Source organism: Gordonia sp. NPDC003504, assembly GCF_053587995.1.
The window spans coordinates 57,672-113,981 of record NZ_JBSFPC010000010.1 but is presented as its reverse complement, the minus strand read 5'-3'; the positions used below and the strand labels follow the sequence as shown (position 1 = coordinate 113,981).

Sequence of the window (56,310 nt, the reverse complement as noted above, 5' to 3'; positions counted from 1 at the left end):
TAGGGATCGGCGCCAGGGCGAGGGCGTCAGTCAGCGAAGTGCGCGCAGTCCGGCTGCGCCACGACGCAACTCTGCCGCACGGTCGCGCGCGCCGGCACGTTCGTGGGTAGCCGCGGCTGAGTCGAGATCGGCGATCTCGGCGTCGACCAGCGCCGCCATCTCTGTCTCGGTGAGGGCACGGCGTCGCGCCTCGGCGGCGCCGACACCGAGTTCCGCGGATTCGATGGCACCGGCCCGTCCGGCGGGTATGCCCTCGGATTCGGCGTTGTCGATGGCGCCCAAGGTGGCACGGATCGCAGAGACCACGGCGCGATCTCGTGCGCGCATGGCAGTTCGCAGAGCGGTCCGGAGACGATCGCGAATCGGCTCGGCCGCGGCGGATTCGGGTGGGCCGAATTCGTTCGGGGTCATGACGTCACCGTAGGCTGTGGGCGCATTTCGGCGCCACCGATTATCGATCGCACCCCCCGATGCGTCGATAGCGTGAGTTGCACGAGAACCGAAGTTACTTGCGATCCTTGATGATCGACTTCACCTCGTCGGCGTCGATGTTCTTCGCGATGAGCTTGCCGGTCTTGACCTTGCGGACCGAGAAGCGGTCCTTCTTCTTACCGGGGGCAACGTTGAGGCCCACCTTCTTGGCTGCCTTGTTGAGGTCCTCGAGCATGACGCGCAGATTAGAGCATGAAGATGAACAACGACGAATCGGAGAGGTTCGCACAGTCCTCGACCGGCAGGAGTGGACGCAGTGCGCCATCATCGAACAATGTCGGCACTGTCGCATCACCGTCCGAGCCGCTCGTGACGGCATTCGGGAGACTGATCTTCTACCACGGTCCGATGGGTGCGGGGAAGTCGACTTTCGCGCTGCAAACGCACTTCAACCAGGGGCAACAGGGGCGCCGCGGAGTCCTCATCACCACCCTGGACCGCTCCGGCGAACCCAGGGTGACCAGCCGTATCGGGCTGGCCGCCGACGCGGTGGTCTTCGGTGACGGGCTGGACCTGCACGCTGTGCTGACCGCGCACGCCGCTCGCGACGGCCTGGACTACGTGGTGTGTGACGAAGCACAATTCCTGACCGCAGACGACGTCGAGGCGCTGGCGCGTCTCGTCGACGACGCTGCGATCGACGTCTTCGCCTTCGGCTTGCTCACCGATTTCCGAAGCGTCCTGTTCCCGGGTTCGGCGCGCCTGGTGGAACTGGCCGACGAGGTGCACCGCATGCAGGCCATTGTCCTGTGCTGGTGCGGACGGCCGGCTTTCCTGAACGCGCGCGTCATCGACGGGGTGGTGGTGCGCTCGGGCGAGTTGGTGGCGGTGGGTGACACCGACGACGCGCCGATGATGTATCGGGCGCTCTGTCGACGGCATCATCGCGATGGTCGTGCGGCCGGCTGATGACCGTTTGGATGAGGTGACACGAGAAACGCCCCGCCGGTTGAGGCGGGGCGTTTCTCGTGTCGGGGTGGATGACGGGACTCGAACCCGCGACAGCCAGGATCACAACCTGGTGCTCTACCAACTGAACTACATCCACCATCGGCGTCGGGAACCAGGGATTTCTCGCCGGGTTCCAGAGCCAGGCTCATACTCTAGCGAATAGTGGGCGTCGAATACCAATCGCTTTGTGACCAGCGTGTTCAGGCCGGGCCGAGGTCGGCGACGATGTGGGCGAGCGTCTCGCTGTCGGGGCCGGGTTCGGCGACGAAGGCCGCCGCGCGGTAGTAGCGGAGCTCCCGGATCGACTCGCGGATGTCGGCGAGCGCGCGGTGGGCCAGCCCCTTCTCCGGCTGGCCGAAGTAGATCTTCGGGTACCAGCGGCGGCACAGCTCCTTGATCGAGCTGACATCGACCATGCGGTAATGCAGGTAGGCGTCGAGGTCGGGCATGTCGCGGGAGATGAATCCGCGGTCGGTGGCGATGGAGTTGCCCGCGAGGGGGACGGTGCCCGCGGTGCTGATGTGGCGGCGCAGGTAATCGAGGACCTGCTTCTCGGCCTCGGCCAGGCTGACGGTGGAACGACGCACCTCCTCGGTGAGCCCGGATGAGGCGTGCATCTTCTGGACCACCTCGGGCATCGCGGCGAGAGCCGCGTCGTCGGCATGGATGACGACGTCGACGCCGTCGCCGAGGATGTTGAGGTCACCATCGGTGACCAGCGCCGCGATCTCGATCAGTTTGTCCGAGTCGAGTCGCAGCCCCGTCATTTCGCAATCGATCCACACCAGTTTGTCCTGCACGCGTCAACCTTAGCCAACGCACACACCCGCCCTCGGCCCTTGCTGCGGGGTAGGGCCTTTGGACCCTGTCGGTCGAGCTTCACGCCAACCTCCGATCCGGCCCGTAAGGTGGCACCGTGACCGACGCACTGTCTCCGGCCCAGACCATCGCCAGCGGCTACGCCTTCACCGGCCCGGCACTCGAGGTGGGGGCGGTGAGTGTCGACGGAACGGTCGATCCGAGCGCGCGGGTCCGCATCCCGCTGGCGATGATGAATCGCCACGGCCTGGTTGCCGGTGCCACCGGTACCGGCAAGACCAAGACGCTGCAGCTGATCGCCGAGCAGTTGTCGTCCAACGGGGTGCCGGTGGTGATGGCCGACATCAAAGGTGATCTGTCGGGACTGAGCAATCCGGGAACAAGCAACGACAAGATCACCGCGCGCGCCACCCAAACCGGTGACGACTGGCAGCCCGCCGCTCATCCGGTGGAGTTCGTCTCGCTGGGTGCCGAGGGGGTCGGCGTCCCGATCCGGGCGACCATCACCTCCTTCGGACCGATCCTGCTGTCAAAGGTTCTCGGGCTCAACGACACCCAGGAGTCGGTGCTGGGCCTGATCTTCCACTGGGCCGACCAGAAGGGTCTGCCGCTGCTCGACCTCAAGGATCTGCGGTCGGTCATCGCCTACCTCACCAGCGACGAGGGCAAGCCCGAACTCAAGGCCATCGGTGGCGTCTCCACCCAGACCGCGGGCGTCATCCTGCGCGCCCTGACCAACCTGGAAGCCGACGGCGGGGACACGTTCTTCGGCGAGCCGGAGATCGAGCCGGCCGATCTGCTGCGCCTCACGCCGGACGGGCAGGGCATTATCACCCTGTTCGAACTCGGTGCGCAGGCCGCACGTCCCGCGCTGTTCTCCACCTTCCTGATGTGGATTCTGGCCGACCTCTTCGAATTCCTGCCGGAGGTCGGCGATCTCGACAAGCCCAAGCTGGTCTTCATCTTTGACGAGTCGCATCTGCTGTTCGCCGACGCGTCCAAGGCGTTCAAGGAACAGGTCGTCCAGACCGTCAAGCTCATCCGATCCAAGGGCGTCGGCGTCTTCTTCTGCTCGCAGCTGCCCACCGACATCCCCAACGAGGTGCTCTCCCAGCTCGGCGCCCGTATCCAGCATGCGTTGCGCGCCTTCACCCCCGACGACCAGAAGGCGCTCGCCAAGACGGTGAAGACCTACCCGGTCTCCGACGTGTACAAGCTCGATCAGGTGCTGACCTCCCTGGGGACGGGTGAGGCCGTGGTGACGGTGCTCTCGGAGAAGGGCGCACCCACCCCGGTGGCCTGGACCGTCGTCCGCGCACCCCGCTCATCGATGGAAGCCGTTGGCGCCGAAGGCATCACCACAGCCGCCAAGGCGAGTCCGTTGTACGCCAAGTACGGTCAGGCGATCGACCGGGAATCGGCGTACGAGAAGTTGGCGGCCAAGACCCTCGCGCCGGGGGAGTCGCCGGATGCTCCCGCGCCCGCGCCGGTGCCCATCCCGGCACCCGCGCCGAAGCCCGCTCCCGCGCCCAAACCCCAACCCGAGGAGCCGGGCATGCTGACCGAGGTGCTGACCAGCAAGCCGATGCAGAGTTTTCTGCGGTCGGCCGCCAGTGCCGCCGGACGCGAGTTCAGCCGGGCCATCTTCGGGACGGGTCGTCGACGGAGGTAGTCGTTCCGCGCGATGTCGGCCCTCACTCGCTCTTGGATGCCCAGTCGCCGATCGAGATCGACTCCCTGACCGAGTCCCAGTACGTGCCCTCGCGTCCCGCGTCCCGGTCGATTCGTGAGACCGCTGCGATCATCTCGTCGGCATCGTGCTCCCACTGCTCGGAGTCGTGCCGCCGGAATCTCTCGGCCAGGTCGGTCACCGCGTGAGCCGTGGAAACATACTGACCCAGTGACGAATTCACGAAGCAGGGGGAAGCGTGGTCGCCGAGCTGCACGGTGCCGTCGGTGGCGTTGACCCATACGGCGCCGAGTGAGACGTGTGCGCTGAACACCACCCGCATGCCGGAGATCACGAGTCTGCGGTGACTGCGGATCTCCTCGCCGAACTCCCGTGGGATGCCCGTTGTGCACAACGCCTCGACCGTTTCTGTGCCACAACCGATGTCGAGGAGGGACTGCCGCGATTCGGGATAGACGACGGTGACGTCACTCTTCACCGATTCAACCGTCTCCGAGTTTGCGATAGAACGTCCCCACGATCGGTGCGACAACAGCGCGCGGGCTGTATCCGCCGGCCACCGACATCGCCTTCGAGAGCGTGCCAGGAACCACACGCATCTTGTTGTGTTCCAACGCATCCAGGCTCATCTCGGCCACCTTGTCGCTGGAATGCCAGAGGAAATCGGGGACCAGCTTGTCGACGATGGACGCGTCATCGGGCGACGGGGTCTGGGTGCGGACCGGCCCGGGGGCGAGCAGCGTGACGTGCACACCCTGGCCGGAAACCTCGCCACGCAACGATTCGCTGAAGGTGTTGACGAAGGCCTTGGTGGCGGCATAGGTCGCGTTGTGGGGGATCGGCATGTTCCCGGCGGCCGAGCCGACCATCAGGATGCCACCGGCGCCGCGCCGCACCATCTGGGGCAGCACCGCGAGCGTGAGGTCATGCACCGCAGCGACATTGAGGCGCACCTGCGCGCGTTCGTAATCGGCGTCGAGTTCGGCCACCGGACCGAACGTCGCGATACCGGCGTTGTTGGCGAGGATCGAGATCTCCCGGTCGGCGAGTTCGGCGGCCAGGATGTCGGTGGCGGTCGGGTCGGAGAGATCGGTGGGGCGGACCTCGACGGTGATGTCGTGGCGTCCGCGCAGTTCCTCGGCGAGGTCCTCGAGGATGTCGCCGCGGCGGGCCACCACGATGAGCGAATGCCCCCGCCGGGCGAGTACCCGGGCGAGGGCCATTCCGATCCCGGACGACGCTCCGGTGACGACGGCGCGGGCGGTGTGCGACGGTGCAGGCACTGGCATGAGCAGTATCGTAGCCAGCGCCGGCGCCCTGACCGCCCGCGCGTCGTCGGAGCTCTCGGCCGGTCAGTTGATACCGGCGACCACCTCGGTGCCCTGCCGGATGGCGCGCTTGGCGTCGAGTTCGGAGGCGAGGTCGGCGCCACCGATCACATGGGTGGTCACCCCGGCCAGCGTCAGCGGATCGACGAGGTCACGGACCGATTCCTGTCCGGTGCACAACACCACGTTGTCGACCTCGAGGACGCGGGTCTCGGTGACCTTTCCTTCCTCGTCGTGGAAGCTCAGGTGCAGGCCCTGATCGTCGATCTTGTCGTAGGTGGCACCCGAGATCTGTTCCACGCCTTTCATCTTCATCTGCGCGCGATGCACCCACCCGGTGGTCTTGCCCAGCGTCTTGCCCTGCTTACCGGTCTTGCGCTGCACCATGTAGACCTGGCGAATGGGGGGCAGAGGCCGCGGCTTGGTGACGAATCCGGGCTTCTCGCCGTCCTCGGTGACGCCCCACTCCTGTTCCCATTCCTTGAGATTCAGCGAGGGGGACTCGTCGGTGGTGAGGAACTCGCTGACGTCGAATCCGATACCACCGGCACCCATCACGGCCACTCGTTTGCCGATCTCGCGGCGTCCGAGCACGGCGTCGGCGTAAGACATGACCATCGGGTGGTCGACGCCGGGGATGTTCGGGATACGAGGGGTGACTCCGGTGGCCACGATGACCTCGTCGAACTTCTCGGCGATGATGTCGTCGGCGCTGACGCGGGTGTTCAGGTGCACGGTCACCTTGAGCACCTCGAGACGACGGGTGAAGTACCGGATGGTCTCGTGGAACTCCTCCTTGCCGGGAATGCGTGAGGCGATGGAGAACTGGCCGCCGATCGCGCTACCGCCCTCGTACAGGTCGACCTTGTGGCCGCGTTCGGCGGCGGCGACTGCCGCCGACAGCCCGGCCGGTCCGGCACCGATGACCGCGACACGCTTGGCGCGGCGGGTCGGGCCGAGCAGCAGCGTCGTCTCCCGGCCGGCCCGCGGATTGACCAGGCACGAGACGTGCTTGCCGACGAAGGCGTGGTCGAGGCAGGCCTGGTTGCACCCGATACAGGTGTTGATCTCGTCGGATCGTCCGTCGCGGGCCTTGTTGGCCAGTTCCGGGTCGGCCAGGAACGGGCGGGCCATCTGGATCGCGTCGACGCGGCCGCGCTCGAGGATCTCCTCGGCCAACTCCGCGGTGTTGATCCGGTTGGCGGTGATCAGCGGGATCGACACCTCGTCACGCAGACGCTCGGTGAACTTGACGAACGCCCCACGCGGCACCGAGGTCACGATGGTGGGTACCTGGGCCTCGTGCCAGCCGATGTCGGTGTTGATGGCGTCGACGCCGAACTCCTGCGCCTTGCGGGCCATCAGCGCGACCTCGTCCCAGGTCTGGCCCTTGCGGATGAGGTCGGCGATCGACTGCCGCAGGATGACCGGGTAGTCGGCGGGGACCTGCCGGCGGATCTCCTTGATCACCTCGACGAGGAACCGCTGACGGTTCTCGGTGTTGCCGCCCCACTTGTCGGTGCGGTCGTTGGTGTGCGGGCAGAGGAACTGGTTGATCAGATAGCCCTCGCCGCCCATGATCTCGATCGCGTCATATCCGGCCTCGCGAGCGAGCTTGGCCGACTGCCCGAAGGACTTGATGACGTGTTGGATGATCGGTTCGGTCATCCGCAGGTGCTTGAACGGATGGATCGGGGACGGTTCCTTGCCCGGTGCCACCTTGAACGGGGTGTAGCCGTAGCGGCCGGCGTGGATCAGCTGCATGGCGATCTTGCCGCCCTCGCGGTGCACGGCCTTGGTGACCCGGCGATGCCGGTACATGTCGACGGAGTTCGTCATCTTGCCACCGAAGGCCATCAGGAGGCCGGTGCGGCTGGTGCCGAATCCGCCGGTGATGATGAGTCCGGCGCCGCCGCGCGCCCGCTCGGCGAAGTATGCGGCGAGCTTGTCGGTGTCCCAGATCCGGTCCTCGAGACCGGTGTGCATCGACCCCATGATGATGCGGTTCTTGATGGTCATCCCGCCGATGTCGAGAGGTTCGAACAGGTTGGGGAAATGCGGATTGCGGTCGGTCGATGGGGCTGTCATCGAGTCACCTTTCTTGGTGGGTGGCAATGCCGGGAATGTGGAATGCGATGTCTGGGAGTTGCCGAGATACGGTGCAGATCAGGGATTTTCGTCGAGCTCACGTTGGAGCGCCGAGACCACCTCGTCGCACCAGTCGATGAAGGCCTCTTCGATGCGGACGCCGCCGCGCAGTACCAGGTACTGATGCAGCCGCCGGCCGGACAGGGAGTCGGGCGCGGGATAGTCGTCCTTCTCGAAACCCTGATATAGGTGCAGTCGGGCGACGTGCAGCTCGCGGTGACGTTGCAGTTCGGCGATCAACTCGGGCAGGTCGTCGCGGTGTGCCGCGCGGATCTTGAGGCCCAGGTCGTCGCGCAGCTGCTGGATGGGTGTCGGGGTGGTGACCCAGGCGTGCAGGGCACCCCGGCCGCTGTCCGACAGTGAATACACCTTCTTGTCGGGTCGTCCGTCCTGCGCGATCGGTTCGTAGGAGACCAGACCGTCGGCGTGGAGCTTGCGCAGGGTCCGATAGATCTGCTGATGGGTGGCCGACCAGAAATGCCCGATCGACCGGTCGAACTGCCGACTGATCTCGTACCCGGTGCCCGGGCGTTCGGCCAACGAGACCATGATCGCGTGCTCCAGCGCCATATGTGCACGGTATCAGTGCACCAACACACTATGCAACGAAGTGCCTATGTGTATCGGTGCATATGGTGCGGCTATCCGGCAGCGGGTACGAATAGCCGGGTACCACGATCGGCCGGCACGGTGGGCAGATCCTCCGGAACGATCCACGGCGAGCGGTCGCGCAGGCGGCCGTCGCGCAGTTCGACGACGCGATCGGCGATGTCGGTGACGCGGCGATCGTGCGTGATCAGCAGGGTGGTGCGGCCGGCCGCGATCCGGGCCAGCGGGGCCAGGATGCGTCCCACGCTGGCGTCGTCGAGGCCCGAGGTGGGTTCGTCGAGAATGAGAACCGGGGTGTCACGAACCATGGCGCGCGCCATGGCGATTCGCTGCCGCTGCCCGCCCGAGAGGGTGAGTCCACCATCGTCGAGGACGCTGTCGTATCCATCGGGCAGGGACTGGATGAAGGGGTCGGCGTCGGCGGCGATGGCGGCCCGCACGATCTGCGCGCGGGTTGCCGCGGGTGCGCCGTAGGCGATGTTCTCGGCGACGGTGGCGCCTTTGATGATCGGTGTCTGGGGGAGCAGGGTGACGACGTCACGGATGTACTGGCCGGTCAGTGCCCCGTAGTCGTCGCCGCCGAGCCGGATGGTGCCGGAGTCGGGGTGCTCGAAGCGGCACAACAGTGACGCCAGAGTGGACTTGCCGACGCCGCTGGGTCCGACGAGGGCGGTGACGCTGCCGGGGCGAAAATCCAGGGACACTCGGTCGAGCACCGCGGCGGCGCCCCGATGCAGAGTCACCCCGCGCAGCGATACCGGCAGGCCATGGCGTGGTGATGTGGCCAGGGTGGGACTCGCACCCGCGCCCGGTCGGGCCGGCAGGGGTGTGGCGTCGTCGGCGTCGTGTTCGCTCGGTTCCAGGTCGAGTACCTCGGCCACGCGCTCGGCGCTGACCGCCGCCGACGCGATCGCCAGACGAGCGTCGGCGATCTCCTGCATCTTGGGATAGAGCAGACCCAGATAGCCGGTGAGGGCCAACAACTGGCCGATGGTGAGGTTGCCCTGGCGGACCTGCCAGACGCCGGCGACGGCGATGGCCAAGGTGACCACCACCTGCCCGAACCCCATGACGGCCCCGAATCCGGCCTCGACGCGGGTCTGCGATAGTCGCGCCGCACGCCACGCCGTCCCGTGCTCGTGCAGTGTCCGGTGCTCGCGCTGCTGTTGGTTGTAGGCGACGGCGGTTTCGTGGCCGATCAGGGCGGTCTGCACCGCGTCGGCGATGTCGGCGTTGGCGCCCCGTTCGTCGCGGGTGACCGCCACCTGCCGGCGTGCGAAGATCGCCGAGCAGGCCCACAGCATGGGGACCGCGGCGAGCGCGACCAGAGCAACCTGCCAGTTCATGATGAAGGCCGCGATGACGAGTCCGATCGTGTTGGTCAGGGCGATGATCATCTGCATCACGCCCGAGCCGACCAGGTACTCGACGGCCTCGAGATCGCTGGAGTGCCGGGTGACCAGGTTGCCCAGCCCCAGCCGACGATGGACGACCGGGTGCAGTCGCTGGACGTGGGCGAACAACCGATCACGGAGCCGCAGAACCACATTCTCCGACACCCCGACGGAGATGATCTGGCCGTGGTAGTCGGCCGCGGTGGAGATGGCGGTCAGACCGAGCCAGAGCGCCGCGAGTTTCGCGAAGGCCAGTGCGCTGTCGGAATTCAGTGCGCCGTCGACGACGTCGGCGAGGACGAAGACCGAGATGATCTCGCAGACGGCGGCCACCCCGAGCAGGACACCCGCGAAGGCGAAGCGTTTCCACTGTCCGCGCATGGCAGGAAGGAATCGTCGGATTGCTGTGGTGGCGTTCATGGTTTCTCCGCGGGGTCGTCGGGCATGGCCGAACCCGGCGTGACGGGCACGGTCACGCCGGGTTCACGGGAGGTCGGCGTCGACGGGCACAGGGGAGGATGACGTCGGCGCCGACCGGCCTAGGATCGAGTGATCCGGCTCACTGCCACACCCAGATCCACTGGAAGGTCCGCCAGTCCCACACCCGCACGCGACGCCGGCGGCGGGGCTGGGGCTGCGGCTGGCGTCGCTGCTGTTGCTGGGGCTGACGTTGCTGTCCTGGCATAAGGTGTTTCTCCTTCTCGATCTGGCCGGCACCGATGCCGACGAAGAAGAAACTATGGCTCGCACCTTCGCTCGCGCTGCCCGGTGGCTGGCAGTGCGCTGTCAGTGAAATCTGTACGGACACTGTGTATTACGTCAACGCGCGCGTGTTGTCCGATGTGCACGTACGCGGGTGTGCACGGTGTGGACACCACGTACTCGGAGCGCGCCGGTGACCCGCGTAGGCCAGACTGAGGCGATGCAGAGTCCCATCGACAGTGATCGACGATTCTTCGGGTGGACGCGGGTCGACGACGCGGTGGTCGTCGCTCCCGGTGAGCGACTGAGTTGGCCGCGGACCGTCGGAATCGGGCTGCAACACGTGGTGGCGATGTTCGGTGCGACGTTCCTGGTTCCGGTCCTGACCGGGTTTCCGCCGGCCACCACACTGTTGTTCTCGGGTATCGGCACCATCCTGTTCCTGCTGATCACCCGTAATCGGCTGCCGAGCTATCTCGGATCGAGCTTCGCCATCATCGCGCCGGTGACAGCGGCAGCGGCGTCGCATGGCCAGTCCTCGGCGCTGGGCGGCATCGTGGTGGTCGGTGCGCTGCTCGTGCTCATCGGCGTCATCGTGCACTTCGCCGGTACCCGGTGGATCGACGTGGTGATGCCGCCGATCGTCACCGGCACCATCGTCGCGCTGATCGGGCTGAACCTCGCGCCGAGCGCCAAGGACAACTTCGAGAAGCAGCCGGTGACCGCCACCGTGACCCTGGTGCTGCTGATCGCGTCGATCGCGCTCTTCCGCGGCCTGCTCGGCCGGCTGGCGATCGTCATCAGCGTCGTCCTGGGTTACCTGTTCGCATTCGCCCGCGGCGAGGTGGACACCTCCGGCATCGACAGTGCGGCGTGGATCGGTTTGCCGCACTTCCAGAGTCCGACATTCGCGTGGTCGGTCATCCCCACCTTCCTGCCGGTCGTCCTGGTGCTGGTGGTGGAGAACATCGGGCACGTGAAGTCGGTGGCGATGATGACGGGCACCGACTACGACGACCGGATCGGTCGGGCGCTGGCCGCCGACGGCCTCGCCACCGTACTGGCCGGCAGCGGGGGTGGCTCGGCCACCACCACCTACGCCGAGAACATCGGCGTCATGGCGGCGACCAAGGTGTATTCCACCGCGGCCTACTGGGTGGCCGGAATCGCCGCGATCGTCCTGGGACTGTGCCCCAAGGTCGGTGCGGTGATCGCGGCCATCCCGGCCGGCGTGCTCGGTGGCGTGACCACCGCCCTCTACGGTCTCGTCGGCATCATCGGCGTGCACATCTGGGTGAGCAATCGTGTCGACTTCGCCAAACCCATCAATCAGTTCACCGCGGCCATCCCGCTGGTCATCGGCATCGCGAACTTCACCTGGGCCATCGGCGGTGTGAGCTTCGGCGGTATCGCCATCGGTGCGGTGGCGGCACTGCTGATCTACCACGTCCTGTGGCTGTGCGGTCGGTGGCTCGGCACCGCCGGGGTCACCGCAACCTGAGCGGTACATCGAGGCCGCCGGGCAGCGGCACCGCCGGCAACGGGGTCAATGCCCGCACCAGATCGTCGACGCCGAAGCCACGGCTGTCGGGAGCGCCATCATCGAGTCCGCTCAACACCTCGGACACCGCCTCGCGTGCCCGGGTGGCCGCCCGCCCGAGGGAGTCCGCGGCCGCGTCGGCGGCCTCGCTTCCGTAGTGTCCGACGAGGCCGTCGGGACCGCGCGGGACGTATTCGGGTGGATGGCCGCCCCGGATCACCTCGACCATCGCCGCAAAGGCATCGGACTGCGGATCGTTCCAGTAGCCACCGTGCGCGCCGACGCCCTCCACCGGCGAACCGTCACTGTAGAAACCGGTGTCGAGCCGCGTCACCCCGGGCGCCGAATCCGGGTCGGAGCCATGCGGATTGCCCGGTAGTGACTGCACGGTCTGGATCGGATCACCGGGTGCGGTCAGCGAGTACCGCGCCACGTCGGGATTGGCGTTGTCCCAGGGGGTGTCGAACACGCCGGTGCCCGCCGACGACGCGTAGATGACGTTGTCGGCCCGCAGGCCGAGTTGCTCGGCCGAACCGACGACCGACCCGCCGTAGGAGTGTCCGACGAACGTTGTGGTGGCACCGGGTGCGGTGGAGGCGATCTCGGCGTCGAGGGCCTGCCCGAAGGCAACCAGACGTGGCGCCATGTCACGCGCGTAGTGGGGGTCGACGGATGTGTCGGAGGCGACATCGAGGGCATCGAACGGTGCCCGGAACGGCCCGATCGGGTTGCCCGGGATCAGGTCGATGCCGAGATCGCGCGCGGCGTCGGTGTCGACGATCGTCTGGGGGAGTTCGCCGTCCAGGTAGATGAACACCGGGCCGCCGGTCTGCTGCGCGAGATTCCAGGCCGACTGCCAGTTGCTGCCGCCGTACCCATTGACGTTGGTGCCCGTTCCGGGGACATAGACGGTGGCGTTGCGTGTTCTCGCAGTCAGTGAGCCGACCATCTCGATGAGGCGGGGATTCTCGCCGTCGGTGAACGAGACGTAGACCCGTTCGGTGTCGACTCCTTCCGGGACCTCCTGCGCCGTAACGGAATTCATGTTCTTCGCGTCCAGGGGGATAGCCCGCTGGCCGAGATAGGAGCGCAGCGTCGTCGCATGCTGGGTGTCGGGTCCGTGCGTGCGGATCTCGGTGGCCAGCGCGTTGCGGATGTTGATCTCGTTGGCGATGCCGCGTATCTCGAACGGCACCCCGTCGAGGTTGCCGACGCGTTCCGGGTCGGCCTGGATGAGCCGGCGCATGTCGGTGGGGGACAGCCCGGCGAGAAGCGTGCGCCGTTGCTCGATGCTCAACTGCTCCAGCCGGTCCACCATCGTGTCCGCGTCGAGAGTGCCGATCCCGGGGACGGTGATGTCGGGTTGGCCACCGACCATCGCCGCGAGATCACCCCGGAGATCGTCGAGGCGGGCCCCGTAGAGTTCGTCGATCTCGTCGATGACATCGAGTCCGCGCTGTATCCGGCCCTGATGGGCGGCGGCGCCGTCGGCTCGGGCGGCCTCTCGATGGGTCACCATCCCGGCGTCGGAGACGTCGTATCCGGCCCTGAGCGCCTCGGAGACCGCGAGCAGCACCACCTGCTTGGCGTGGGTCAGATCGGTTCCGGCATCCTTGGCCTCGTCGGTGATCTGCTGCAACACATTTCGGACCTCGTCGACGTGGTCGGCCTCCTGTGCGACGCATCGCTGCGCGGCATCGTGAGTGCGGCCGAACCAGAAGAACGGCCACTGAACGGAGTCGGCGAAGGCGTGGCGCGCGCCGTCGAGGGTCTGCGCGGCGCGTCCGGTGGCCTCTCCGGCGCCGGTGATCGCATCGGTGTTCCAGCCGCACAGGCCAGAGATGGTGGGGCGCATCAGCGTTCGCTCATGAAGCCGAAGATGCGTGCGACGTGTTCGTCGCTGTCCACCGACGTACTCGAGAAGCACTCGAGTGCCACACTCATCGCGTGCAGACGTCTGCTGATGCCGTCGAGGCAGGCCGTTGCCGACTCGGGCGTGGCACGCAGAGCGCCGACGACGCGGCTCGCCGGTCCGGGCGTGGCGGCGAGGGTGCCCAGGTCGATGTCGCCGATGACCTCGCTCTGGGTGTTCCACTGCGCGGAGATCGCCGCGATGTCGTCGGGGTCGAGTTCGACGCCCAGCACACCGTCGGGGAGGGTGCTCCCGATTCCGTTGTGCAGGAGATCGGTGAGTGGGTGGTCTGTCATGACTGCTCCTCCGGGTGCGTGGGATGGTCGATGACATATCCGACGCACGGGAGCGCGATCGGTTCCCTGGGTGGGAACGCTTGTGGAGAAGTGCGATCGATCTCGGGGCTATCGAGTGTTATCGGGTCGCGCGGGCTGTCGACGACTTGCGCGAGTGGCCGGGACCTGCGCGAATGGTGAGCACCCGCGCGAGTGAGTGAATCTCTGAGTGCCCCCGGCAGGATTCGAACCTGCGACCAGCTGATTAGAAGAGTGAGTGTCCTTCGGTATCTCGCCGCGTCCCGTGAAGTTTTGTGCGGCAGGCGTTTCCAGGCGGCATGGCATCACTTGGCATAACGTCGGATAACCTTCGCTACTGTCCATATTCGTCGAATAAGCGTCGACCTGACTGTACGCCTTCGGTGGGGGCGAGATCGACACTCTAGACACTGAGTGTTGCTGTCTAACAATGTAGTTCGAGTTTGATCCCGAGGTGGGCGTCGGGTATTTGTGGAGATGCCCGTGAACTACTTCGAGATGAGATGGTGAACACACATGGATCTCCTGAACACCAAGCAGGCCGCCGAGTACGTAGGACTCGCATTCCAGACGATGTCGAACATGCGTTGGCGTGGTGACGGCCCCGCCTACGTCAAGATGGGGCGAACGGTCCGATACCGCCGGGCCGACCTCGACGCCTGGGTTGCGTCGCAGGTGGTGTCGGCGTGACCTTCGCAGTAGTCCCCACCAACCACAACACCAACGTCTTCATCACCTCGCGCCCCGACGATGACGGTCGGCCGGTCATTGACGTCGACTTCGACCCCGCGGTCGCCGACGCGGTCGCGACTTTCGATCTCGACGCCGCGGAGGAACTGGTCATCGAGCTTGCCCGCCTCGTTGCTGCAGGGCGGGCCGCGTCGTGACCGGGGCACACCCTGATCGCCGCGAGCGCATTTCGGCGCTCACGGGGGAAATCAGCGCCCAGTTTCCGCGTGGTGTGCAGTGCGAGGGATGCGGCGCGGTCGCGGACCGACTCACCGCGGCCATGTGGGCGCCGGTGGCTGACGAACGTCACGAGCGCCGCCGACACCGGCGTCGGTTGTGCCCCGAGTGTGCCTCGTGATCGACCAGGAACGCCGCGACGCCATCGAGGACCTCGGACTCACGGAAACCGCTGTGACGGCCGATGAGGAACCGTTGCCCGACCTATCGCCCGACACCCCCGAATAGCGCGAACGGCCCCTACCTACGCGGTGGGGGCCGTTCTGCTGGTCACCGGCTGCCCAGCCGGGAACAACTTCTAACAACAGGAGATTCTACGTGACGAAACTCGATTGGCTGCGCTCCCTGCGCGGCGCCGACCTCACTCCGCTGCAGTTCCGCGTGTTGGTGATCCTGGCGACCTACGCCAACGCCGACGGCTCGGACGCGCGGCCCGGTGTCGACCGCCTCATCCGCGAGTGCCAGACGAGTCGTAAGTCGATCCAGCGTTCCCTGCGGCAGCTGGTCGAGGCTGGCCACATCGAGGTGGTGTCCGCTGGTGGTGGTCGCGGACGGGCCGCGGAGTATCGCATCGTGTTGCACGAGATGGCCAGAAAGGGCGTCACCAGCGACGCCGATTCCACAGAAAGGGCGTCACTGGGGACCCGAAAGGGTGTCACCGGTGACGCCCCAGTAGGTCCTAGACCAGGTCCTACTACTCCTTCTTCTGGTGCACCGCTGCGCGATTGCACCGGCGACCGACTGATCCGGAAGCGGTTCCCGATCATCTCGGAGCGTTTCCCGGAGCCCATCCCGGGAGTCTTCGACCTCGAAAAGACAGACACGCGGTGCCAGTTGCCGGGGCGGGGGAAGTGGCAGCCGAACCGTTCGCATTGGCGCCTGATTCGCGATCTGCGCGACGATCATGGCGTGTTGGTAGTCCCGGGACAGGTGGATGCGGTATTCGAGGCCTGGGAGGCGATGTGTGGTGGCGACCGGGTGTCGGCGAACTGGGGTGCATCGCTTCACGGCGCCATTCAAGCGATCGCAGAACATCTCGGGGGGCCAGAGGTCTACATCGACCAGTCCGGCTATGGGGCCGGATTCCGGTTCGATGTCAACTACGGGGAGGGCGGGGAGTTGGTAAACCTCTTCGAGTACTTCTGCGATGAACAGCGTCGGCGACCGCTGCGGGCGGTGTGAGTAGGCATAGACCCCGCCCGCCCGCGCTGCCGGGATGACGGGCGGGGTCCGATGCCCGGCGCGGGTTGTCTCTCCGGCGCCGAGGCCTCGATTGTATCAAAGGTTGTATTGCCTCACGTTCTAACTTTCTTCCGACTGAGATACCAAGTAGCGCAACATTATTGGCGTGTCGATCAGCTCGTCGAGCGCGCCGACCAGGGAGAATTGACCCCGGGCCGGACAGATCCCGGCCCGGGTAAGGGTTGTAGATGAACCGCCTGTCGGTGATCGTCACCCCGGGTGGCTTCGCCTCTCTCGCCACCCGGGGTGATCATCCGCCCGCCCGAGAGATCCACTTCGAGGAGGCCCCAGTGGCCAAGAATGAAACCCGTTGCCCCACATGCGATTCAGTGGTGGCACCCGGCAGTCCCGAGGATGTTGCGCTGACCGCAGCTGTCGACGCGGGCAAGGCCGAGAACCCACACGCCGTGCGCCAGGCCCGCCAGCTCAAGGCCTCGCGCGCCCACCGCAACACCTCCGCGAAGGAAACCGCCGCAGAGGTCGACAAGATCCGCGAGGCCCGCCGCGGCAAGGTGCGGTTCTGATGAGCGCCGTGGAACAGCTCGCCGACCTCGACCGGCGGATCGACTCAGGCATCGACGTCGACGCCGCCGAGTACCAGGTGGTGCGCGCTGCCGCGGAGATCGAGGAACGCATCGAGAGAGCCCGTCAGATCAACGCTCACGCGATGGCGCGCCGCAACGCACGCCAGGCCCGCGCCGCCGCGGTCGAGGCCCTGGCGACCGACCTGGACGTGCGGCTGGTGGAGCTGCGCGGCGCCGTCGAGGCCATCGCCGGTGCTGACGGGGTCCTGGAGGACCCGAGCTGTCACACGGCCGCCAAGTGGGCCCAGGCGGCGATGCGCGACGCCGAGCTGGTGGCCAAGCGCATCCGGCACGAGATCGGACATTCGCAGTGCGGCGACACCTTCGGCACCTGCCAGTGGTGCACGTGGGTGCCTGGAGATCCGCGCGCGGTCGCCTTCGACTTCGCCGCCAAGGCTCACCAGGTCCGCGAGTACCTGGTGCCGATCGAGAGCCACTACGCGCACCCGTGGCGTCCCGATCCCGCCGGGGTGCGCGGACACCTCGCCGATGTGCACCGGTACGTCGACGCCCTGCGGTCGCTGGTGCATCCCCTGCTGTCCGAGGATCTCCAGTGAGCAGGCCGACGACCGTGACCCTCTGGCCGACACACCGGCGCAAGGCGTCCCAGGCGCGCCGCAACCGGGCCACGCGCGGCCGTGAGCCTCTCCGGCGTCGCCGGTGATGTGCACCTCGTGTGGCCTCACGCTGCCCTCTCCGGCCCTCGACGACGACGGCCGGTGTGAGGACTGCGCCGACCCCGCCCGCCGCGTCCCAGAGCCTGCACGGGCCCGCCAGGGGCGCGTCGTGTGGTCCGGGGCCATCGCCCGCCGAGACCGAGACCCGTGGGGCAACGGATGACCGAGAAGCAGGCCGACGCTGATGCCGGCGACAAGTTCGTGTGTCGATCCGCGCGCGGGTCACGCAAGCCGACCGAGAACGACCGCCGAGCGATCCTGGCATGCCGGGACCGGGGCCTGTCTCAGTCGGCCACCGCGCGGGAACTGGGTCTGAGCCAACCCGGTCTGAGTCGGTGGTCCAAGCGTGAGGGCATCTCATGGGCCCAGGCGCCGAGTCCGGCGACCGAAGTGCAGCGCGAACGCCTGCGCCAGGCCCGCCGAGACCTGGCCGAGCAGACGATGGCCGACGCCCTGGAGATCCGTAAACGCCTGTGGGGCAAGGGGATTAAGCATGTGGCCACACGGGACGGGGTCGAGACCATCGAGACCGACCTACCGAGTGCCCGCGACGTCGCCGACCTGGCGACCGCGGTGGAGCGCCTGGTGAGGGTGAGCGCGCACGCTGACGCCCTCGATGCCGCGGACTCGATACCTGACCAGGTGAGCATGCTGGGCCTCGTGCGCCTGCAGATGGCGGCCTACGTCGCCCAGGAGGCCGCCGCCGACGAGATCGACGTCGAGTGACCCCGTGCCGAAGGAGAACCGAATGACGACATCCACCGACACCCTGCTGCGTGCACTCGATGGCATGGCCGAGCTGGCCGAGACTCCGCAGGCCCGTGCATTCATCGCCGGGGCCCGCAGCGCTGTCGCGATCCTCAGCGGGGTCGAGGTCGACATCACCGACGGCATGGCCGTCTTCGAGGCCAACTGAACTTGTCAAACTAGGGCATACCCTCGCTGAACTGGGCGGTCGATCGTATTTCGCGTCAAACAAGGGTCCAAGAACAATTGTTTGACACCCTGGCCATCAGGGTCTAGACTCTAGTTAGACAGTCGGCCAGGGAGAGGGCACACCATGCGGATCGGATACCAGCGAGTCAGCACCGTCGATCAGAACGAGGCCCGCCAACTCGACGGCGTCGCGGTGGAGAAGATGTTCACCGACAAGGCGAGCGGTAAGGATCGCAACCGCCCGCAGCTGGCGGCGTGCATCGAGTTCGCCCGCGAGGGTGACACGGTGCTGGTGCACTCGCTCGACCGCATGGGGCGCAACGTCAACGACCTGCGCGACATCATCGAGGAACTGAACGCCAAAGGCGTCACCGTCGAGTTCGTCTCCCAGGGCCTTGCGTTCAGTGGGCAGGATTCGCCGATGTCCAAGCTCCTGCTGACCATGCTGGGCGCCGTGGCTGAGTTCGAGTTGGCCACCATCCGCGAGCGCCAGGCTGAGGGGATCGCCAAGGCCAAGGCTGCCGGTGTCTACAAGGGCCGCAAGGCATCGCTCACCGACAACCAGGCCGCCGAGTTGGTCCGCCGGATGGATGCGGGCGAGTCGGTCGCCTCGCTGGCCCGGGAGTTCGGGATCTCCCGGCAGTCGGCCTACAACTACCGCAAGGCTGCCCTGGCCTGACCCTGAACGCCGAACGGCCCCGAGTGCATCTCGCACCCGGGGCCGTTGTCGTTCCGCCGGCATATCGTTAGTACGGCTAACGATATGCCCGTCTATGCCGCCGGATCTGCCGACGCCGAAGCGGGGTCGAACTGGTCGACCACTTCGCGATGGTCGGCCCGGCGAACCCGCTCGATGTAGTGCGCGCGGGTGACCGCGTCAGATGCGTGGCCCAGTTGATCGGCCGCCGCCTGGGCGCCCTTGGCGGTCGCCACCGCGGTCGCCACCGCCTTGCGCATGGTGTGCGGCTTCACCCAGTCCTCGACGCCCAGACGGTCCCGTGCGGCCCGCCACGAGTCCCGGAAGTTGCACGGATCACGAAGCGTGCCGACCGCTGAGGCGAACACCGCGTCTTCGGCGTTCGGGAATGACCCGAGCTGCCTTTCCATGAGCACCGGCACCACCCACGAGGGCAGCGCAAGCACCAGCACGTCGTCGTCGTCCTTGCCCTTGCCGTGGGGTTGGATCACGAGTCCCTGCCCCTTGATGCGGATCACCGTCCCGTGGATCCGCACAGTGGGTGCCTCGTCCTCGGCGGGCGCCAAGTCGAGGTCGGACCACCGCACCGCGAGCGCCTCACCGATCCGGACGCCGGTGGCGACCAGGAAGTCGACGACGTCGGGCACGTCGGACCGGACAGCCTTGGGGTCGGCGCGAAGCCGTGTTCGGAGGTCGCGCACTTCCTCGATCGACAAGGCTTTAGGCTTCGATTTGGGCGCGGCAATTTTCAAGTCGCGCAACGGATTACGATCGCACGCTCCGTTGTCGATGGCCAGCTGAAACATGCCGGACAGTACCGACCGCATCACCTTGGCGGTCGCCGCGCCGATATTCTCCGAGACCGTCTGCAGGTGTCCGTTGCACCTGGAGGTGGTGCACTCCCGGACCCGAAGCTCGCCCATGGCGGGCACGACGTAGGTTCGCACCACCTCGTCGTAGCGCTTCTTGGTGTTGGTCGCCCGGTCGGACCGCTCGACGTCGGCCAGCCACGCATCGGCCAGGGCGCGGATGCGGGTGTCGGCGGTGATCGTCTCGTCTGCCGGTGTCACCCGGTGGGTTAGCTTGCGCTGTAGACGCCGCTCGGCGTCGGCCTTGCTGGTGCCGCTGGCCGTCACCACCCGGGTGCGGCCGTCGAGGTCGCGGTACCTGCACCACGCGGTGCACGGGGTGCCTCGCTTCGAGCTGATCTTGCCGTGGGTGCCCACGTCCAAGCGTGGTCGTCCTGCCATCTTGCTGCCTCTCTCCCAGGTGGAAGCAAGTCTAGACAGGGTGGCCGACAGTCCGACGAATATCCGTCGAATAATCGTCGACCGGGACTATCCGCCACGCCTGGTGGCGAGCGTTTCTGCTGGTGAAGTGCCCCCGGCAGGATTCGAACCTGCGACCAGCTGATTAGAAGGCAGCTGCTCTATCCCCTGAGCTACGGAGGCGTGCCGCAGCGGGCGACCCGGTCACGGCGTGGCGAGTATATCGGGTCGTGAGGAGCTCACCGTTGCGCGCCCGGGATGGTCGTATGGTGCCGGTGCTCCCGGCCGGTGACCGTCCCCTCCGCGATCACCGACCTGGCCGCTCCAGCATGCAGTACCCGCGGACGCTCACCGCCTTCGCCGGCTCGCCTGTGGATAACTATCCCGGCGTCGGCGTCGGGCCCATCGCGTCGATCTGCCAACGCAATTCGCGTAGGAGATCGCCCGGTGTGGCGAAATCGTCGGGCTGGAGTGGTTCTCCGAAGAGCAGGGTGACCTGCCGGTGCCGATCGAACGCCTTGCCGTTGCGGCGAAACTTCTTGAGCGGCAACACGTCATTGGAGCCGATGATCTTCACCGGGATCACCGGGGTGCGGGTGCGGAAGGCGAGAACCGCGGCACCAGGTTTGAATCGGACATGCTCACCGGGTGGGACGCACCGGCCTTCGGGATAGATGATCACCGCGCCGCCGAATCGCAGTGCGGTCTCCAACCGCTCCAACGCCGTCGATCCCGAGACCTTGCTCGTGCGTTCCACCGGGATGAAGTCGAGTTTGCGGACCAGCCAGCCGGCGACCGGCCACGACCACAGTTCGGCCATGGCGATGGCGATCGCCCGTCTGCGCAGCGCTCCCCAGAGGAAGATCCCGTCGAGCATCGAGATGTGGTTGCTCGCGAGGATCACCGGTCCCGACCGCGGCACGACCTCCCGGTGGGATACCCGGACGTGGACGATCTTGAGCATCGCGAGCATGCGCAGGATGCGCCGGACGATGCGTGTGGTCACCCAGGCGCGGAACCCGAGTCCGCGGGGGCGCCGCGCGGGCCGGCCGTCGACCGGTGCCTCAGGAGTCACTTGTTCGTCCATCTCGATGGGAGTGCTCCTCGACTGATAGTGGGCGTGGCGATGGTGTTGTTGATACCGCACACCACTCGGTCACTGCACAGCAACATCATCCGCTTGTCGGACATCGCCGAATGTGTCGAGGCGAAACAAATCGTGGTTCACGCAGCGTTCAGCGGAACGCTGGGTCGGTGAGCGTTCGGCGGAACGCTGGGTCGGTGAGCGTTCGGCGGAACGCTGGGTCGGTGAGCGTTCGGCGGAACGCTGGGTCGGTGAGCGTTCGGCGGAACGCTGGGGCGGTGAGCGTTCGGCGGAACGCTGGGGCGGTGAGCGTTCGGCGGAACGCTGGGTCGGTGAGCGTTCGGCGGAACGCTGGGTCGGTGAGCGTTCGGCGGAACGCTGGGGCGGTGAGCGTTCGGCGGAACGCTGGGGCGGTGAGCGTTCGGCGGAACGCCGGGGCGGTGAGCGTTCGGCGGAACGCCGGGGCGGTGAGCGTTCAGCGGAACGCCGGGGCGGTGAGCGTTCAGCGGAACGCCGGGTCGGTGAGCGTTCAGCGGAACGCCGGGTCGGTGAGCGTTCAGCGGAACGCCGGGTCGGTGAGCGTTCAGCGGAACGCTGGGGCGGTGAGCGTTGTCGCCCTGCGCACGTGGTCGCGCACCGCCTCGGCGACCAGCGCGGGATTCTCCAGCGTCGGGATGTGGCCGACACCGGGGAGGACGACCTCCTCCACGTGATCGGGTAGCCCGTCGAGGAGCCGTCGCATGCAGCCGTCGCGGGTGAGGAAGGTGTCGAACTCCGACAGGATGAGGGTCATCGGCGCGGTGACAGCCCGGATGTCGTCGTCGGTGAGTGGGCCGTCGCGCAGACAGGCCAGCTGCATCAGCAGGTAGATCGGGCAGTGCGAGACCGCGCGCACGACGTTCGTCGCGTCGTCGGCGGACACGGCGGTGACGTCGGTGCTGCAATTGCGGATGATCGGCCGCTGGAAACGTTCACTTCGCGCCGCCCGATCACCGCGCAGGCGTGCCACCGCGGCGAGCGGGAACTGGCCGATGAATCCGAGTCCGAGTCGGAACTCGGTCATGGAGAACCGTTTCCAGCCCCCGGCCGGGTTGATCGGTGCGAGGGAGCGGGCGCGGCCCCGCCGTTCGAGTTCGAAGGCGAGTTGCCCACCGAGGGAACAGCCGACCACGTGGCAGGTGTCCCAGCCAATCGCGTCGAGCTCACGTTCGATGCCGTCGGCCAGTCCGGCGACGCCCACGTCACGCAGGCGCAGCCGGGGTCCTCCCCAGTGTCCGGGCATGGTGATCGCCGCGACGTCGTGGTCGGCCGCGAGGTCGTCGACGACGGCGTGCCACATGTGATGCGACAAGCTGAATCCGTGTAGCAGCAGTACCGGTTCGCCCGCCCCGGCCCGAATCATCGACATCATTGGCCCCCGTCCTCGGAATGACTCCACAGGTAACAGGGCACGAGGACGGTGTCCAGGACTCAGGGTGCTGCGTCCGCTGATCAGTGGCCTCCCAGCGGCCGACCTCGTCCCCGCTAGGATTGACGGGTGTTTCGGGATGCGACCGCGTCCGGTTCGTTCGCTACGTGCCCGGACGCGCTGGCCCTCCCACCATGCGCGACGACAACAAACCAGGTCAGTAGGGATTAGGTGTGGCTGAGTTCATATACACGATGAAGAAGGTGCGCAAGGCGCACGGCGACAAGGTCATCCTCGACGATGTCACCATGTCGTTCTTCCCCGGCGCCAAGATCGGCGTCGTGGGCCCCAACGGCGCGGGTAAGTCGTCGATCCTGAAGATCATGGCCGGCACCGATCAGCCGTCCAACGGTGAGGCCTTCCTCGATCCCGACGCCACCGTCGGCATCCTGCTGCAGGAGCCGCCCCTCAACGAGGAGAAGACGGTCAAGGAGAACGTCGAGGAGGGGATGGGCGAGATCAAGGTGAAGCTCGACCGCTTCAACGAGATCGCCGAACTGCTCGCCACCGACTACTCCGACGAACTCATGGAGGAGATGGGCAAACTCCAGGAGGATCTCGACAACGCCGACGCCTGGGACATGGATTCCCAGCTCGAGCAGGCGATGGACGCGCTGCGCTGCCCGCCCGGCGACGCGCCGGTCACCCACCTCTCCGGTGGTGAACGGCGTCGTGTCGCGCTGTGCAAGCTGCTGCTGTCCAAGCCGGATCTGCTGCTGCTCGACGAGCCGACCAACCACCTCGACGCCGAGAGCGTGCTGTGGCTCGAGCAGTTCCTCGCGAGCTACCCCGGCGCCGTCCTGGCCGTGACCCACGACCGCTACTTCCTCGACCACGTCGCGGAATGGATCTGCGAGGTCGACCGCGGCAAGCTGATCCCGTATCAGGGCAACTACTCCACCTACCTGGAGAAGAAGGCCGAGCGACTCGAGGTCCAGGGCAAGAAGGACCAGAAGCTGCAGAAGCGCCTCAAGGAAGAGCTCGCCTGGGTGCGTTCGGGTGCCAAAGCCCGCCAGACCAAGAACAAGGCGCGTCTGGCCCGCTACGAGGAGATGGCCGCCGAGGCGGAGAAGACGCGCAAGCTCGACTTCGAGGAGATCCAGATCCCCACGCCGCCGCGCCTCGGTGACGTGGTGGTCGACGTCTCCCACCTCGACAAGGGCTTCGACGGGCGCGTGCTGATCAAGGACCTCTCGTTCACCCTGCCGCGCAACGGCATCGTCGGCGTCATCGGTCCCAACGGCGTGGGTAAGACGACGCTGTTCAAGACGATCGTCGGACTCGAGGAGCCGGATTCGGGCACCGTCAAGGTCGGCGACACCGTCAAGCTCAGCTATGTCGACCAGGGTCGCGCGAACATCGACCCCAAGAAGTCGGTGTGGGAGGTCGTCTCCGACGGACTCGACTACATCGAGGTCGGCCAGAACGAGATGCCGTCGCGGGCATACGTCTCGGCGTTCGGCTTCAAGGGCCCGGATCAGCAGAAGCGCTCCGAGGTGCTCTCCGGTGGTGAACGCAACCGGCTGAACCTGGCGCTGACCCTGAAAGAGGGCGGCAACCTGATCCTGCTCGACGAGCCGACCAACGACCTCGACGTGGAGACCCTGAGCTCGCTGGAGAACGCGCTCGAACAGTTCCCCGGCTGTGCGGTGGTCATCTCCCACGACCGCTGGTTCCTGGACCGCACCTGTACCCACATCCTGGCGTGGGAGGGCAACGTCGAGGAGGGCAAGTGGTTCTGGTTCGAGGGCAACTTCGAGGCGTATGAGGCCAACAAGGTCGACCGCCTCGGCGCCGACGCGGCCCGTCCGCACCGGGTGACCCACCGCAAGCTCACCCGCGACTGAGTTCGCGCCACCACAACACGTCACTGCGACGTCACCTCACTCGCCGTCCGGGCTTCCCGGGCGGCGAGTGTGTTTGTGCCGTGGATGACTGCCGTGGCCGCCCCGATGGCACTAGGCTCGCGGATGGACCGGTGTGTGTCGAAGCGTCTGTGAAAGGGCGCGTCCATGAGAGGGTGATCATCGTTGACGGATGTGACTTCGCTTCTGCCGCAAGTCATTCCCTGCTACCTGGCGACATCGGTCGGTGCGATCGACGAGGCCGGTGGGCGCAGCCGCTCCCACCTGGATCCGGCGACGCTGGACCCCGGCGAGGTTGACCGAATCCGGACCCACGTGCAGGTCGCCGCCGTGCGTGGCGTCGGGCAGTCGATCATCGACGTGGTCACCGGCGGTTCCGGCGGCACCGAGATCGTGGTGATCAACGACGACATGCCACTGTTGGTCGAGGCGGTCCTGGCGACCCTGGAGGGGCAGGGTCTGACCGTCGGCCGGATCGATCACCCGATCATCGCGGTGACCCGCGACCCGGCGGGCACTCTGACCGACATCGGTGACCACGCGCACGGCCGGGCGGAGTCGTGGATCTCGGTGTCGGCGTTGCCGGGCCGGGCGTCGGTTGACGACGACGCTCTCGCCGCGCAACTGAAGCGCGTCATCGGCATCGTCGTGGACGTCGACGAGGATGCGCCGGCGATGCGGGAGCGGCTGACGGGGTGTGGTGCCGACTGCGTGTCGATGCCCGATGGTGCGGGCGTTGCGACCGCCGACATCGACCGGCGCGAGTACTCCGATCTCTTCGACTGGTTGGCGGGCAATCACTTCGTCACATTGGGGTATGAGCGGATCACCGCGCGCGGCGGTGTCGAGGAGCGGCTGGGCATCTATCGGGCCGACGACGTCGATCCCAGTTTCCCCCTCGCCGACGGGGCTCGGCCGGCACCGCGGATCTCCCGGGTGTTCGTCGAGACGGGGATCCAGCGGTCCAACTATCCGATCCTCATCCAGTTGCCGACCGCCGACGCCGACGGCACCCCGACCGGCGAACACCGGTTCCTCGGGGTGTTCACCTCCTCGGGCCTGCATCAGACGGTGCTCGATGTTCCGGCGTTGCGCGCGAAGGTGCACGAGGTGGTCCGGCGGGCCGGGGTCGACGAGGATTCCTATGCCGGGCGCACCATGGTCGAACTGCTGCAGAACTACCCCCTGGTGGAGATGTTCCAGGATTCGACGTCGGAACTGAGTCGACGCGTCGACGACATGCTCGACGCGGTGGCCACCCGGTCGTTGCGTGTCTTCCTGCGCGTCAACCCGGGCGGGCAGGCCGCCACCGCCCTGATCTACCTGCCACGCGACCGCTACAACACCGCATCACGACTCGCCCTGCAATCGGAGGTGACCCGGATACTCGAGGCCTCCGACCTGGAGTACTCCGCGCGGGTCAGTGAGCGTCCCCTGGCCCAACTGCAGGTGATGGTCCGGGTGGACCCCGAGGTGGCCCGCTCCTGGGGATCGGTCGACATCGGCAGCGAGGTGCAACAACGCATGCAGGCGGCCCTCGCCGAGGCCGTGCGGAGCTGGGACGAACGTGTCCGTGAACTGATCACCGCCTCGGACGGGGTGACCTCGGCGGTTCCGGGACCATCGGCGCGGGTCGACACCGACGCGATGCTGCGACTGATCAGCTCGCTGCCCGACGACTACAAGGATCAGCGTGCGCCGACCGCGGGTGTCGCCGACCTCGCGCAGGTGGTCGGATTGGCCCCCGGTGATCTGGCCGTCACCCTGAAGGGGCGTTCGCAGGATGATTCCGCCGCTCCGCGTTGGGATTTCACACTCTATCTGTGCGGTGAGTCGGCGACGCTGACCGATGTGCTGCCGGTGCTGCACAGTCTGGGGCTCGACGTCATCGACGAGCACCCCTACCAACTGGTCCGTCCCGACGGTGCGGACTGTCATGTCTACGAGTTCGCGGTCGCGCTCGCCCCGGGGATGTCGGTCGACATGGCGACCGCCGAGGATCTCCCGCAGCGGTTCACCGAGGCCTTCACCCAAATCTGGCGTCGTAATGCCGAGGTCGACGCCTACAACGAGTTGATCATGCGGTGCGGGCTGACCTGGCGTTCGGCGGCCATGCTGCGGGCCTACGGGCGTTACCTGCGCCAGTGCGGATTCGCTTACAGCACAACGCATGTCGCCGCAACTCTGGGGCGCTACCGCGATGTCACGCGCGGCCTGGTCGACCTGTTCGAGGTGTCGTTCGACCCGACCGTGAGCGACCCGGCACGACGTGAGACGGTGCTGGCGGCCCTGCACGAGGCGGTCGGCGAGGTCCTGTCGCTCGACGCCGACCGGATCGTCTCCGCCTTCACCTCCGTCGTCACCGCGACCGACCGGACCAATTTCTATGTGACGGGCGGACCGCAGGTGGAGTCCGACCCGGCGACGTCCGGTGGGCACCGTCCGGTGATGTCGTTCAAACTGCGTCCGCGTGACATCCCGCAGGCGCCCGAACCCCGTCCGCTGCACGAGATCTGGGTGTATTCGCCGCGGGTCGAGGGCGTGCATCTGCGGTTCGGGTCGGTCGCCCGCGGTGGTTTGCGGTGGTCGGACCGGCGTGAGGATTTCCGCACGGAGATCCTGGGTCTGGTCAAGGCGCAGGCGGTGAAGAACGCGGTGATCGTGCCGCTCGGGGCCAAGGGAGGTTTCGTGCTGGCGCGGCCGCCGGCCCCGACCGGTGACCCGGCCGCGGACCGGGATGCGTTGCGGGCCGAGGGAATCGAGTGCTACCGCAGGTTCATCTCCGGGCTCCTCGATGTCACCGACAACATCGACCGGGCCACCGGCGAGATCATCGCGGCCCGCTCGGTGGTGCGGCGCGACGGCGACGATCCGTATCTCGTGGTGGCCGCGGACAAGGGCACCGCGTCGTTCTCCGACATCGCCAACGGGGTGGCCGGTGATTACGGCTTCTGGCTCGGCGACGCCTTCGCCTCGGGCGGCTCGGCCGGTTATGACCACAAGGCGATGGGCATCACCGCGCGCGGCGCCTGGGAATCGGTCAAACGGCATTTCCGGGAGATGGGAATCGACACCCAGGCAGAGGAATTCACCGTCGCCGGGATCGGCGACATGAGCGGGGACGTCTTCGGTAACGGCATGCTGCTCAGTGAGCACATCCGGTTGGTCGCCGCGTTCGATCACCGGCATGTGTTCATCGATCCCACCCCGGACGCCGCCATGTCGTATGCCGAGCGGGCCCGGTTGTTCGCGTTGCCGCGCTCGTCGTGGGCCGATTACGACGCCACGCTGATCAGTCCCGGCGGCGGAGTCTGGTCACGGGAACGCAAGTCCATCCCGGTGAGCGCCGAGATGCGTTCGGCGCTCGGCCTTTCCGACGATGTGACGGCATTGTCGCCGCCGGATCTGATCCGGGCGGTGCTGCTCGCCCCCGTCGACCTGCTCTGGAACGGTGGCATCGGGACCTATGTGCGGGCGTCCACCGAATCCGACGCAGAGGTGGGGGACAAGGCCAACGACGCCATCCGGGTCACCGGAGAACAACTGCGCGCCAAGGTGATCGGCGAGGGTGGCAATCTCGGAGTCACCGAACGAGGCCGCATCGAGTTCGATCTGGCGGGCGGCCGGGTCAACACCGACGCGATGGACAACTCCGCCGGTGTCGACTGCTCCGATCACGAGGTGAACATCAAGATCCTCCTCGACGCCGCGGTGTCGTCGGGGGACCTCGACTCGCAGGCGCGTAACCCGTTGCTCGAGTCGATGACCGACGAGGTCTCCGCACTGGTTCTGGCCGACAACATCTCGCAGAACGCGGAATTGGGCTTCGGTCGCGCATACTCCACCGAACGCGTCGACGTCCACGGACGGCTGCTCGCGCAACTGGCGCATCGAGGGGTCAACCTGAAGCTGGAGGCGCTGCCCGATCCGGTCACCCTGCACAAGCGCCACACCTCGGATATCCATCGTGGATTGACCTCGCCCGAGTTGGCGACCCTGATGGCCCACGTGAAGCTGGCCGCCAAGGATGACCTGCTGGCCAGCGACCTACCCGACAACGACGTGTTCGACGCACAACTCGACGGCTACTTCCCGGTGGCGCTGCGCCGGCAGTTCGCCGACGGTATCCGCGATCATCGCCTGCGCCGTCAGATCGTGACGACGGTTCTGGTCAACGACGTGGTCGACCGGGCCGGGATCACCCACCTGTTCCGCCTGAGTGAGGCGACCGGCGCCGGAACCGACGAGGTGGTGCGGGCATTCGTCGTCGCCGACCAGGTGTTCGGGATGGCCGATCTCCTTGCCCGGGTTCAGGATTGCGCCGCGAGCATCGAAGCGATCGACGAGATGATGATGTACGCGCGGCGACTGCTGTTCCGCGGGTCCCGGTGGTTGCTGGCCTTCCGCCCGCAGCCGCTGGCGATGGCCGCGGAGGTGACCCGGTACTCCGAACGGGTCGCCACGCTGTCGGCGTTGCTGGACAGCTGGTTCGGGCGCGGATCGGCCACCGACGTCGACGATCGCGTCGAGCACTACCGGTCGCTGGGTGTGCCCCCGGATCTGGCACACGAGGTGGCCATCAGCCTGCACCGCTTCTGCCTGCTCGACATCGTCGACGCCGCCGAGATCGCCGACCGTGATCCCGTCGAGGTCGGTGAACTGTACTTCGCGGTGATGGAGCATTTCGGGTTGGAGGAGTTGCTCACCGCGGTTAGCAACCTCGACTACGGCGACCGCTGGCATGCGTTGGCGCGCTTGGCTCTCCGCGACGACATGCATGGCGCGCTACGCGCCCTGACCCTGAAGATCCTCGAGGTCAGCGAACCCGAGGAGCGTGCGGCGGTGAAGATCTCCGAGTGGGAGCGGTCCTTCTCGTCGCGGCTGTCCCGGGTCCGGGCGATGCTCACCGAGATCGAGGAGGCGGGCAACCTCGACCTGGCCACCCTGTCGGTGGCCGCGCGGCAACTCCGTAGCGTGATCCGGTGACCAATATGAGCTTTGAGGACGAGGGAACCGCCACCGCGAACGGCTACGTGGTCAAGGTGCCGGTGCGGTGGTCGGACATGGATGTGTTCGCCCACATCAACCATGCCCGGATGGTGACGTTGCTGGAGGAGGCCCGGATTCCGTGGCTGTTCTACGACGAACGACCCACCGCGGATCTGCGTCGCGGGTGCGTGGTGGCCGACCTGCACGTCAAGTACCAATCCCAGCTGCGCCACGACGAAGGACCGATCGTGGTGACGATGCGGGTGGAGAAGGTCCGCGCCGTGGACTTCACCGTGGCCTACGAGGTGCGCCCCCACGGGGCGTCACCGACCGACAAACCGGCGGTGATCGCCTCCACCCAGCTCGTCGCATTCGACGTCGACGGGCAGCGCCTGCGCCGGTTGACCCCCGCCGAACGGGAGTACCTGGAGTCCTTCGTCGTGCCGGCGGGATCGTGACGGGCGCCGAGTGAATCCGGAACGGTTCCTCTCCCTGGACCGGGCCGAGGACAAGGCCGACGCGGTGGCCTTCCTGGCACGGGCGAGCCGACTCGACGAGTCGGCGGTGACGCGGCTGTCGGTACGCCCCGACGGGCTCATCGGAATGTGGTCGCACACCGGATTCGAGGTGCTGGTGACCCGCGCGGTCTTCGGCCGGATGGCGCCCCGCGACCTGGTATGCGATGCGTCGACGCTGCGACAGGCGTTGACCCAGGCCGAACCCGGGACCGCGGTGGACCCCGGCATGCCGTTCGACTCGGCATGGCGCGGCGCACTGCCCCTACAGACCGGCTACCGGCACGTCGACGATGTGCCCGCCCGCGCGGTGGTGGAACTGGCCCGCGACGGTGCGCGCGTGGCGCGGGAGGAGGGCAGCGCCCACGGGCCGGCGACCGGGCTGCTCGACCAGCCGGTCCTGGAGGTGGCCTCCGCCGACGGCAACCTGACGGCCGCGGTGTCGATGCGGTCGCTGTTCGCCCTGACCGCCATGGGGTTCGTGCGTGACGCCGACGGCCGGGCGATCACCGAGAACTCCGACGTCGAGGCCGTCGACCCGGCCGAACCCATCCGAATTCGTATGTCCGCGGCCTGGATTCGGATCGATGCCCGTTACGGCGCGGTGTACCAGCGCCGCCACCGCGACCTCGATGTGATGGTGCGCTGAGAGACGCGGAGCTCAGACCAGCCAGGCGGCGGAATTCGGTGCCAGGTACCCGTCGACCAGTGGTGCACTCACCAGGATCACCTCACCGGGTGGCAGGGGAACCGGGTCGGCGGTGGTGTTCAGCGCGCACACCAGTCGTCCCTCCGACCGCCGGAACGCCAGACAGCCGTCCGGGGCGCCGTACCACTCGACGGTGTCGCCGGCGAATTCCGGTCGCTGATACCGCAATTCGATCGCCTGCCGATACAGCGACAGCGTCGACGAGATGTCTTCGAGTTCACGTTCGACGGTGAACGGTGCCCACGACTCGGGCATCGGCAACCAGGTCTGCGGTGACGAGCTGAATCCGAACGGCGGTTCGGTGCCCTCCCAGGGAATCGGCACCCGGCACCCGTCGCGGCCACGCTCGGTGTGACCCGACCGTTCCCACACCGGATCCTGCAGGGCCTCGTCGGGGAGATCGGCGTTGGGCAGCCCGAGTTCGGCGCCGTTGTAGATGAACACCGTTCCGGGCAAGGCCAATTCGACCATCGCCATGGCGCGGGCGCGCGCCGATCCGACGGCGAGGTCGATGGGCGAATCGTCCCCGCCCTGATCGTCCCCGCCCTGATCGTCCCCGCCCTGATCGACGCGGGCATAGCGGGACACCTCACGCTCGACGTCGTGATTCGACAGCGTCCAGGTGGGGGTACCCGACACCGACAACACCGCATCGAGGGAGTTCTCGATGGCATCACGGACCGATTCGGCGGTGAACTCGGCCTTCGCGAGGCGGAAATTGAAACCCAGGTGCAACTCGTCGGGCCGTAGGTACTCGGCGAACCGCTCGTTGTCCTCGACCCAGATCTCACCGACATTCGCCGCGCCCGGGTACTCGTCGATCACCGTGCGGATCTTGCGGTGGATGTCGTGCACCGCATAGTTGTTGAAGCGCGGGTCGTCGTCGCTGTTGCTCAACAGTCCGACGGACTCCAGGTCCATGTCGGGAAGATCCTCGGGCTTGGCCATGCCGTGCGCGACGTCGATGCGGAACCCGTCGACGCCACGGTCGAGCCAGAACCTCAACGTCCGTTCGAGATCGGCGAAGACCTCGGGATTCTCCCAGTTCAGATCCGGTTGCTCGGCGGCGAAGATGTGCAGATACCACTGCCCGGGACTGCCGTCGGCCTCGGTGACCCGGGTCCAGGCCGGCCCGCCGAAGACGCTGCGCCAGTTGTTGGGTGGCTGATCGCCGCCCTCGCCTACGCCATCGCGGAAGATGTAGCGGGCCCGTTCGGGGCTGCCGGGTGCGGCGGCCAGTGCCGCGGTGAACCACGCGTGCTGGTCGCTGGTGTGGTTGGGGACCAGGTCCATGGTGACGCGGATGCCCCGGTCGTGTGCCTCGTCGATGAGCGCGTCGAAGTCGGCGAGATCACCGAACAGCGGATCGATGTCGCGTGGATCGGACACGTCGTAGCCGTGATCGGCCATGGGGGAGCGCATGATCGGGCTCAGCCAGATCGCATCCACACCGAGCAACTCGAGATAACCGAGTTTGTCGATCACGCCCGCGAGATCGCCGACGCCGTCGCCGTCGAGGTCGGAGAACGACCGTGGATAGATCTGATAGAACACCGCCGACTGCCACCAGGTGGTGTCGGCGGGATCGAGTTGCGGCACCACCACCTGATCGGCGACTGCGGCCACGGCCGGTTCCTGTTCCGGTTCGGAATCGGTCTCCGGGGTCTCGGTGTCGGAGACGTCGGTGTCGGGGGCGCCGGTGTCGGGGATCTCGGCGTCCGAGATCTCGGGTGTGACGTCTTCCGCAGGTGCGACGCTCTCGGCGGGATCGGCGTGGACTGCAGTGACGTCGTCACCGGCCTCGTCGTCAACAGCCTCGTCGTCGGATGCCTCATCGTCGGCCACCTCGGCCACCTCGTCATCGGCCGGCGGGGTGTCATCGGTTGCCGCAGAGCCGACCGCGGGTTCGGTGGGAGCTACGTCCTCGCCGACCTCGGCGTCCGCGTCGACATCCTGCCCGGCACCCTCGTGCCCGACGACGGCATCACCGGAGGGTGTGGTGGCTGCCGGCCCGCCCGGCTCTTCCGACGGCGCGGCCGAACCATTCTCGATATCCGATACGGGATGATCGGGGTCGGACGAGTCGGCGCTCGATGTCTCATCGCTCACGTCGCAATTGTGCACCACCTGTGATTTCAGTGAGGAATTGAGGTTGGTGCGGCGCGTCGCTGCCCGGGCGTGTCGCGTCGGGCCGATGCCCTCCGGGCGCACTCAGAACGGCGAGTTCACCATCGACTGCGCGGCCATCTCCATGTAGTCGACGAGGGCCCGGCGGTGCGCGTCGTCGAGGGTGTCGGAGTCGATCGAGGCGATCGCGATGTGCATGCAGCGCAGCCAGGCATCGCGCTGGATCGGGCCGATGGTGTACGGATGATGACGCATCCGCAGCCGTGGGTGGCCTCGTTCCTCCGAATAGGTGCGGGGACCGCCCCAGTACTGCTCGAGAAACATCCGCAGACGTCGTTCGGCCGGCCCGAGATCCGCCTCGGGGTACATCGGCCGGAGAATGTCGTCCTTGGCGACCTCGGCGTAGAACGCGTGGGTCAGGCGTTCGAAGGTCTCGGCGCCACCGACCTCGTCGTAGAAGGAGCGTTGGTCGGGTGCTTGGGCGGGCTGCTGTGCACTCACCCGTCCATTGTCCCTCACTCCCGATTGGGAGTGCACGAGCGCGTTCGACGTGGTCCACTTGACGCGACCGGTGCGCGCACGGGAGACGGCTATGACACGCAGAAGTCCACGGCAGGTTCGCGATGTGACGATGCTGCACGCGACCCGACGACCCGAGGTGCCCCGACGACCCGAGGTGCTCGGTGCGGATGCGGCCGTGGGCACGGCAGTCCCGGACACCGCTTCGATGCGTTCGACCCCCGGGATCTGGGGCCGCCGACGGGTGCTGCTGCTCAACGCGACCTACGAGCCGCTGACCGCGGTCTCGCTGCGCCGCGCGATCGTCCTCATCCTGCGTGAGCGTGCCGACGTCGTTCACGCCGCGGCCCCCGGACTGGCCGTGCATTCGGCCGACACCGCCGTCGCGGTGCCGTCGGTGATCCGCCTGCGGACCTATGTGCGGGTGCCGTACCGGGCGACCATCCCGATGACGCGCGCCGCGCTGATGCATCGCGACCGGTTCCGCTGCGGCTACTGCGGCGCCAAGGCGACCACCATCGATCACGTCCTGCCGCGCAGTCGCGGGGGCGGCCACACCTGGGAGAACTGCGTGGCCTGCTGTGCCGGCTGCAACCATCGCAAGGCCGACCATCTGCTCAGCGAGTTGGGATGGACCCTGCACACCCCACTCGTGGCGCCCAAGGGGCGGCATTGGCGATTGCTGGCGACCGTCAAGGAGATCGATCCGGCCTGGGCGCGCTACATCGATGTGGGCGCCGCCTGAGTCCCGCGAAATCGTCTACGACGCGTTGTAGGCCCCACTGGGACGTGAGTGTCGTCGTGGGCTAGATTGATCACACGACCTGCTGGGCGGGTCGCCTACCGGCAGCCCCCGGACACCGATCGAAAGGATGTCATGGATAGCGCGATGGTCGGCATCGGAGTCGTCGTCACGGTCGTTTGCGTCGTGATGGTGGTTCTCTGTGTCATCTCGATGGTGTTCTCGAACGGCCTGAAGTACCCGAAGGTGCAGGAGTACACGCTCGATCAGCCGTGGACGCGAGATCCGTTGCTGTTCAGCGCGACCGAGATCGAGCCGATGGCTCTCCCGCACCATGCAGAAGCGACCGATGTGGATGGAGGCTCGGCCAGTGGCAAGTGGTGAGGTAACCCAGGCAGGGACCGAGGGGGGCGTCAAGCTCTCCCCGTCCACCGCGCTCCCGATGGGAACGGTGATCACCAACAGCGGACGCGTGTCGTCGACCCGTTTCCCCGGTCAGTCCCCGAGCACCCCGCCGTTCAGTCAGGCCGACCTCATCGACCTCGACGATGCGCTGAAGGCCGCCAGCGAGAAGGCAATGGTGCGTTTCTCGGTGTACATCGGTGATCTCGGCTCCGACGCGGTCGCCGACGCCCGCGCGGTCCTCGCGCAGGCCCCGGAACCGGCCAACGGTGCACTCATCGCGGTGTCGCCGAATTCGCACGATGTGGTCGTGGTGTCCGGTGCCCGGGTCGCCGACCGCGTCAATGACCGGGTCGCCCAACTCGGCGTCACCGCCGCGATCGGCAGCCTCCGGTCCGGCAACCTCATCGACGGTCTGGTCTCGGCACTGCATGTGATCGCCACGGCGGCCGCAAACCAGTAGCGACGTCCCCGACACAACCTCACGTCGGCCGCTCATCCCTGGTGGATGAGCGGCCGACGTCGTTGTTGTGGGCGATGGGTGATCAGTGAGTGACCAGGACCTTCTCGGTGGCCTGTGCGCCGGCGTCCGGCCGCTGATCGATCGGATCGTCGTCGGCCGAGCCGATGGTGTCGTCTCCGTCCACCATGTCGGATTCGTTGAACGGGGCACGGCCGGAGAGCACCTCGTCGACGCGGTCCTTGTCGACGGTCTTCGTCCACGATCCGACCAACAGGGTGGCCACGGCGTTGCCGGAGAAGTTGGTGACCGCCCGCGCCTCGGACATGAACCGGTCGATACCCACGATCAGCCCGACACCGTCGAGCATCTCCGGACGGTGTGCCTGCAGACCGCCGGCGAGGGTGGCCAGGCCCGCGCCGCTGACGCCGGCGGCGCCCTTGGACGCGATGATCATGAACGCCAGCAGTCCGAGCTGCTCGGGGATCGACAGCGGATCACCCATGGCGTCGGCGATGAACAGCGAGGCCATCGTCAGATAGATCGCGGTGCCGTCCAGGTTGAACGAGTACCCGGTCGGGACGACGACGCCCACGGTGGTCTTCTGCACGCCGAGGTGCTCCATCTTGGCGATGAGGCGGGGGAGTGCGGATTCCGACGACGAGGTCGCGAAGATCAGGATGTACTCCCGGGCCAGGTAGCGCACCAGGCGGAAGATGGACACGCCGGCGACGGTGCGCAGCAGCACGCCGAGCACCCCGAACACGAACACCAGGCAGGTCAGGTAGAACGCGACCATGAGCACCAGCAGCTGACCGACGGCCGCCCATCCGGTCTGACCGACCACGCTCGCGATCGCGCCGAACGCGCCGATCGGGGCGACCCACAGCACCATGGTCAGCACCTTGAACACCAGCTTCTGGAAGTACGACACCGCGGTCAGGACCGGCTCACCGCTGCGACCCATGGCCTGGATGGCGAATCCGACGAGCAGTGCGACGAACAGGGCCTGCAGGACGCTGCCCTCGGTGAGTGCCGACAGCATCGAGGTCGGGATGATGCCCTCGATGAAGGCCATCGTGCCGCCGGATTCGTGCGCCTGCTCGGCCAGCTCGGCGCCCTTGCCCGCCACCGACGAGATGTTCAGGCCCTCACCGGGTTTGATGATGTTGCCGACCACCAGACCGATCGCCAGGGCGACGGTCGACATCGCCAGGAAGTAGACGAAGGCGAGTCCGCCGACCTTGCCGACGGTGGCCGCCTTCCGTACCGAGCCGATCCCCAGCACGATGGTGCAGAAGATCACCGGCGCGATCATCATCTTGATCAGGCTGACGAACATCGTCCCGAGGACGCCGAGATCCTTGCCGAGTTCCGGCCAGATCAGGCCCACCGCCACACCGGCGATCACCGCGACGATCACCGCGATGTAGAGCCAATGCGTGCGATCGCGCTTCTTCCCCGAGGGGGACGCCGGGAAATCGGCGGTGCCCGCCGCCTTCGCTCTGATGGTCATCTCGACTGCCTTTCGTTCCTCCGCCCCCGCCGATGCGAGGAGGTGCTGGGTAAGAATTGTTCGATGACCCGGTGATGCCGGTCACCCTTGAGTTCATTTCGTTCAGTGGCACACATCACCGGACGCGGAGCACACTGGCTGGCGATCACCGGCACACGTCCGGAGAAAGAGGTGATGCGACGATGAGCAGGCTGATGCCGCGCTCCCTGGCCGGGCAGGCGGTGGCCCTGCAGGTGGCGGTGGTGGTGGCCATCGTGGTGTGCGGCAGCGTGCTGGCCGCCGTCGACGCCCGCGCCGACGCCAACCGCGCCGCGCGCGAGGAGGTGAGCGCGGTGGCGGTCAGTCTGGCCGACGCGCCCTGGACCGCGGCGGCACTGAGCTCGGCCGATCCCACCGCCACCCTGCAGCCGGTCACCGAGCAGATCCGACGCGCCACCGGCGTCGCGTTCATCACGATCATGGACACCACGGGTCGCCGCTTCACCCACACCACCCCGTCGCTCATCGGGCAGCGCTATATCGGCACCACCGAGCCGTCGCTGCGCGGGGAGATCTACACCGAGACCTACACCGGCACGCTCGGTCCGTCGATCCGCACCGTCGCGCCGGTGCGCGACGCCGGTGGGAAGGTGGTCGGGCTGGTCGCCGTCGGGATCACCCAGTCCACGCTCACCGAGGACTGGGTGTCGCAGCTCCCGCTCATCGCCACCATCGGGATCGCCGCGCTGGTGATCGCACTGATCGGACTGTGGGCCATCCGCCGCCGATTACTGCGCCACACAGGCGGGTTGGCGCCGTCGGAGTTGCGGGTGATGTACGACCACCACGACGCGGTGCTGCACGCCGTCCACGAGGGCCTCATCGTCCTCGAGGGTGGGAAACCGGTCCTGGTCAACGACGAGGCCCACCGGCTGCTGGGCGACGGGCGCGGGGGCCGTGAACCGGCCGATGGTGATGCCGCGGTGGATATTCCGTCGTTCCTCACCGGCGGCCACGAACCGCTGCGCGACACCCTGTACGCCGCGAACGGACACGTGCTGGTGGTCAACCGCGCACCCGTGCCGGGTCGCGATGACGGTGCGGTGGTCACCATCCGGGATCGCACCGAACTGTCGGAGGCGGTGGGGGAGCTCGATTCGATGACGCGCTTCGCCGAGGCGCTGCGCTCACAGGCGCACGAATCGGGGAATCGGTTGCACACGATGGTCGCGCTGATCGAGATGGGCCGAACCGAGGAGGCGGTGCGCCTGGCGACCGAAAGTCTTGAGGTGTCACAGCATCTCGTCGACCGGATCACCGACGCCGTCGCCGAACCGACCCTGGCGGCGCTGCTGCTCGGAAAGTCGGCGCAGGCCGCCGAACGGGGTATCGCGTTCACCCTCACCGAGGATTCGATGGTCGATGACGTTGCCACACAACTACTCTCACCGGCGGAGATGATCACGGTGGTCGGCAACCTGGTGGACAACGCGCTCGATGCGTGCGACCCGGAGGATCCGTGGGTCGAGGTGACCGTGCAAGGCGATGCCGGTGGTCTGCGCATCGTGGTGGCCGATTCCGGCGGTGGGATGTCTCCCGACGTCTTCGCCCGGGCGCAACAACGCGGCTATTCGACCAAGGCAGGCGGGGACGAGGCCGGCCGCGGGATCGGGCTGGCGCTGGTGGCCCAGGTCGTCGCCGGCCACGACGGGGCGATCGTCGCCGAGAACACCTACGGATCGGTGGTCACCGTGGAGATCGGGTCCGCCGACGCACCCGCGGTGGAGGTGGGGTCGTGATCGCGGTGATGATCGTCGAGGACGAACCCCTGATCGCCGCCGGACATCGCGAATACCTGTCCCGCGTCGGTGGATTCGAGGTGATCGCCGAGTGTCGCACCGCGCAGGACGCACTGCGGCGGGCCACCGGGGCGGCCGCGACCGGTGCACCGATCGACCTGGTGTTGCTGGATCTGGGGCTCCCCGACGCGCGTGGCGTCGACCTCGCCGCCGCTCTGGGCGGTATCCGCCCGGCACCCGACATCATCGCGATCACCGCCGCCCGCGATCTCGACTCGGTGCGCAGCGCGATGGGTCACGGAGTGCTGCTCTACCTCATCAAGCCGTTCACCTACGCGGCGTTCAAGGAGAAGCTCACCCAGTATCTCGGCTACCGCGCAGCGCTGTCCGGACACGGGGACGCGGTGAGCCAACGGGAGGTCGACCAGGCGCTGGCGCAACTGCGCACCGTCGGCGACCGGCGGACCGCCGCGAAGGGACGCGCACCCGACACCGAGGATGCCGTCGCACGTGCGGTGCGCGACAGCGCCGCCGGACTCACCGCATCGGAAGTCGCTGCGGGCGTGGGTAGTTCGCGGGTGACGGCTTGGCGCTACCTGGAGCATCTGGCCGACGACGGCACCGTGGACCGGGTCACCGAATACGGGCGCACCGGTCGGCCGCAGGTCCGATACGTGTGGCGGGTGCGGTGAGCACCCGCCACACGATGTCGCCGATCTCGGGTCGAACTCAGCTCGCGTCGAACTCGCGGGCCTTCAGGGAACGTTCTACTCCCGCACGGCCTTCGGAGATCAGGCGCTTGAGTGCCGACGGATGGTCGCCGGCCAGGAACTCCTCGGCCGCCGTCAGTGCGTCGGCGCTGATGTCCCACGACGGATACAGACCGACCACCACCGTCTGGGCGACCTCGCTCGAGCGGCGTGACCAGACGCCCGGCGCGGCGTCGAAGTACTTCGCCACGTAGTCGTCGAGGAGGCCGTCCTGACCCGGGCGGGCGAATCCGGCGACGACCGCACGGGTGTAGATGTTGGAGGCCGTGTCGTCGTCGATGGCCTGAGCCCAGGCGTCGGCCTTGGCCTCCGGCAGCGGCCGGGCCGCCCGCGCGGTAGCGGCCTGACGGGCGCCGGCGGCGGTGTTGTCGCGGTCGGCCTCGGCGTCGATGACCGGCGTCGAATCCGGATCGGTGTCGATGGCACCGGCGGTGGCCAGGGCGATCACGATCTTCCAGCGCAGATCCGTGTCGACGGTCAGTCCGGGCAGGTCGTAGTCGGCGGGGTCGTCGCCGTCGAGCAACGACTGCAGCATCTGCGTCTGATCGTCGTTGACCCGGCAGGTGAGCAGGGTGTTGACGAAGGCCAGCTGGTGATCGGAGCCGGCCTCGGCGCCCTTGGCCAATTCGAGCAGTCGGGCGCTGAATCCGGGACGGCCGGTGGTGGCCGCCCACGCCGGATCCGCGTAGGCGTCGATGGCGGTGGTCGCCTGCAGCAGAACGCGTTGCACCACACCGATCTCCGTCTCGGACGCGATGCCGCGTTCGACGAGTTCGACGAAGTCCCGGGCGCGCATCTCGGCCTGACGGGTCATCTCCCAGGCCGCCGACCACACCAGCGTGCGCGGCATGGAGTCGGTGATGTCGCCGATCCGTGCGGTGGCGGTCGCCAGGGACTGCTCGTCCAGCCGGATCGAGGCGTAGGTGAGGTCGTCGTCGTTGAGCAGGATCAGCGCGCCGCGGGGCACGCCCACCAGGTCGGCGACATCGGTGCGTTCGCCCTCGACGTCGAGTTCGGCACTGTGGGTGCGCACCAGCGCGCCGGAGCCGTCATCGTCGTAGACGCCGACCCGCAGGCGGTGCACACGGGTCTCACCGGCGCCGGGTGCGGCACCGTCCTGGACGATGGTGAACCGGGTGAACGCGCCGTCGTCGTCGAGCTCGAAATCCGGTCGGATGACGTTGATCCCGGTGGTGCGCAGCCACTGGTCACCCCAGTCGGACAGGTCGCGTCCCGACGACTTCTCCAGCGCGGCAAGCAGATCCGAGAAGGTGGCGTTACCGAACTTGTGGGCGGTGAAGTAGTCGCGCAGGCCGGCGAGGAAATCCTCGAGGCCCACGTAGGCGACGAGCTGTTTGAGTACCGAGGCGCCCTTGGCGTAGGTGATGCCGTCGAAGTTCACCTCGACCGCGGCGATGTCGGGGATGTCGGCGGCCACCGGGTGCGTCGAGGGCAACTGATCCTGGCGGTAGGCCCAGGACTTCTCGACGTTGGCGAAGGTGGTCCACGCACTCTCGTATTCGGTGGCCTCGGCCTGGCACAGGACCGAGGCGAAGGTGGCGAAGGACTCGTTGAGCCACAGGTCATCCCACCAGGTCATGGTGACCAGGTCGCCGAACCACATGTGGGCCATCTCGTGCAGCACGGTCTCGGCGCGACGCTCGTAGAGGTACTTGGTGACCCGGGACCGGAACACGTAGTCCTCGAGGAAGGTCACCGCGCCGGCATTCTCCATCGCACCGGCGTTGAACTCGGGCACGAACAGCTGGTCGTACTTGTCGAAGGCGTACGGGATGCCGAAGTTCTTGTGGTAGAACGCGAAGCCCTGCTTGGTCTCGGTGAACAGCCGCTCCGGATCCATGAACTCGGCCAGCGATGCGCGGCAGTAGATGCCCAGCGGGATGTCGCCGTGCTCGTCACTGTAGGTGTCGGTCCACTCCGCGTACGGCCCGGCGATGAGGGCCACCAGATAGGTGCTCATCGTCGGTGTCTCGCGGAAACGGTGGATGCCCGGTTCGGCCACCAGATCGTTGACCACTGCGGCGTTGGAGATGACCTTCCAGTCCTCCGGCGCGGTCACCGTCAAGGTGTAGGTGGCCTTGAGGTCGGGCTGGTCGAAACAGGCGAACATGCGCTTGGCGTCCGCGGTTTCGAACTGCGAATACAGATACACCGAGTCGTCGGTGGGGTCGACGAAGCGGTGCAGACCCTCACCGGTGTTGGAGTAGGCGCAGTCGGCGACGACGACCAGTTCGTTGTCGGCGGCCAGATCCGGCAACGCGATGCCGACCGATTCGTCGAAGTCGGACACGTCGAGCTCGGTGCCGTTGAGGGTGGCCGAGATCAGGTTCGGTGCCACCAGGTCGATGACGGTCGAGGATCCCGCGGTGGCGGTGAAGGTCACGGTGGTGGACGACCGGAAGGTGGTGGAGCCGGGGGCCCCGTTGCCGTCGGTCAGATCGAGGTCGATGCCGTAGTGGGAGACGGTCACGGTGGCGGCACGCTCGCGGGCCGCATCACGCGTCAGATTCGGAGCAGTCACAGTGGCCAGCTTAGCCATCCACCCGTCGTGTCCGGGGTACGGTCGGTGCCGGCGGAATCAGCGGGCACACCCCGGAGTTGTAGAAACAGGGTTGTGGAAACAGCCACGGTGTGCGTCCCGGGATTCCGGTTCGCGCACCGAAGTCAGACAAACCCGTCAGACAAACCCGACGAAGGGATGACCGCATGTCGACCGATCGCGTGGATTTCTGGTTCGATCCGCTGTGTCCGTGGTGTTGGATCACCTCCCGCTGGATTCTCGAGGTCGAGAAGGTGCGCGACATCGACGCGAATTTCCACCTCATGAGCCTCGCGGTCCTCAACGAGGGACGCGATATCCCCGAGGATTATCGTGAGCGACTCGCCAACGCGTGGAAGCCGGTGCGGGTGATCGCCGCGGCCGCCGCGAAACACGGTGACGAGATCCTGGCGCCGCTGTACACCGCGATGGGCACCAAGATCCACAACGAACAGAACAAGGATTTCGACGTCGTCATCGCCGAATCGCTGGCCGATCTCGGTCTCGAACCGGAGTTGGCCCAGGCCGCGGAGTCCACGGAGTTCGACGACGCCGTCCGTACCAGCCACCACGAGGGCATGGACAAGGTCGGCGACGACGTGGGCACCCCGACCATCCACATCAACGACGTGGCGTTCTTCGGTCCGGTGCTCTCGCGCATCCCGCGCGGGGAGACCGCGGGCACGGTGTGGGACGGGGCGCTGGCGTTGGCGTCCTACCCGCACTTCTTCGAACTCAAGCGCAGCCGTGGTGAGGACCCGGAGTTCGACTGAAGCGCGCCGACCGAGCAGGCCGGCCGAGCAGATCGGCGGCGCAATCCTGGTCTGCCAGAACGCGGTCGGTGGGTGCGATGATTCACCGCACCGGCCGCGTTCTATAGTGTCGGCATGCGCGTATACCTCGGTGGAGATCATGCTGGTTTCGAACTGAAGACGGCCATCGCCGAGCATCTTCGGGGTGCCGGTCACGAGGTCATCGATTGCGGCGCCCACACCTATGATGCCCTCGACGACTATCCCGCCTTCTGCATCGCCGCCGCCGAGAAGGTCGTCGCCGATCCGGGCAGCCTCGGAATCGTGCTGGGCGGCAGCGGAAATGGCGAGCAGATCGCCGCGAACAAGGTCCCGGGGGCGCGCTGCGCGCTCGCGTGGAGCATCGAGACCGCCCGGTTGGCACGGCAACACAACAACGCCCAACTGATGGGCATCGGTGGGCGGATGCACACCACCGAGGAAGCGCTCGCGATCGTCGACGCCTTCCTCGCCGCCGAGTGGTCCGGCGAAGAGCGTCACCAGCGGCGCATCGACATCCTGTCGGAGTACGAACGCACCGGCGTGGCACCGGCGGTTCCCGAGGCCTGAGCCGGCGTCGGTTGACCCATGCCCGAGGGCCATACGCTGCACCGCATCGCGCGGCGGCAGCAGAAGCTGTTCGGCGGGCAGCGCGTGGCGGTGTCGAGCCCGCAGGGACGTTTCGCCGAGGGGGCCGCGGTCGTCGACGGGTGGGAGTTCCACCGGGCGCAGGCCTGGGGTAAACACCTGATCCAGGGCTACCGCGACGGACGGCGGTCTCAACTTGTCCACGTGCATCTCGGTCTGTACGGGTCGTTCACCGAACTCCCGATACCGATGGGGGAGCCGGTGGGTCAGGTCCGGATGCGGATCGAGGGTGCCGAGGTCGGGACCGATCTGCGCGGCCCCACCGCCTGCGAGCTGTACACACCCGCCGATCTCGACGACCTCGTCGCACGCCTGGGCCCCGACCCGTTACGGCGCGACGGTGACCCGGAACGCATGTGGCGGGCGATCCACCGATCGCGGCGACCGATCGCCGCGCTGCTGATGGATCAGAAGGTGATCGCCGGCGTCGGGAACGTGTATCGCGCCGAGGTGCTGTTCCGGGCCCGGCTCGATCCGCAGCGCCCGGGCACCGCCATCGACCACGAGACGCTCACCGCCCTGTGGGCGGATCTGGTGTCATTGATGCGAATCGGTGTGCGGCGCGGGCGAATTCACGTGGTGGCGCCGGAGGACGATCACGGGCCAGGCTCGTACGCACCGGATCGCCCGCGCACCTACGTCTACCGGCGCACCGGAGAGCCGTGCCGGATCTGCGGTACCCCGATCGCGCAGACCGAGCTCGAGGGTCGAAACCTCTACTGGTGCCCGAGTTGTCAGCAGTGAGACTTGTCAGCAGTGAGACTTGTCAGCAGTGAGGCGCGGGTGCCGACGGTGTGATCAGCGCGATTCGAGGCGCTGGGCCATCACCAGGAGCTCGTCGCGCTGAGCGCCGCTGGCAGTGCGATGAATGCGGTCGTACAGATCGCGATGGCCGGTGGAGGAGGACAGGAAACGTTCACGGAAACGTGCGAACGACATGTGCTGGTACTTCTTTCAACTTCTCGATTGTGTCGATCGGCCGGTCGGGCGGACTGCGGGTGAGCGAGCGCTGCCGACACCAAGGCCTCTTCCCATTGTTCGCGTTACATCTGTGTTAATCAACGTGTTCGGCGATGATTCTGCTCACCCGGCCGCCTCGGGTGTGCCGGTCTCAGGCGGCGCTCAGCCGTCTCGTCGACGGTTCTCATCCGCGATGGACAGGATGGAGTCATGAGCGCAGCCGACGTGACGGCCACCGGCGACTGGCCGCCCGCACACCACGTCACCGCACTGGTGGTCGGTGGCACCGGGGAGTCATCCGCCGACGACACCCGCACCGAGGTGAGCGGTGTCCTGTCCGGGGTCACCGAGGCCCTCGACGACCGATTCGATCCTCGCTGGGTGGCCTACCCGGCGAGCTACGGTCCGGCCCCACACCTGGACGGGATCAGCTACGCAGACAGCGTCGCCGAGGGGATGCGCAGACTCGATGCGGCGCTCGCGGCCGAGACCGGTCCGGTGGTGCTGATCGGCTATTCCCAGGGGGCCGTGGTGATCCGGCGCCTGCTGGCCGACATCGCCGCCGACCCGCGTCGACGCCCGGTGGCCGACCGGGTGCTGGCCGTGGGTCTGGTGGCCGATCCGCATCAGCCGCCCGGGGTGGTCCCGGGATGTGACGGATGGGGTGTGGCCGGTCGCGGGCCGGCGTTGCCGGCGTCGATCCCGGTCTGGTGGGTGGGGACCGCCGAGGACATGATCTGCAATGCCGGGCACGATTCGTTCATCCGGGACATCGCCGATCTCACCGACTCGCTGACCGTCGCCGATCCCCGGCGATGGCTGGGCGCCATGTGGGAAACGTTGCGCACCAACTCCTTTCAGAATGCGCTGCGGACCTCGCCCGGACCGGTGCAGTGGCGACGCGACATCACCCGGTTGTGGTCGGCGGCGCGGGAAGTGCGCGGGTATCTGCCACGGGTGATCACCTGGCGGGGGATGGTCATCCGGAACGCGACCGGCGGCCGCCACACCGCCTACCGTGACGAGCCGTATCACCGGGCACCGATCACCGACCCGCTGACCACCGGTTGCCAGGCACTCGCCCAGTGGCTGCAGGTCCAGGTGACCTTCGCGATCGGTGCCGAAGCGGAGAACCCTGCCGACATCACCGCCGACCCGCGCAGCGACGCCGTGGCCTGATCACCTCCGCTCGAGTCGAGGGATTCGGGCCGGTGAGCGACACTTGTATGCGTCTCGGGACGCCTCGTGCCCGCGATTCGTAGAGCACTCGAGCGGAGCATCCACGGTGGATCATTTCGACATCGTCGTCATCGGGTCCGGGCCTGCCGGGCAGAAGGCGGCGATCGCCGCCGCCAAACTGGGTAAGCGAGCGGCCATCGTCGAGAGACGTCACATGATGGGCGGCGTCTGCATCAACACCGGCACGATCCCGTCGAAGACGTTGCGGGAGGCCGTGCTGTACCTGACGGGTCTCAATCAACGCGAGTTGTACGGACAGTCCTACCGGCTCAAGACCGACATCACCGTCAGCGACCTCACCGCGCGGACCATGCACGTCGTGGGCAAAGAGATCGACGTCATCCAGAACCAGTTGGCACGCAACGGGGTGAGCATCTTCACCGGCAGTGCGCAGTTCACGAGTCCGCACGAGATCATCATCGAAGACGCGACCGGCGACCTCAAACGGGTGACGTCGGACAAGTTCGTCATCGCGGTGGGTACCCGCCCCGCCCGTCCGAAGACCGTCGAGTTCGACGGCGAGACCGTCGTCGACTCCGATCAGATCCTGGAGATGGATCGGGTACCCGGCTCGATGGTCGTGGTGGGCGCGGGCGTGATCGGTATCGAGTACGCCTCCATGTTCGCCGCCCTGGGCACCAAGGTGACCGTCATCGAGCAACGTCCGGCGATGCTGGACTTCTGCGACCGGGAGATCGTCGAGGCCCTGCAGTACCAGCTCCGCGAACGGGGTGTGACCTTCCGGTTCGGTGAGCACGTCAAGACCGTCGAGACGCATCCGTCGGGCACCTTGACGGTCCTCGAATCCGGCAAGCAGATCCCCGCCGACACCGTCCTGTACTCCGCCGGGCGGCAGGGTGTGTCCGACGAGCTGAAGGTGGAGGCCGCCGGGCTGACCGCGGATTCCCGCGGCCGACTGAAGGTCGACGGACATTTCCGGACCGAGGTCGAGCACATCTATGCCGTCGGCGACATCATCGGCTTCCCCGCGCTGGCGGCCACCTCGATGGAGCAGGGACGTCGTGCCGCCTACCACGCCTTCGGCGAACCGGTCGGGGAGACGGCGGAGGAGTTGCAGCCGATCGGTATCTACGCGATCCCGGAGATCAGTTTCGTCGGGCGGACCGAGGATCAGCTGACCACCGCCAACATCCCGTTCGAGGTGGGGGTCGCCCGATACCGCGAACTGGCCCGCGGCGCGATCATGGGCGACTCCTACGGCCTGCTGAAACTGCTCGTCCACGCCGAGGACCGGACCCTGCTGGGTGTGCACGCCTTCGGGTCCAACGCCGCCGAACTCGTGCACATCGGGCAGACGGTGATGGGCCTGGGCGGCACCATCGACTATCTGGTCGACGCGGTGTTCAACTACCCGACACTCGCAGAGGGCTACAAGGTGGCCGCACTCGACGCGTCGAACAAGATGCGGGCCATCGCCCGCGTGCGCGCGGAGGGCCGTTCCCTCGATCTCGACGCCGACGCGGCCGTCTGACAACGGCGCCCCGCGGCCACCCCCACCGGCCACCACACCGAACGACGAAGGCCGGTCCCTGTCGGGACCGGCCTTCGTGGCATCAGCTCAGTGGTGTCAGCCTCAGCGGTATCAGCTCAGTGAAGCGCGGAGGCGCTCAGTCGCCGGTGTACTGGCCTCCGATGGTGCCACGGACCACGATGGGGGTTCCGCGACCGATGGTGTCGTAGACCCACTTGCCGTTCTCGGTGCTCACGTTGATGCAGCCGTGGCTGACATTGCTCACGCCCTGCTGGGCGAGCGACCACGGTGCGGCGTGGATGAAGATGCCGTCCCAGGACATGCGGGTCGCGTACTCGACGTAGGTGCGGTAGCCCTCGGGGGAGTCGACCGGCACGCCGTAGGTGGAGGAGTCCATGTACATGTCACGGTACTTCTCCTTGGTGTGGTACACACCGTTCGGAGTCGGGTGCTCACTGGAGCCCATCGAGATCGGCATCGACTTCACGAAGTCGCCGTCCTTGTACCAGTAGATGGTGTGGCTGGCGTCGTCGGCCAGGGCCACCCATCCGGTCGGTGTCGAGACACGCGGGACGGCCGGGACACCGGGGGTCTCCGGCGTCGTGGTCGTCGGCGGCGGAGTGGTGGTCTCCGGCGTCGGGGTCTGGGTCGGCGGAGTCGGGAGACCCGGGATGGCGGGAATCTCGACCGGCGGCAGGCCGGGCACGACGGTCACGGGCGCCGCCTGTGCCAGACCCGGAAGGGCGAAGGCCATCGCGATCACGCCGAGGACGACGGCGACAAGGCGGAAGCCTCCGCGGCGACGGCGGCGAGAGGAAGTGGTGTTCAGCACGGGACGTTGAAACCTTTGCTTTCGGGAAACTCCAGGCGCATCCCCCCGGAGTGCGCAGCCACCATCGTTACACAACCGTTGTCTTTCGGCCAAAGGCCTGCGGGGTCGGCGGTGTGTGACGGTTCCGCATCGGGGATGCGATATGTCGAAACAACAGGTGAGGGACCCTGAGAAAATTCGATGTGACAAGCGACACACTCAGCACGTACTGGGCGCCGGGATGCCCGCGAATCGGTCACCGAGGTAATTGAAGGCGGGCAGCAGCCCGATCACGGCGGCCGACATGTGGTCCGGTGACGGTGTCGAGAAGTGTTGCACCCGCACCCCGGCCCGGCAGTAGCGCCCCAGGGTCTGATCGATCGACGACACCGGGATCAGCACGTCGGTGGGGCTGTGCCACTCGAAGATCGGCGTGGTGGGTGTGCCCGGATAGAAGACGAGACTGTTGTCCCGGACCACACGCCGCGCCGTGGGGTCTTCGAAGATCTGCTCGCCGCCGACCGACACCTCCTTGGCCGAATGGCCCGCGCCGAGACGCAGGATGTCGTTGGTGCAGGCGTTGCGCATCTCGAGGAACATGCGCATCCCCACCGGCGACAGATACTTCAGCATCGGAATCTGTTGCGGATACTCGCGCGAGAGTCCGATGGCGGCGGCGAAGGCGAGACCGAAGGCCGGATGCGGATTGTTGTAGCCCAGACCCTCCGCCATCTTGATCAGATCCATCGGCACGCCACCGTAGGCCGCACCGACGATGTCGAGGTCGGGGGCGTAGGTGGGGGCGAGGGCGGCAGCCCACGCGGTGGCCATGCCACCGCCGGAGTATCCGGCCATCGCGACCTTGCTCCGCGCGACGCCGGCGGGGGAGAAGTGCTGTACCGCGCGGACGCCGTCCAGGGTGATCTGGCCACCGAGTTTCGCCGCGCCGTAGGAGCTACGCGGCCCGAGGTGATCGGGGATGGCGATCGTCCAGCCGCGTTGCAGCGCGACGTTGAGGCCGGGTGCCTCGCGGATCGTGAGGTTCGGGTCGCTGGTCCACAGTGCCTGCGAGGGGGCGCATTCGAGTCCGGTGGCGTTGATGATGTGCTGGAACGACAGCAACGGCCCGTTGGCCTGCTTGTGAACCGGAACGAGCAGCGTGGTGACCGCGGCGATCGGCGCGCCCTCGCTGTCGGTCGTGCGGAACTTGATCTGATACGTCCGCACATCGACGAATGCCGGCGGGTTGACACGGGTGCGGGTCGCGATGATGTCGCCGTCGCGGAAACGCCCGATGTCGGCGGGCGCGGCGTAGAACGGGTCACTCAGTGAGGTGGGCAATGCGACGTTGTCGGCGTGTGCCGGGCCGGCGGCGGTGGCGGTGATCGCCGCGCCGAGACCCGCGACCGTCAACGCGATACACGCGAGCCGGGTGAGCGCGGCCGTGCGCACGCGACGGCCGAAGATTGTGGACAAGGTCCCCCCAAGGGATTGTGCCTGCACGCCTGCGCGGTGTGGAGTACCGCCGCAGGACCCCCGCCCGGGTCACAATCTCTTGGGTCACGCCACCGCTGTCAACTGGAACAAATGACCAGGTGCGGCCGTGGTGACGTGGGACCGGGCTCAGGCGGTCTGCAGGTGCTCGGTGTGGAGGTGGCGTGCGGGTTCCGAGCAGGCCTCGTCGCGGCACACGAGCATCGTGTCGACGCGGCGGTGACCTCCCTCGCTGGTCGCGACGTCCTTGCGGACGTGCAGATTCGCCCCGCACGAGGGGCACTTGCGTTGGCTTTTCACATGACTGGAAGACATGGCTTCAGACTACGCCGAATGTGGCGAATATCACATCAACGGACGGCCGTGTGGCGGACGCCGTGGGCGACCCGTCGGCGCCGGGCGTCAGTGCACCGCACGTGCGCGGTCGCGACCCCCGTCCGCCGGGATCATCGTGACATTGCGGTGCCGCGGCCGCTCGGGCGCGCGGTCGGTGGCCTCGAGGTCGACCCGGCGCAGGACCTCGGTGACGATGATGTCGAGTTCGGCCATCGCCAGATGTGCGCCCAGGCAACGGCGGTTGCCGCCCCCGAAGGGGAGGAAGGCGTGCGGTGACGGACGCGTGCCGAGGAACCGTTCCGGCCGGAATGCGAAGGGCTGCGGGTAGAGGTCGTCGCGATGATGCAGCAGTATCGTGCTCGCGATCACCACGGTGCCCGCGTCCACACGGAATCGTCCGAACTGCCAGGGACGCAACACTTCTCGCGCGATGGACGGAACCACCGGACGGCACCGCATCGTCTCGGCGATCACCGCGTCGATGAGGTCGCGTTCGCCGGCGCGTGCCGCATCACGCGCGTCGGCCAGCATGCGCGGATGGCGGGTCAGACGCTCGAACACCCACGCCGTGGTGTGGGCCGTCGTCTCGTGACCGGCGAGGAGGAGGCCGACCAGTTCGTCCCTGATCTCGGAGTCGGAGAGTCGGGCGCCGTCGGGCGTTCGGGCGGCGAGCAGGACCGACAGTACGTCGTCGCGGTCGGTGTCGCCGTGACCGCTGTCGTCGAGGCTGCGGCGTTCGGCGATCAGTCGGTGCACGGCGCGGTCCAGCGGCGCCAGACCCAGCGCGAGAATTCCGGTCGCCTCCTCGCTGCGCGCATTGCGCAACTGCGCGGCGACCCCGATGCGTGTCGTCGAGAACCGCATGCTGCGTCGCACCGCGACCCGCAGGGCACGCTCGGCCGGAGTCGACGCGGCGTCGTCGGTGAGGCCGAAGGCGACACGGGTGATGACGTCGAGGGTGATGTCCTCGGCGACGCCGGCCACCGCCACCTCCGAACCCGGCCGCCACCGATCGATCCGCTCACCGCAGGCCCGCTCGATGTGACCACGGCAGTCGGCGACCGCGGAACGGTGAAACGCGGGCATCAACCGGGCGCGCTGACGACGATGCTGCTCGCCGAGTGTCGTCAGGACCGACTCTCCGCCGACGATGGGCCGCAGCAGGGAATGGCGGGTGGCCGAGGGCGCGATCTCCGGCGCGGCCGTCACGATCGACCGGATGTGGCCGGGATCGGAGATCGTCACGATCGCGCCGGGCCCGCCGACGAGGTCATAGGAGACCACATCGCCCAATCGGGCGGCGTCGGCGAACATCAGGTCGGTTTCGTTGCGGGCGAAGTCGATCGTCCGCCACAGCGACGCGGGACGGGCCAGTGGTGCGCGCGGCAGGTCGCGGGCGTCGTCGGCGGCCAGCGGACCCGCCTCGCCATCAAGGGTGTGCAGACCCGACCGGGCGTCGGACGCGGCGGCGAACCAGCGCCCCGCGGGCGCGGTGTGCGGACGGATGGTCGGGGCACTCATGCGACTCGCGCTCATGAGAACCGCGCCGTACGGATGCGACGCTCGCGGGCGGCGAAGGCGGCCCGCTCCTCACGTCCGCGGTAATCCATGTTGTCGGGGTCGTGTGTGAGCCAGGCGAGGAGCACGAGAACGAGGATGGTGATTCCGAGGAGCAGCCACATGATGTCTTCCCTTCGATCGGACCCCGGTGTGGGGGTACCGATAACGCTAGGAAGAATGTCGTCGCAGGTCAGCGGGCTGCGGGTGGATCTTTCCGTCCGTCCCGGGCAGGACCGGAGAATCCGACCGTGGGTGGATGTGGTGGGCGTCACGCGGCGATAGAATCGGCGGATGCGCTGGTTGGACGCCCATTACCGGCACGCGATGGAACGCTTCGGTTTCGACTATCCGCCCGGGTACATGATGATCGCCGACCTCGCGGTGGTGACGCTGTGCGTGGCGGCGGTTGTGCAACGCGGCATCGACGGGGTGCACGGTGCCGCCTGGTTGTGGCCGGTGGCCGGCGCGCTGGTCAGCGTGGCGCCTCACCTGCTGTGTCTGGTGGCGCCACTTCGCCCGTGGGTGATGGGCCTGGCCGCGTCGTCGATCATCTCGGTGGTGCTGTTCTGGCAGACGCCGGTGCACGTGGATGTCGCGTCGCTGTTGCTGCCGCTGTCCGCCACCGTCACCGCCGCCATCGCCACCGGCCACCGGGGACTGATCACCACGGCCGCGCTGTCGCTCACCGCCGTCGGCGGGGGCCTGGCCGGTGTCATCGACCAGGGCTGGCTGCTGGCCCTGATGGTCGGTTTCGCCGGTGTGGTCGGCCACCTGATGCAGAAACAGCTGCATCTGTTGCGGGCCGAGCGCACCGCGCGTACCCAGCAGGCCGCACTGGACCGGGCGGCGATCGCGGGTGAGATCCACGACGTACTCGCACATTCGTTGAGCATTGTGCTGCTCAACGTCACCGCGGCCCGGCGTGCGCTGCGCGAGGACGCCGGCCGCTCTGCTGATGACCGCTCGGCTGATGACCGCTCGGAGGCGGCCGAGGCCCTCGAGGACGCCGAGAAGGTCGGCCGCGCCGCCATGCACGACGTCCGTCACACCATCGAGTTGCTGCGGGGCGAGGGGATGGACGGTGATCCGCAACCGGGGGTGGCCGACCTCGACGATCTGATCGACGGTTTCCGCCGGGCCGGTGTCGAGATCGACGGTGACCTCGCCGACGTCGGACCCGTCACCGCCGGAACCGGGCTGGCGGTGTACCGGGTGGTTCAGGAATCCCTGTCCAACGCGAGCAGACATGTGCCGGGGGCGTCGGTGACCGTGCACGTCGGGCCGGCGGGTGATGGCCGGTTGGTGATCCGGGTGGCAAATCCGGTGCCGCCCAACCTCCGTCGCGGCCGGGGCGGGTCGGGTCTGCGTGGGATGGACTCCCGGGTGCGCAACCTCGGCGGAACCGTCGACGTCGGCGTGGTCGCGGGCCGATGGATGGTGGAGGCGACGCTGCCGGCCGGGATCGCGGACGTCGCCGACCCGGATGGGTGCGCACGAGACCACATCCCGGCGGTGACGTCGGCGTGACCCGGGTGGCGCTGGTCGACGACCAGGAACTGGTGCGCGCGGGTCTGCGCCGCATCCTGCGGGCCAAGGACGGTTTCGAGATCGTCGCCGAATGCGGCGACGGCGACGAGGTGCCCGACATGGTCGCCGCGCATCGGCCCGACGTCGTGGTGATGGATCTGCGGATGAGACGCGTCGGCGGGGCAGAGGCCACTCGCAGATTGTCCGACTGTGCGGGGGCGCCGCCGGTGTTGGTGCTGACGACCTACCGCGACGAGCAACTCCTGTCGGAGGCTCTACGGGCGGGCGCGGCCGGATTCGTGTTGAAGGACTCGCCCGCCGAAGACCTCATCCGCGCGGTGCGAGTGGTCGCTGCGGGTGAGGCCGTCCTCGATCCGGCGGTCACCGGACACGTTCTCGACGCGTACCGGTCCATGCCGGTCACCACCGATGCGGCAGCGGCGCCGGATCATCTCACCGCGCGCGAGATGACGGTGCTCGGACTGATCGGACGGGGACTGACCAACGACGAGATCGCCGCCGAACTGGTGATCTCGGTGGTCACGGTCAAGAGTCACGTCGGCAAGATCTTCACCAAACTCGGCGTGCGCGATCGGGCGGCCGCGGTGATCTACGCCTTCGACCACAAAATGGTGACGCCGCGGGCGTGAGGTCACGCTCCCGAGTACCTTGCGGCGAAAAACGCAGAATGCCCCGGTCTGAGGGGACCGGGGCAGTGCGCGAGCGGGTGACGGGAATCGAACCCGCGTAGCTAGTTTGGAAGACTAGGGCTCTACCATTGAGCTACACCCGCGTGCGCCGTCACAACCGCCCGAGAGGGGCCGTGCGAAGTGCGCGCATGAGACTGTACAGGTTCGGTGCCCCGGATCAGAAATCGCCTGCCTCGCGGCGGGTCTCCGGGCCCCGATCGGCTGCGTGGGGTGGACCGGTTTTTCTCCTTCGGTGCCCGACCCGTAAGATCGGCTGTCGGCCCTGCTTCGACACGTCGCGATGGCGGCGTGTCCGGTGAACGGGCCCACGGGATGTGGCGCAGCTTGGTAGCGCATCCGCTTTGGGAGCGGAGGGTCGCAGGTTCAAATCCTGTCATCCCGACAGAACCGATGACGGCCCACGGAATGGGGGCCGCGACGATCATGGCGTACGCAACGCAGATATAAGGAGCATCAGGCGTGAAGAGCACCGTCGAGCAGCTGAGCCCCACCCGGGTGAAGCTCAACGTGGAAGTCCCGTTCGAGGAGCTCTCGGGCGACTTCGACCGGGCCTACAAGGCCCTCGCACAGCAGGTCCGCATCCCCGGCTTCCGCCCGGGCAAGGCCCCCGCGAAGCTCATCGAGGCGCGCGTCGGTCGCGACTCGATCCTCGCGCAGGTCGTCAACGACGCGCTGCCCGGCAAGTACAGCCAGGCCGTCGCCGAGACCGAGACCAAGGCCATCGGTCAGCCCGAGATCGATCTCGAGGAACTCAAATACGGCGAGTCGATCTCGTTCACCGCCGAGGTCGACGTCCGTCCCGAACTCGAACTCCCGGACTACTCGACCCTGTCGGTCGAGGTGGATCCGATCGCCGACGACGAGGACGCCGTCGACGAGCAGATCGAGGGCCTGCGTGCCCGTTTCGGCACCCTCACCGGCGTGGATCGCGGTGCGCAGGACGGCGACATGGTGTCGATCGACCTGGCCGCGACCATCGACGGCGAACCGGTCGAAGAGGCCTCCACCGAGGGCCTGTCCCACGAGGTGGGCGCCGGTGACCTCATCGACGGCCTCGACGAGGCCCTCGTCGGACTCAAGGCCGGCGAGTCGAAGGTCTTCACCACCACACTCGTCGCTGGTGAGCACGCCGACGAGGAAGCCGACGTCACCGTGACCGTGAACTCGGTCAAGGAACGCGAGCTGCCCGAACTCGACGACGAATTCGCGCAGATGGCAAGCGAATTCGACACCGTCGACGAACTTCGTGAGTCGCTGGCCGAGCGGGTGGCGCAATCGAAGAAGATGGAGCAGGCCAACAAGGTCCGCGACGCTGTCCTCGACGAACTGCTCGCCAAGGTCGAGGTCCCGTTGCCGGAGAACGTCGTGCAGGCCGAGGTCGACAACTCCCTTGAGCAGGTCCTGCACAGCATCGGACATGACGAGGCCATCTTTGCCCAGCTCCTCGAGGCCCAGGGCACCACGCGGGAGGCCTTCGAGGCCGACGCCCGCGAGACCGCCGAGAAGTCGGTCCGTCAGCAGCTGCTCCTCGACGCCATCGCCGAGCAGCAGGACACCGAGGTCAGTCAAGACGAGCTGACCCAGCAGATCCTCTTCTCCGCACAGCGGTACGGGATGGCTCCGCAGGAGTTCATCCAGCAGCTGACCCAGGCCAACCAGGTCGGCGCCGTCTACGCCGACGTGCGGCGCAACAAGGCGCTGCTCGGCATCGTCGGTGAGGTCACCGTCACCGACACCGACGGCAACGCCGTCGACACCACGGAGTTCTTCGGCACCGCCGACGAGGACGGTGCGGATGCCGACGCCACCGCAGAGGACAAGGGCGCGGAGGACAAGGGCGCGGAGGACAAGGGCGCAGAAGACAAGGGCGCAGAAGACAAGAGCTCTGACGCCTGATCGCTTCACCGTGACCTGACAGCCGGACACCGCACGAGGTGTCCGGCTGTCATGTCTTGTCCTCCGGTCCACCGATTCGGTTCTGCTGTGAGCGAAGACGGGCGTTGACGGGAGTGCCCGTGGCACCGGATTGGTTAGTGTCGGTGACGAGCGAACGACGTGCGAAGTACAGGTGCCGGTCCGGCCGGTACGTGAAAGAGCTACGACAGGTAAAGGTAGGAATCGTGAGCAATCCGACTGTTGACCCCGCGGGTGCAATGTCCTCTGGCGGCCGCACGCCTTCGATGAGTTCGGGTGTTGCCGGGCTGAACCTCACCGATTCGGTGTTCGAGCGGCTGCTGCGGGAACGGATCATCTTCCTCGGCACCCAGGTCGACGACGACATCGCCAACCGGCTGTGCGCGCAGATCCTGTTGCTGGCGGCCGAGGACCCGACCAAGGACATCCATCTCTACATCAACTCGCCGGGCGGATCGGTGACCGCGGGCATGGCGATCTTCGACACCATGCAGCTCGCCGAGTGTGACGTCGCCACCTACGCGATGGGGATGGCCGCGTCGATGGGGCAGTTCCTGCTCGCCGCCGGGGCCAAGGGCAAGCGGCACGCCCTGCCGCACGCCCGGATCATGATGCACCAGCCGTCCGCCGGCATCGGTGGTACCGCCGCCGACATCGCGATCCAGGCCGAGCAGTTCGCCGCCACCAAGAAGGAGATGAACCGGCTCAACGCCGAGTTCAGTGGGCAGCCGTTGGAGAAGATCGAGGCCGACGCCGACCGCGACAAGTGGTTCACCGCGGCCGAGGCCAAGGACTACGGCCTCGTCGACCATGTGATCGCCCGTGCCGCGATCGGCTCGCAGTAGTCGCTCGGTAGCAGTCGAGACCATCCCACCACCACCTTCACGGAGTAGGACCATGACCAACATGTATGACTCGCTTCCGGCCGACGTGGCCGCCGGAATTCCCGCCTCGGCCTTGGCGCTCAAGGGTATTGAGGCGCGCTACATCCTCCCGCAGTTCATCGAGCACACCCCCAACGGGCAGCGGCAGTACGATCCCTACGCCAAGCTGTT

At 67.3% G+C, this 56,310-nt stretch carries 53 protein-coding genes and 4 tRNA genes (1 of these 57 cut by a window edge); 31 read left to right on the top strand and 26 right to left on the bottom strand.

What is annotated here, in order from left to right; all coding sequences use genetic code 11:
• Positions 1-30 precede the first annotated feature (30 nt).
• Entirely contained in the window at positions 31-411 is a 381-nt protein-coding gene (locus ACWDPV_RS18105) for a hypothetical protein (RefSeq protein ID WP_449744081.1), read from the bottom strand.
• Between the two features lie 94 nt (positions 412-505).
• Positions 506-667, bottom strand: coding sequence for a hypothetical protein (locus tag ACWDPV_RS18100; protein WP_348803308.1), 162 nt, complete (start codon positions 665-667; stop codon positions 506-508).
• Positions 668-801: 134 nt separating this feature from the next.
• On the opposite strand from ACWDPV_RS18100, the gene ACWDPV_RS18095 reads away from it, so the two are divergent.
• The gene (locus ACWDPV_RS18095; RefSeq protein ID WP_449744080.1) at positions 802-1,401 is read left to right on the top strand and encodes a thymidine kinase; all 600 of its coding nucleotides are present in this window, start codon (positions 802-804) and stop codon (positions 1,399-1,401) included.
• Positions 1,402-1,467: 66 nt separating this feature from the next.
• Here the strand turns inward: ACWDPV_RS18095 and ACWDPV_RS18090 are convergent.
• A tRNA-His gene (locus ACWDPV_RS18090) sits at positions 1,468-1,540 on the bottom strand.
• A 103-nt stretch (positions 1,541-1,643) separates the two neighbouring features.
• On the bottom strand, positions 1,644-2,243 hold the full coding sequence (gene orn / locus ACWDPV_RS18085) for an oligoribonuclease (RefSeq protein ID WP_449744079.1): 600 nt from the start codon (positions 2,241-2,243) through the stop codon (positions 1,644-1,646).
• Positions 2,244-2,359: 116 nt separating this feature from the next.
• On the opposite strand from orn, the gene ACWDPV_RS18080 reads away from it, so the two are divergent.
• The gene (locus ACWDPV_RS18080; protein WP_449744078.1) at positions 2,360-3,934 is read left to right on the top strand and encodes a helicase HerA-like domain-containing protein; all 1,575 of its coding nucleotides are present in this window, start codon (positions 2,360-2,362) and stop codon (positions 3,932-3,934) included.
• Positions 3,935-3,956: 22 nt separating this feature from the next.
• Here the strand turns inward: ACWDPV_RS18080 and ACWDPV_RS18075 are convergent, their stop codons facing one another.
• From ACWDPV_RS18075 to ACWDPV_RS18055, 5 genes are all read right to left on the bottom strand, one after another.
• Positions 3,957-4,430 carry an SUKH-4 family immunity protein gene (locus ACWDPV_RS18075; protein ID WP_449744077.1) on the bottom strand — a complete coding sequence of 158 codons (474 nt, stop codon included), beginning with the start codon at positions 4,428-4,430 and terminating at the stop codon, positions 3,957-3,959.
• Between the two features lie 4 nt (positions 4,431-4,434).
• Complete coding sequence (cmrA, locus tag ACWDPV_RS18070; RefSeq protein ID WP_449744076.1) at positions 4,435-5,241, bottom strand: mycolate reductase; 807 nt, start codon at positions 5,239-5,241, stop codon at positions 4,435-4,437.
• Between the two features lie 63 nt (positions 5,242-5,304).
• Complete coding sequence (locus ACWDPV_RS18065; protein WP_449744075.1) at positions 5,305-7,368, bottom strand: oxidoreductase; 2,064 nt, start codon at positions 7,366-7,368, stop codon at positions 5,305-5,307.
• Positions 7,369-7,446: 78 nt separating this feature from the next.
• Positions 7,447-7,998, bottom strand: a complete 552-nt coding sequence (locus ACWDPV_RS18060; protein ID WP_449744074.1) for a PadR family transcriptional regulator — start codon at positions 7,996-7,998, stop codon at positions 7,447-7,449.
• 71 nt (positions 7,999-8,069) lie between these two features.
• Positions 8,070-9,851, bottom strand: a complete 1,782-nt coding sequence (locus ACWDPV_RS18055) for an ABC transporter ATP-binding protein (RefSeq protein WP_449744073.1) — start codon at positions 9,849-9,851, stop codon at positions 8,070-8,072.
• A gap of 502 nt (positions 9,852-10,353) precedes the next feature.
• Between ACWDPV_RS18055 and ACWDPV_RS18050 the strand changes: the two genes are divergently transcribed.
• Positions 10,354-11,634 carry a uracil-xanthine permease family protein gene (locus tag ACWDPV_RS18050; protein ID WP_348803320.1) on the top strand — a complete coding sequence of 427 codons (1,281 nt, stop codon included), beginning with the start codon at positions 10,354-10,356 and terminating at the stop codon, positions 11,632-11,634.
• Here ACWDPV_RS18050 and ACWDPV_RS18045 read toward each other — a convergent pair.
• Both ACWDPV_RS18045 and ACWDPV_RS18040 read right to left on the bottom strand, forming a co-directional pair.
• Positions 11,621-13,528: an alpha/beta hydrolase gene (locus tag ACWDPV_RS18045; protein WP_449744072.1), complete on the bottom strand. Its 1,908-nt coding sequence runs from the start codon at positions 13,526-13,528 to the stop codon at positions 11,621-11,623. The two genes, ACWDPV_RS18050 and ACWDPV_RS18045, sit on opposite strands and share 14 nt — an antisense overlap.
• Positions 13,528-13,881 (bottom strand): hypothetical protein, encoded by a 354-nt coding sequence (locus ACWDPV_RS18040; RefSeq protein ID WP_449744071.1) that lies wholly within the window; start codon positions 13,879-13,881, stop codon positions 13,528-13,530. The genes ACWDPV_RS18045 and ACWDPV_RS18040 overlap by 1 nt, the downstream gene beginning before the upstream one ends.
• Before the next feature lie 534 nt (positions 13,882-14,415).
• Between ACWDPV_RS18040 and ACWDPV_RS18035 the strand changes: the two genes are divergently transcribed.
• The 8 genes from ACWDPV_RS18035 (at position 14,416) to ACWDPV_RS18000 (ending at position 18,983) form a co-directional block, all read left to right on the top strand.
• Positions 14,416-14,589 carry a helix-turn-helix transcriptional regulator gene (locus ACWDPV_RS18035; protein ID WP_449744070.1) on the top strand — a complete coding sequence of 58 codons (174 nt, stop codon included), beginning with the start codon at positions 14,416-14,418 and terminating at the stop codon, positions 14,587-14,589.
• Positions 14,586-14,786, top strand: a complete 201-nt coding sequence (locus ACWDPV_RS18030) for a hypothetical protein (RefSeq protein ID WP_449744069.1) — start codon at positions 14,586-14,588, stop codon at positions 14,784-14,786. The genes ACWDPV_RS18035 and ACWDPV_RS18030 overlap by 4 nt, the downstream gene beginning before the upstream one ends.
• Positions 14,787-15,183: 397 nt before the next feature.
• Positions 15,184-16,047 (top strand): helix-turn-helix domain-containing protein, encoded by an 864-nt coding sequence (locus ACWDPV_RS18025; RefSeq protein ID WP_449744068.1) that lies wholly within the window; start codon positions 15,184-15,186, stop codon positions 16,045-16,047.
• Between the two features lie 248 nt (positions 16,048-16,295).
• Positions 16,296-16,631, top strand: coding sequence for a hypothetical protein (locus ACWDPV_RS18020; protein ID WP_449744067.1), 336 nt, complete (start codon positions 16,296-16,298; stop codon positions 16,629-16,631).
• Positions 16,631-17,248: a hypothetical protein gene (locus ACWDPV_RS18015; protein WP_449744066.1), complete on the top strand. Its 618-nt coding sequence runs from the start codon at positions 16,631-16,633 to the stop codon at positions 17,246-17,248. Before ACWDPV_RS18020 ends, ACWDPV_RS18015 begins: the two co-directional genes overlap by 1 nt.
• A gap of 279 nt (positions 17,249-17,527) precedes the next feature.
• Positions 17,528-18,094 carry a hypothetical protein gene (locus ACWDPV_RS18010; RefSeq protein WP_449744065.1) on the top strand — a complete coding sequence of 189 codons (567 nt, stop codon included), beginning with the start codon at positions 17,528-17,530 and terminating at the stop codon, positions 18,092-18,094.
• A gap of 22 nt (positions 18,095-18,116) precedes the next feature.
• Positions 18,117-18,284 carry a hypothetical protein gene (locus ACWDPV_RS18005; RefSeq protein WP_449744064.1) on the top strand — a complete coding sequence of 56 codons (168 nt, stop codon included), beginning with the start codon at positions 18,117-18,119 and terminating at the stop codon, positions 18,282-18,284.
• A 144-nt stretch (positions 18,285-18,428) separates the two neighbouring features.
• Complete coding sequence (locus tag ACWDPV_RS18000) at positions 18,429-18,983, top strand: recombinase family protein (protein ID WP_449744063.1); 555 nt, start codon at positions 18,429-18,431, stop codon at positions 18,981-18,983.
• Between the two features lie 92 nt (positions 18,984-19,075).
• On the opposite strand, the gene ACWDPV_RS17995 is transcribed toward ACWDPV_RS18000, so the two are convergent.
• The 4 genes from ACWDPV_RS17995 to ACWDPV_RS17980 all read right to left on the bottom strand — a co-directional run bounded on the left by ACWDPV_RS17995 (position 19,076) and on the right by ACWDPV_RS17980 (position 22,764).
• Positions 19,076-20,251: a tyrosine-type recombinase/integrase gene (locus tag ACWDPV_RS17995; protein WP_449744062.1), complete on the bottom strand. Its 1,176-nt coding sequence runs from the start codon at positions 20,249-20,251 to the stop codon at positions 19,076-19,078.
• Between the two features lie 128 nt (positions 20,252-20,379).
• Positions 20,380-20,452, bottom strand: a tRNA-Arg gene (locus tag ACWDPV_RS17990).
• A 196-nt stretch (positions 20,453-20,648) separates the two neighbouring features.
• The gene (locus tag ACWDPV_RS17985) at positions 20,649-21,356 is read right to left on the bottom strand and encodes a lysophospholipid acyltransferase family protein (RefSeq protein WP_348803324.1); all 708 of its coding nucleotides are present in this window, start codon (positions 21,354-21,356) and stop codon (positions 20,649-20,651) included.
• 580 nt (positions 21,357-21,936) lie between these two features.
• Positions 21,937-22,764, bottom strand: coding sequence for an alpha/beta fold hydrolase (locus ACWDPV_RS17980; RefSeq protein ID WP_449744061.1), 828 nt, complete (start codon positions 22,762-22,764; stop codon positions 21,937-21,939).
• A 230-nt stretch (positions 22,765-22,994) separates the two neighbouring features.
• Between ACWDPV_RS17980 and ettA the strand changes: the two genes are divergently transcribed.
• The 4 genes from ettA to ACWDPV_RS17960 all read left to right on the top strand — a co-directional run bounded on the left by ettA (position 22,995) and on the right by ACWDPV_RS17960 (position 30,839).
• Positions 22,995-24,668 (top strand): energy-dependent translational throttle protein EttA, encoded by a 1,674-nt coding sequence (ettA, locus tag ACWDPV_RS17975; RefSeq protein WP_449744060.1) that lies wholly within the window; start codon positions 22,995-22,997, stop codon positions 24,666-24,668.
• A gap of 192 nt (positions 24,669-24,860) precedes the next feature.
• Entirely contained in the window at positions 24,861-29,672 is a 4,812-nt protein-coding gene (locus ACWDPV_RS17970; protein ID WP_449744059.1) for an NAD-glutamate dehydrogenase, read from the top strand.
• A 5-nt stretch (positions 29,673-29,677) separates the two neighbouring features.
• Positions 29,678-30,133 (top strand): acyl-CoA thioesterase, encoded by a 456-nt coding sequence (locus tag ACWDPV_RS17965; protein WP_449744128.1) that lies wholly within the window; start codon positions 29,678-29,680, stop codon positions 30,131-30,133.
• 10 nt (positions 30,134-30,143) lie between these two features.
• Positions 30,144-30,839, top strand: a complete 696-nt coding sequence (locus tag ACWDPV_RS17960) for a hypothetical protein (RefSeq protein ID WP_348803330.1) — start codon at positions 30,144-30,146, stop codon at positions 30,837-30,839.
• 12 nt (positions 30,840-30,851) lie between these two features.
• Here ACWDPV_RS17960 and ACWDPV_RS17955 read toward each other — a convergent pair whose 3' ends face one another.
• Positions 30,852-32,624, bottom strand: coding sequence for a glycoside hydrolase family 13 protein (locus ACWDPV_RS17955; protein ID WP_449744127.1), 1,773 nt, complete (start codon positions 32,622-32,624; stop codon positions 30,852-30,854).
• Between the two features lie 486 nt (positions 32,625-33,110).
• Positions 33,111-33,527, bottom strand: coding sequence for a globin (locus ACWDPV_RS17950; protein WP_348803332.1), 417 nt, complete (start codon positions 33,525-33,527; stop codon positions 33,111-33,113).
• Positions 33,528-33,618: 91 nt separating this feature from the next.
• Between ACWDPV_RS17950 and ACWDPV_RS17945 the strand changes: the two genes are divergently transcribed.
• From ACWDPV_RS17945 to ACWDPV_RS17935, 3 genes are all read left to right on the top strand, one after another.
• A complete protein-coding gene (locus tag ACWDPV_RS17945) occupies positions 33,619-34,290 on the top strand; it encodes an HNH endonuclease (RefSeq protein WP_449744058.1) in 672 nt (223 codons plus the stop codon).
• A gap of 132 nt (positions 34,291-34,422) precedes the next feature.
• Positions 34,423-34,671: an aa3-type cytochrome oxidase subunit CtaJ gene (gene ctaJ / locus ACWDPV_RS17940; protein ID WP_348803333.1), complete on the top strand. Its 249-nt coding sequence runs from the start codon at positions 34,423-34,425 to the stop codon at positions 34,669-34,671.
• A complete protein-coding gene (locus tag ACWDPV_RS17935) occupies positions 34,658-35,152 on the top strand; it encodes a DUF5130 domain-containing protein (RefSeq protein WP_425476144.1) in 495 nt (164 codons plus the stop codon). Before ctaJ ends, ACWDPV_RS17935 begins: the two co-directional genes overlap by 14 nt.
• 82 nt (positions 35,153-35,234) lie before the next feature.
• Here the strand turns inward: ACWDPV_RS17935 and ACWDPV_RS17930 are convergent, their stop codons facing one another.
• Positions 35,235-36,665 carry a cation:dicarboxylate symporter family transporter gene (locus ACWDPV_RS17930; RefSeq protein WP_348803335.1) on the bottom strand — a complete coding sequence of 477 codons (1,431 nt, stop codon included), beginning with the start codon at positions 36,663-36,665 and terminating at the stop codon, positions 35,235-35,237.
• Positions 36,666-36,847: 182 nt separating this feature from the next.
• Here ACWDPV_RS17930 and ACWDPV_RS17925 point away from each other — a divergent pair, with 182 nt between their 5' ends.
• Together ACWDPV_RS17925 and ACWDPV_RS17920 are read left to right on the top strand one after the other, a co-directional pair.
• Complete coding sequence (locus tag ACWDPV_RS17925; protein ID WP_449744057.1) at positions 36,848-38,443, top strand: sensor histidine kinase; 1,596 nt, start codon at positions 36,848-36,850, stop codon at positions 38,441-38,443.
• Complete coding sequence (locus ACWDPV_RS17920; protein ID WP_348803337.1) at positions 38,440-39,135, top strand: response regulator; 696 nt, start codon at positions 38,440-38,442, stop codon at positions 39,133-39,135. Before ACWDPV_RS17925 ends, ACWDPV_RS17920 begins: the two co-directional genes overlap by 4 nt.
• A 37-nt stretch (positions 39,136-39,172) precedes the next feature.
• Here ACWDPV_RS17920 and pepN read toward each other — a convergent pair whose 3' ends face one another.
• Positions 39,173-41,755 carry an aminopeptidase N gene (gene pepN, locus ACWDPV_RS17915; protein WP_348803338.1) on the bottom strand — a complete coding sequence of 861 codons (2,583 nt, stop codon included), beginning with the start codon at positions 41,753-41,755 and terminating at the stop codon, positions 39,173-39,175.
• 185 nt (positions 41,756-41,940) lie between these two features.
• Between pepN and ACWDPV_RS17910 the strand changes: the two genes are divergently transcribed.
• From ACWDPV_RS17910 to ACWDPV_RS17900, 3 genes are all read left to right on the top strand, one after another.
• Positions 41,941-42,546, top strand: a complete 606-nt coding sequence (locus ACWDPV_RS17910; protein ID WP_449744056.1) for a mycothiol-dependent nitroreductase Rv2466c family protein — start codon at positions 41,941-41,943, stop codon at positions 42,544-42,546.
• A gap of 114 nt (positions 42,547-42,660) precedes the next feature.
• Positions 42,661-43,134 carry a ribose-5-phosphate isomerase gene (locus ACWDPV_RS17905; RefSeq protein WP_449744055.1) on the top strand — a complete coding sequence of 158 codons (474 nt, stop codon included), beginning with the start codon at positions 42,661-42,663 and terminating at the stop codon, positions 43,132-43,134.
• A gap of 18 nt (positions 43,135-43,152) precedes the next feature.
• Positions 43,153-43,956 carry an Fpg/Nei family DNA glycosylase gene (locus tag ACWDPV_RS17900; RefSeq protein WP_449744054.1) on the top strand — a complete coding sequence of 268 codons (804 nt, stop codon included), beginning with the start codon at positions 43,153-43,155 and terminating at the stop codon, positions 43,954-43,956.
• Positions 43,957-44,010: 54 nt separating this feature from the next.
• Here ACWDPV_RS17900 and ACWDPV_RS17895 read toward each other — a convergent pair whose 3' ends face one another.
• Positions 44,011-44,151 carry a hypothetical protein gene (locus ACWDPV_RS17895; RefSeq protein ID WP_348803342.1) on the bottom strand — a complete coding sequence of 47 codons (141 nt, stop codon included), beginning with the start codon at positions 44,149-44,151 and terminating at the stop codon, positions 44,011-44,013.
• Positions 44,152-44,382: 231 nt separating this feature from the next.
• Here ACWDPV_RS17895 and ACWDPV_RS17890 point away from each other — a divergent pair, with 231 nt between their 5' ends.
• Together ACWDPV_RS17890 and sthA are read left to right on the top strand one after the other, a co-directional pair.
• Entirely contained in the window at positions 44,383-45,351 is a 969-nt protein-coding gene (locus ACWDPV_RS17890) for a PE-PPE domain-containing protein (protein ID WP_348803343.1), read from the top strand.
• A gap of 106 nt (positions 45,352-45,457) precedes the next feature.
• A complete protein-coding gene (sthA, locus tag ACWDPV_RS17885; RefSeq protein ID WP_348803345.1) occupies positions 45,458-46,903 on the top strand; it encodes a Si-specific NAD(P)(+) transhydrogenase in 1,446 nt (481 codons plus the stop codon).
• A 136-nt stretch (positions 46,904-47,039) separates the two neighbouring features.
• Here sthA and ACWDPV_RS17880 read toward each other — a convergent pair whose 3' ends face one another.
• The 5 genes from ACWDPV_RS17880 to ACWDPV_RS17860 all read right to left on the bottom strand — a co-directional run bounded on the left by ACWDPV_RS17880 (position 47,040) and on the right by ACWDPV_RS17860 (position 51,226).
• Positions 47,040-47,735, bottom strand: coding sequence for a L,D-transpeptidase (locus ACWDPV_RS17880; protein ID WP_449744053.1), 696 nt, complete (start codon positions 47,733-47,735; stop codon positions 47,040-47,042).
• A 198-nt stretch (positions 47,736-47,933) separates the two neighbouring features.
• Complete coding sequence (locus ACWDPV_RS17875; RefSeq protein ID WP_449744126.1) at positions 47,934-49,133, bottom strand: lipase family protein; 1,200 nt, start codon at positions 49,131-49,133, stop codon at positions 47,934-47,936.
• A 204-nt stretch (positions 49,134-49,337) separates the two neighbouring features.
• Positions 49,338-49,523 carry a hypothetical protein gene (locus ACWDPV_RS17870; RefSeq protein ID WP_348803347.1) on the bottom strand — a complete coding sequence of 62 codons (186 nt, stop codon included), beginning with the start codon at positions 49,521-49,523 and terminating at the stop codon, positions 49,338-49,340.
• Between the two features lie 87 nt (positions 49,524-49,610).
• On the bottom strand, positions 49,611-51,065 hold the full coding sequence (locus ACWDPV_RS17865; RefSeq protein WP_449744052.1) for a cytochrome P450: 1,455 nt from the start codon (positions 51,063-51,065) through the stop codon (positions 49,611-49,613).
• An 11-nt stretch (positions 51,066-51,076) separates the two neighbouring features.
• The gene (locus tag ACWDPV_RS17860; protein WP_348803349.1) at positions 51,077-51,226 is read right to left on the bottom strand and encodes a hypothetical protein; all 150 of its coding nucleotides are present in this window, start codon (positions 51,224-51,226) and stop codon (positions 51,077-51,079) included.
• Between the two features lie 169 nt (positions 51,227-51,395).
• Between ACWDPV_RS17860 and ACWDPV_RS17855 the strand changes: the two genes are divergently transcribed.
• Positions 51,396-52,631, top strand: coding sequence for a sensor histidine kinase (locus ACWDPV_RS17855; protein ID WP_449744051.1), 1,236 nt, complete (start codon positions 51,396-51,398; stop codon positions 52,629-52,631).
• Positions 52,592-53,281: a response regulator transcription factor gene (locus ACWDPV_RS17850; RefSeq protein ID WP_449744050.1), complete on the top strand. Its 690-nt coding sequence runs from the start codon at positions 52,592-52,594 to the stop codon at positions 53,279-53,281. Before ACWDPV_RS17855 ends, ACWDPV_RS17850 begins: the two co-directional genes overlap by 40 nt.
• A 72-nt stretch (positions 53,282-53,353) precedes the next feature.
• Here the strand turns inward: ACWDPV_RS17850 and ACWDPV_RS17845 are convergent.
• Positions 53,354-53,424, bottom strand: a tRNA-Gly gene (locus tag ACWDPV_RS17845).
• A 225-nt stretch (positions 53,425-53,649) separates the two neighbouring features.
• Here ACWDPV_RS17845 and ACWDPV_RS17840 point away from each other — a divergent pair.
• The 4 genes from ACWDPV_RS17840 to ACWDPV_RS17825 all read left to right on the top strand — a co-directional run.
• Positions 53,650-53,723: transfer RNA gene (locus ACWDPV_RS17840), tRNA-Pro, on the top strand.
• 77 nt (positions 53,724-53,800) lie between these two features.
• Positions 53,801-55,237, top strand: coding sequence for a trigger factor (gene tig / locus ACWDPV_RS17835; RefSeq protein WP_449744049.1), 1,437 nt, complete (start codon positions 53,801-53,803; stop codon positions 55,235-55,237).
• Positions 55,238-55,521: 284 nt separating this feature from the next.
• Positions 55,522-56,100, top strand: a complete 579-nt coding sequence (locus ACWDPV_RS17830; protein WP_348803354.1) for an ATP-dependent Clp protease proteolytic subunit — start codon at positions 55,522-55,524, stop codon at positions 56,098-56,100.
• 52 nt (positions 56,101-56,152) lie between these two features.
• On the top strand, positions 56,153-56,310 hold the start of the coding sequence (locus tag ACWDPV_RS17825) for an ATP-dependent Clp protease proteolytic subunit (RefSeq protein WP_449744048.1). 532 nt of this gene lie beyond the right edge of the window; 158 of the gene's 690 nt are visible here — the first part of the coding sequence; the start codon lies at positions 56,153-56,155; the stop codon falls past the right edge of the window.

Excerpts from the sequence above, each read along its gene's own strand:
- ACWDPV_RS18105 (WP_449744081.1), bottom strand. The coding sequence starts at position 411 with ATGACCCCGAACGAATTCGGCCCACCCGAATCCGCCGCGGCCGAGCCG.
- ACWDPV_RS18100 (WP_348803308.1), bottom strand. The coding sequence starts at position 667 with ATGCTCGAGGACCTCAACAAGGCAGCCAAGAAGGTGGGCCTCAACGTT.
- cmrA (WP_449744076.1), bottom strand. The coding sequence starts at position 5,241 with ATGCCAGTGCCTGCACCGTCGCACACCGCCCGCGCCGTCGTCACCGGA.
- ACWDPV_RS18065 (WP_449744075.1), bottom strand. The coding sequence starts at position 7,368 with ATGACAGCCCCATCGACCGACCGCAATCCGCATTTCCCCAACCTGTTC.
- ACWDPV_RS18060 (WP_449744074.1), bottom strand. The coding sequence starts at position 7,998 with ATGGCGCTGGAGCACGCGATCATGGTCTCGTTGGCCGAACGCCCGGGC.
- ACWDPV_RS18055 (WP_449744073.1), bottom strand. The coding sequence starts at position 9,851 with ATGAACGCCACCACAGCAATCCGACGATTCCTTCCTGCCATGCGCGGA.
- ACWDPV_RS18050 (WP_348803320.1), top strand. The coding sequence starts at position 10,354 with ATGCAGAGTCCCATCGACAGTGATCGACGATTCTTCGGGTGGACGCGG.
- ACWDPV_RS18045 (WP_449744072.1), bottom strand. The coding sequence starts at position 13,528 with ATGCGCCCCACCATCTCTGGCCTGTGCGGCTGGAACACCGATGCGATC.
- ACWDPV_RS18040 (WP_449744071.1), bottom strand. The coding sequence starts at position 13,881 with ATGACAGACCACCCACTCACCGATCTCCTGCACAACGGAATCGGGAGC.
- ACWDPV_RS18035 (WP_449744070.1), top strand. The coding sequence starts at position 14,416 with ATGGATCTCCTGAACACCAAGCAGGCCGCCGAGTACGTAGGACTCGCA.
- ACWDPV_RS18020 (WP_449744067.1), top strand. The coding sequence starts at position 16,296 with ATGAACCGCCTGTCGGTGATCGTCACCCCGGGTGGCTTCGCCTCTCTC.
- ACWDPV_RS18015 (WP_449744066.1), top strand. The coding sequence starts at position 16,631 with ATGAGCGCCGTGGAACAGCTCGCCGACCTCGACCGGCGGATCGACTCA.
- ACWDPV_RS18010 (WP_449744065.1), top strand. The coding sequence starts at position 17,528 with ATGACCGAGAAGCAGGCCGACGCTGATGCCGGCGACAAGTTCGTGTGT.
- ACWDPV_RS18005 (WP_449744064.1), top strand. The coding sequence starts at position 18,117 with ATGACGACATCCACCGACACCCTGCTGCGTGCACTCGATGGCATGGCC.
- ACWDPV_RS18000 (WP_449744063.1), top strand. The coding sequence starts at position 18,429 with ATGCGGATCGGATACCAGCGAGTCAGCACCGTCGATCAGAACGAGGCC.
- ACWDPV_RS17995 (WP_449744062.1), bottom strand. The coding sequence starts at position 20,251 with ATGGCAGGACGACCACGCTTGGACGTGGGCACCCACGGCAAGATCAGC.
- ACWDPV_RS17985 (WP_348803324.1), bottom strand. The coding sequence starts at position 21,356 with ATGGACGAACAAGTGACTCCTGAGGCACCGGTCGACGGCCGGCCCGCG.
- ACWDPV_RS17980 (WP_449744061.1), bottom strand. The coding sequence starts at position 22,764 with ATGATGTCGATGATTCGGGCCGGGGCGGGCGAACCGGTACTGCTGCTA.
- ACWDPV_RS17965 (WP_449744128.1), top strand. The coding sequence starts at position 29,678 with ATGAGCTTTGAGGACGAGGGAACCGCCACCGCGAACGGCTACGTGGTC.
- ACWDPV_RS17945 (WP_449744058.1), top strand. The coding sequence starts at position 33,619 with ATGACACGCAGAAGTCCACGGCAGGTTCGCGATGTGACGATGCTGCAC.
- ctaJ (WP_348803333.1), top strand. The coding sequence starts at position 34,423 with ATGGATAGCGCGATGGTCGGCATCGGAGTCGTCGTCACGGTCGTTTGC.
- ACWDPV_RS17930 (WP_348803335.1), bottom strand. The coding sequence starts at position 36,665 with ATGACCATCAGAGCGAAGGCGGCGGGCACCGCCGATTTCCCGGCGTCC.
- ACWDPV_RS17925 (WP_449744057.1), top strand. The coding sequence starts at position 36,848 with ATGAGCAGGCTGATGCCGCGCTCCCTGGCCGGGCAGGCGGTGGCCCTG.
- ACWDPV_RS17910 (WP_449744056.1), top strand. The coding sequence starts at position 41,941 with ATGTCGACCGATCGCGTGGATTTCTGGTTCGATCCGCTGTGTCCGTGG.
- ACWDPV_RS17905 (WP_449744055.1), top strand. The coding sequence starts at position 42,661 with ATGCGCGTATACCTCGGTGGAGATCATGCTGGTTTCGAACTGAAGACG.
- ACWDPV_RS17900 (WP_449744054.1), top strand. The coding sequence starts at position 43,153 with ATGCCCGAGGGCCATACGCTGCACCGCATCGCGCGGCGGCAGCAGAAG.
- ACWDPV_RS17895 (WP_348803342.1), bottom strand. The coding sequence starts at position 44,151 with ATGTCGTTCGCACGTTTCCGTGAACGTTTCCTGTCCTCCTCCACCGGC.
- ACWDPV_RS17890 (WP_348803343.1), top strand. The coding sequence starts at position 44,383 with ATGAGCGCAGCCGACGTGACGGCCACCGGCGACTGGCCGCCCGCACAC.
- ACWDPV_RS17870 (WP_348803347.1), bottom strand. The coding sequence starts at position 49,523 with ATGTCTTCCAGTCATGTGAAAAGCCAACGCAAGTGCCCCTCGTGCGGG.
- ACWDPV_RS17865 (WP_449744052.1), bottom strand. The coding sequence starts at position 51,065 with ATGAGTGCCCCGACCATCCGTCCGCACACCGCGCCCGCGGGGCGCTGG.
- ACWDPV_RS17860 (WP_348803349.1), bottom strand. The coding sequence starts at position 51,226 with ATGTGGCTGCTCCTCGGAATCACCATCCTCGTTCTCGTGCTCCTCGCC.
- ACWDPV_RS17855 (WP_449744051.1), top strand. The coding sequence starts at position 51,396 with ATGCGCTGGTTGGACGCCCATTACCGGCACGCGATGGAACGCTTCGGT.
- ACWDPV_RS17830 (WP_348803354.1), top strand. The coding sequence starts at position 55,522 with ATGAGTTCGGGTGTTGCCGGGCTGAACCTCACCGATTCGGTGTTCGAG.